Annotated in this window: 50 protein-coding genes and 1 tRNA gene (1 of these 51 running past the window's edge); 29 read left to right on the forward strand and 22 right to left on the reverse strand. The window is 48.7% G+C overall.

Going from position 1 to position 51,985, the window contains the following annotated elements:
* The 7 genes from AC07OI_RS09855 to AC07OI_RS09885 form a co-directional block, all read right to left on the reverse strand.
* Nucleotides 1–1,274: the 5' portion of a putative bifunctional diguanylate cyclase/phosphodiesterase gene (locus tag AC07OI_RS09855; protein WP_495257092.1), read on the reverse strand. 745 nt of this gene lie to the left of the window's left edge; the window shows 1,274 of its 2,019 coding nt (coding positions 1–1,274); the start codon lies at nucleotides 1,272–1,274; its stop codon lies beyond the left edge, outside the window.
* Nucleotides 1,275–2,465: an EAL and HDOD domain-containing protein gene (locus tag AC07OI_RS09860; RefSeq protein ID WP_492706256.1), complete on the reverse strand. Its 1,191-nt coding sequence runs from the start codon at nucleotides 2,463–2,465 to the stop codon at nucleotides 1,275–1,277.
* 280 nt (nucleotides 2,466–2,745) lie between these two features.
* The gene (gene hemW, locus AC07OI_RS09865; protein WP_495257093.1) at nucleotides 2,746–4,005 is read right to left on the reverse strand and encodes a radical SAM family heme chaperone HemW; all 1,260 of its coding nucleotides are present in this window, start codon (nucleotides 4,003–4,005) and stop codon (nucleotides 2,746–2,748) included.
* Nucleotides 4,002–4,592: an RdgB/HAM1 family non-canonical purine NTP pyrophosphatase gene (gene rdgB, locus AC07OI_RS09870; RefSeq protein ID WP_495257179.1), complete on the reverse strand. Its 591-nt coding sequence runs from the start codon at nucleotides 4,590–4,592 to the stop codon at nucleotides 4,002–4,004. Before rdgB ends, hemW begins: the two co-directional genes overlap by 4 nt.
* 22 nt (nucleotides 4,593–4,614) lie before the next feature.
* Nucleotides 4,615–5,352 (reverse strand): ribonuclease PH, encoded by a 738-nt coding sequence (rph, locus tag AC07OI_RS09875; protein ID WP_495257094.1) that lies wholly within the window; start codon nucleotides 5,350–5,352, stop codon nucleotides 4,615–4,617.
* Between the two features lie 5 nt (nucleotides 5,353–5,357).
* Complete coding sequence (locus AC07OI_RS09880; RefSeq protein WP_162041117.1) at nucleotides 5,358–6,293, reverse strand: PP2C family protein-serine/threonine phosphatase; 936 nt, start codon at nucleotides 6,291–6,293, stop codon at nucleotides 5,358–5,360.
* A gap of 96 nt (nucleotides 6,294–6,389) precedes the next feature.
* Complete coding sequence (locus AC07OI_RS09885; protein ID WP_423010887.1) at nucleotides 6,390–7,403, reverse strand: serine/threonine protein kinase; 1,014 nt, start codon at nucleotides 7,401–7,403, stop codon at nucleotides 6,390–6,392.
* A gap of 142 nt (nucleotides 7,404–7,545) precedes the next feature.
* Here AC07OI_RS09885 and AC07OI_RS09890 point away from each other — a divergent pair, with 142 nt between their 5' ends.
* The 4 genes from AC07OI_RS09890 to AC07OI_RS09905 all read left to right on the forward strand — a co-directional run bounded on the left by AC07OI_RS09890 (nucleotide 7,546) and on the right by AC07OI_RS09905 (nucleotide 11,836).
* On the forward strand, nucleotides 7,546–8,448 hold the full coding sequence (locus tag AC07OI_RS09890) for a YicC/YloC family endoribonuclease (RefSeq protein ID WP_492706290.1): 903 nt from the start codon (nucleotides 7,546–7,548) through the stop codon (nucleotides 8,446–8,448).
* Between the two features lie 128 nt (nucleotides 8,449–8,576).
* The gene (gene gmk, locus AC07OI_RS09895; protein ID WP_492706250.1) at nucleotides 8,577–9,221 is read left to right on the forward strand and encodes a guanylate kinase; all 645 of its coding nucleotides are present in this window, start codon (nucleotides 8,577–8,579) and stop codon (nucleotides 9,219–9,221) included.
* A 44-nt stretch (nucleotides 9,222–9,265) separates the two neighbouring features.
* The gene (rpoZ, locus tag AC07OI_RS09900) at nucleotides 9,266–9,469 is read left to right on the forward strand and encodes a DNA-directed RNA polymerase subunit omega (protein ID WP_186946559.1); all 204 of its coding nucleotides are present in this window, start codon (nucleotides 9,266–9,268) and stop codon (nucleotides 9,467–9,469) included.
* A gap of 63 nt (nucleotides 9,470–9,532) precedes the next feature.
* Nucleotides 9,533–11,836, forward strand: a complete 2,304-nt coding sequence (locus AC07OI_RS09905; protein ID WP_492706248.1) for a RelA/SpoT family protein — start codon at nucleotides 9,533–9,535, stop codon at nucleotides 11,834–11,836.
* 9 nt (nucleotides 11,837–11,845) lie between these two features.
* Here the strand turns inward: AC07OI_RS09905 and AC07OI_RS09910 are convergent, their stop codons facing one another.
* Nucleotides 11,846–13,198: a DUF3422 family protein gene (locus tag AC07OI_RS09910; protein WP_495257095.1), complete on the reverse strand. Its 1,353-nt coding sequence runs from the start codon at nucleotides 13,196–13,198 to the stop codon at nucleotides 11,846–11,848.
* A gap of 26 nt (nucleotides 13,199–13,224) precedes the next feature.
* Nucleotides 13,225–13,773, reverse strand: coding sequence for a transcription elongation factor GreB (greB, locus tag AC07OI_RS09915; RefSeq protein WP_492706244.1), 549 nt, complete (start codon nucleotides 13,771–13,773; stop codon nucleotides 13,225–13,227).
* Nucleotides 13,774–13,939: 166 nt separating this feature from the next.
* Here greB and AC07OI_RS09920 point away from each other — a divergent pair, with 166 nt between their 5' ends.
* Together AC07OI_RS09920 and AC07OI_RS09925 are read left to right on the forward strand one after the other, a co-directional pair.
* Nucleotides 13,940–14,587, forward strand: a complete 648-nt coding sequence (locus AC07OI_RS09920; protein WP_492706242.1) for a response regulator — start codon at nucleotides 13,940–13,942, stop codon at nucleotides 14,585–14,587.
* Nucleotides 14,588–14,645: 58 nt separating this feature from the next.
* Nucleotides 14,646–16,298, forward strand: coding sequence for a GGDEF domain-containing protein (locus AC07OI_RS09925; RefSeq protein WP_495257096.1), 1,653 nt, complete (start codon nucleotides 14,646–14,648; stop codon nucleotides 16,296–16,298).
* Between the two features lie 238 nt (nucleotides 16,299–16,536).
* Here the strand turns inward: AC07OI_RS09925 and AC07OI_RS09930 are convergent, their stop codons facing one another.
* The 9 genes from AC07OI_RS09930 to AC07OI_RS09970 all read right to left on the reverse strand — a co-directional run bounded on the left by AC07OI_RS09930 (nucleotide 16,537) and on the right by AC07OI_RS09970 (nucleotide 25,922).
* Nucleotides 16,537–17,286, reverse strand: coding sequence for a TylF/MycF/NovP-related O-methyltransferase (locus AC07OI_RS09930; protein ID WP_495257097.1), 750 nt, complete (start codon nucleotides 17,284–17,286; stop codon nucleotides 16,537–16,539).
* Nucleotides 17,287–17,359: 73 nt separating this feature from the next.
* Nucleotides 17,360–18,109 carry a cephalosporin hydroxylase family protein gene (locus AC07OI_RS09935; protein WP_495257098.1) on the reverse strand — a complete coding sequence of 250 codons (750 nt, stop codon included), beginning with the start codon at nucleotides 18,107–18,109 and terminating at the stop codon, nucleotides 17,360–17,362.
* Nucleotides 18,106–18,924 carry an NAD-dependent epimerase/dehydratase family protein gene (locus tag AC07OI_RS09940; RefSeq protein ID WP_495257099.1) on the reverse strand — a complete coding sequence of 273 codons (819 nt, stop codon included), beginning with the start codon at nucleotides 18,922–18,924 and terminating at the stop codon, nucleotides 18,106–18,108. Before AC07OI_RS09940 ends, AC07OI_RS09935 begins: the two co-directional genes overlap by 4 nt.
* Before the next feature lie 5 nt (nucleotides 18,925–18,929).
* On the reverse strand, nucleotides 18,930–20,003 hold the full coding sequence (locus AC07OI_RS09945; protein WP_495257100.1) for an FkbM family methyltransferase: 1,074 nt from the start codon (nucleotides 20,001–20,003) through the stop codon (nucleotides 18,930–18,932).
* 17 nt (nucleotides 20,004–20,020) lie between these two features.
* Complete coding sequence (locus tag AC07OI_RS09950; RefSeq protein ID WP_495257101.1) at nucleotides 20,021–21,247, reverse strand: methyltransferase domain-containing protein; 1,227 nt, start codon at nucleotides 21,245–21,247, stop codon at nucleotides 20,021–20,023.
* A complete protein-coding gene (locus AC07OI_RS09955) occupies nucleotides 21,244–21,810 on the reverse strand; it encodes a dTDP-4-dehydrorhamnose 3,5-epimerase family protein (protein WP_495257102.1) in 567 nt (188 codons plus the stop codon). Before AC07OI_RS09955 ends, AC07OI_RS09950 begins: the two co-directional genes overlap by 4 nt.
* A gap of 79 nt (nucleotides 21,811–21,889) precedes the next feature.
* A complete protein-coding gene (gene rfbG / locus AC07OI_RS09960; protein WP_495257103.1) occupies nucleotides 21,890–22,945 on the reverse strand; it encodes a CDP-glucose 4,6-dehydratase in 1,056 nt (351 codons plus the stop codon).
* 5 nt (nucleotides 22,946–22,950) lie between these two features.
* The gene (rfbF, locus tag AC07OI_RS09965; protein WP_495257104.1) at nucleotides 22,951–23,721 is read right to left on the reverse strand and encodes a glucose-1-phosphate cytidylyltransferase; all 771 of its coding nucleotides are present in this window, start codon (nucleotides 23,719–23,721) and stop codon (nucleotides 22,951–22,953) included.
* The gene (locus tag AC07OI_RS09970) at nucleotides 23,718–25,922 is read right to left on the reverse strand and encodes an O-linked N-acetylglucosamine transferase, SPINDLY family protein (RefSeq protein ID WP_495257105.1); all 2,205 of its coding nucleotides are present in this window, start codon (nucleotides 25,920–25,922) and stop codon (nucleotides 23,718–23,720) included. The genes rfbF and AC07OI_RS09970 overlap by 4 nt, the downstream gene beginning before the upstream one ends.
* 398 nt (nucleotides 25,923–26,320) lie before the next feature.
* Here AC07OI_RS09970 and AC07OI_RS09975 point away from each other — a divergent pair, with 398 nt between their 5' ends.
* The 8 genes from AC07OI_RS09975 to AC07OI_RS10010 all read left to right on the forward strand — a co-directional run bounded on the left by AC07OI_RS09975 (nucleotide 26,321) and on the right by AC07OI_RS10010 (nucleotide 33,709).
* A complete protein-coding gene (locus tag AC07OI_RS09975) occupies nucleotides 26,321–27,808 on the forward strand; it encodes a flagellin N-terminal helical domain-containing protein (protein WP_492706223.1) in 1,488 nt (495 codons plus the stop codon).
* Nucleotides 27,809–27,907: 99 nt separating this feature from the next.
* Nucleotides 27,908–28,291 carry a flagellar protein FlaG gene (locus tag AC07OI_RS09980; protein WP_492706221.1) on the forward strand — a complete coding sequence of 128 codons (384 nt, stop codon included), beginning with the start codon at nucleotides 27,908–27,910 and terminating at the stop codon, nucleotides 28,289–28,291.
* 116 nt (nucleotides 28,292–28,407) lie between these two features.
* On the forward strand, nucleotides 28,408–30,420 hold the full coding sequence (gene fliD / locus AC07OI_RS09985; protein WP_492706219.1) for a flagellar filament capping protein FliD: 2,013 nt from the start codon (nucleotides 28,408–28,410) through the stop codon (nucleotides 30,418–30,420).
* A gap of 42 nt (nucleotides 30,421–30,462) precedes the next feature.
* Complete coding sequence (gene fliS / locus AC07OI_RS09990; protein ID WP_492706218.1) at nucleotides 30,463–30,933, forward strand: flagellar export chaperone FliS; 471 nt, start codon at nucleotides 30,463–30,465, stop codon at nucleotides 30,931–30,933.
* Nucleotides 30,934–30,939: 6 nt separating this feature from the next.
* Complete coding sequence (locus tag AC07OI_RS09995) at nucleotides 30,940–31,275, forward strand: flagellar protein FliT (protein WP_492706216.1); 336 nt, start codon at nucleotides 30,940–30,942, stop codon at nucleotides 31,273–31,275.
* Nucleotides 31,276–31,280: 5 nt separating this feature from the next.
* On the forward strand, nucleotides 31,281–32,612 hold the full coding sequence (gene fliK, locus AC07OI_RS10000; RefSeq protein WP_495257106.1) for a flagellar hook-length control protein FliK: 1,332 nt from the start codon (nucleotides 31,281–31,283) through the stop codon (nucleotides 32,610–32,612).
* Nucleotides 32,599–32,931: an EscU/YscU/HrcU family type III secretion system export apparatus switch protein gene (locus tag AC07OI_RS10005; protein WP_495257107.1), complete on the forward strand. Its 333-nt coding sequence runs from the start codon at nucleotides 32,599–32,601 to the stop codon at nucleotides 32,929–32,931. The genes fliK and AC07OI_RS10005 overlap by 14 nt, the downstream gene beginning before the upstream one ends.
* A gap of 16 nt (nucleotides 32,932–32,947) precedes the next feature.
* Nucleotides 32,948–33,709, forward strand: a complete 762-nt coding sequence (locus tag AC07OI_RS10010; protein WP_495257108.1) for a flagellar brake protein — start codon at nucleotides 32,948–32,950, stop codon at nucleotides 33,707–33,709.
* 95 nt (nucleotides 33,710–33,804) lie between these two features.
* Here the strand turns inward: AC07OI_RS10010 and fliE are convergent, their stop codons facing one another.
* The gene (gene fliE, locus AC07OI_RS10015; RefSeq protein WP_492706208.1) at nucleotides 33,805–34,158 is read right to left on the reverse strand and encodes a flagellar hook-basal body complex protein FliE; all 354 of its coding nucleotides are present in this window, start codon (nucleotides 34,156–34,158) and stop codon (nucleotides 33,805–33,807) included.
* Nucleotides 34,159–34,359: 201 nt separating this feature from the next.
* Here fliE and fliF point away from each other — a divergent pair, with 201 nt between their 5' ends.
* The 14 genes from fliF (at nucleotide 34,360) to AC07OI_RS10085 (ending at nucleotide 47,333) form a co-directional block, all read left to right on the forward strand.
* The gene (gene fliF / locus AC07OI_RS10020; RefSeq protein WP_495257109.1) at nucleotides 34,360–36,051 is read left to right on the forward strand and encodes a flagellar basal-body MS-ring/collar protein FliF; all 1,692 of its coding nucleotides are present in this window, start codon (nucleotides 34,360–34,362) and stop codon (nucleotides 36,049–36,051) included.
* Nucleotides 36,044–37,039, forward strand: a complete 996-nt coding sequence (gene fliG / locus AC07OI_RS10025; protein ID WP_492706204.1) for a flagellar motor switch protein FliG — start codon at nucleotides 36,044–36,046, stop codon at nucleotides 37,037–37,039. The genes fliF and fliG overlap by 8 nt, the downstream gene beginning before the upstream one ends.
* Nucleotides 37,032–37,715 carry a flagellar assembly protein FliH gene (locus tag AC07OI_RS10030; RefSeq protein ID WP_495257110.1) on the forward strand — a complete coding sequence of 228 codons (684 nt, stop codon included), beginning with the start codon at nucleotides 37,032–37,034 and terminating at the stop codon, nucleotides 37,713–37,715. Before fliG ends, AC07OI_RS10030 begins: the two co-directional genes overlap by 8 nt.
* A gap of 5 nt (nucleotides 37,716–37,720) precedes the next feature.
* Nucleotides 37,721–39,109: a flagellar protein export ATPase FliI gene (fliI, locus tag AC07OI_RS10035; protein ID WP_495257111.1), complete on the forward strand. Its 1,389-nt coding sequence runs from the start codon at nucleotides 37,721–37,723 to the stop codon at nucleotides 39,107–39,109.
* A 32-nt stretch (nucleotides 39,110–39,141) separates the two neighbouring features.
* Nucleotides 39,142–39,582 (forward strand): flagellar export protein FliJ, encoded by a 441-nt coding sequence (fliJ, locus tag AC07OI_RS10040; protein WP_492706199.1) that lies wholly within the window; start codon nucleotides 39,142–39,144, stop codon nucleotides 39,580–39,582.
* 20 nt (nucleotides 39,583–39,602) lie between these two features.
* Nucleotides 39,603–41,177 carry a flagellar hook-length control protein FliK gene (locus AC07OI_RS10045; protein WP_495257112.1) on the forward strand — a complete coding sequence of 525 codons (1,575 nt, stop codon included), beginning with the start codon at nucleotides 39,603–39,605 and terminating at the stop codon, nucleotides 41,175–41,177.
* A gap of 346 nt (nucleotides 41,178–41,523) precedes the next feature.
* Nucleotides 41,524–42,030 carry a flagellar basal body-associated protein FliL gene (gene fliL / locus AC07OI_RS10050; RefSeq protein ID WP_492706195.1) on the forward strand — a complete coding sequence of 169 codons (507 nt, stop codon included), beginning with the start codon at nucleotides 41,524–41,526 and terminating at the stop codon, nucleotides 42,028–42,030.
* A 4-nt stretch (nucleotides 42,031–42,034) separates the two neighbouring features.
* On the forward strand, nucleotides 42,035–43,036 hold the full coding sequence (gene fliM / locus AC07OI_RS10055) for a flagellar motor switch protein FliM (protein ID WP_110253184.1): 1,002 nt from the start codon (nucleotides 42,035–42,037) through the stop codon (nucleotides 43,034–43,036).
* Complete coding sequence (gene fliN, locus AC07OI_RS10060) at nucleotides 43,029–43,457, forward strand: flagellar motor switch protein FliN (RefSeq protein WP_492706193.1); 429 nt, start codon at nucleotides 43,029–43,031, stop codon at nucleotides 43,455–43,457. Before fliM ends, fliN begins: the two co-directional genes overlap by 8 nt.
* Nucleotides 43,454–43,906 carry a flagellar biosynthetic protein FliO gene (fliO, locus tag AC07OI_RS10065; protein WP_495257113.1) on the forward strand — a complete coding sequence of 151 codons (453 nt, stop codon included), beginning with the start codon at nucleotides 43,454–43,456 and terminating at the stop codon, nucleotides 43,904–43,906. The genes fliN and fliO overlap by 4 nt, the downstream gene beginning before the upstream one ends.
* A gap of 44 nt (nucleotides 43,907–43,950) precedes the next feature.
* Nucleotides 43,951–44,682 carry a flagellar type III secretion system pore protein FliP gene (fliP, locus tag AC07OI_RS10070; protein WP_495257114.1) on the forward strand — a complete coding sequence of 244 codons (732 nt, stop codon included), beginning with the start codon at nucleotides 43,951–43,953 and terminating at the stop codon, nucleotides 44,680–44,682.
* Between the two features lie 8 nt (nucleotides 44,683–44,690).
* A complete protein-coding gene (fliQ, locus tag AC07OI_RS10075) occupies nucleotides 44,691–44,960 on the forward strand; it encodes a flagellar biosynthesis protein FliQ (protein WP_162058734.1) in 270 nt (89 codons plus the stop codon).
* Nucleotides 44,961–44,981: 21 nt separating this feature from the next.
* On the forward strand, nucleotides 44,982–45,785 hold the full coding sequence (gene fliR / locus AC07OI_RS10080) for a flagellar biosynthetic protein FliR (RefSeq protein WP_495257115.1): 804 nt from the start codon (nucleotides 44,982–44,984) through the stop codon (nucleotides 45,783–45,785).
* A gap of 3 nt (nucleotides 45,786–45,788) precedes the next feature.
* Nucleotides 45,789–47,333 carry an NAD(P)H-hydrate dehydratase gene (locus AC07OI_RS10085; RefSeq protein WP_495257116.1) on the forward strand — a complete coding sequence of 515 codons (1,545 nt, stop codon included), beginning with the start codon at nucleotides 45,789–45,791 and terminating at the stop codon, nucleotides 47,331–47,333.
* 21 nt (nucleotides 47,334–47,354) lie between these two features.
* Here AC07OI_RS10085 and cysE read toward each other — a convergent pair whose 3' ends face one another.
* From cysE to rnr, 3 genes are all read right to left on the reverse strand, one after another.
* The gene (gene cysE, locus AC07OI_RS10090) at nucleotides 47,355–48,101 is read right to left on the reverse strand and encodes a serine O-acetyltransferase (RefSeq protein WP_423010960.1); all 747 of its coding nucleotides are present in this window, start codon (nucleotides 48,099–48,101) and stop codon (nucleotides 47,355–47,357) included.
* A gap of 99 nt (nucleotides 48,102–48,200) precedes the next feature.
* Entirely contained in the window at nucleotides 48,201–48,932 is a 732-nt protein-coding gene (gene rlmB, locus AC07OI_RS10095) for a 23S rRNA (guanosine(2251)-2'-O)-methyltransferase RlmB (RefSeq protein ID WP_423003757.1), read from the reverse strand.
* A 35-nt stretch (nucleotides 48,933–48,967) separates the two neighbouring features.
* Entirely contained in the window at nucleotides 48,968–51,463 is a 2,496-nt protein-coding gene (rnr, locus tag AC07OI_RS10100) for a ribonuclease R (protein ID WP_492706184.1), read from the reverse strand.
* A 159-nt stretch (nucleotides 51,464–51,622) separates the two neighbouring features.
* Here rnr and AC07OI_RS10105 point away from each other — a divergent pair.
* Nucleotides 51,623–51,707: transfer RNA gene (locus AC07OI_RS10105), tRNA-Leu, on the forward strand.
* The last annotated feature ends 278 nt before the right edge of the window (nucleotides 51,708–51,985 follow it).

Raw genomic sequence — 51,985 nt, forward strand, 5'->3', positions numbered from 1 at the left:
GCCTTGCGCATGCTGGATTCTAAATACAGCCTTCCAGCGATGCTCTGATTCATGCTGTCGCTGTAAAAAACAAAGCTGCCGGACACATTGCCAGCGCTGCGTTTGGCCTTGTACATGGCGATATCGGCTTTTTGCAGCAAGGCATTGGCATCATTGCCGTCTTGCGGGAAAACGCTGATGCCTATGCTGGCACCAACACGCAATTCATGGCCGGAGACAATGAAGGCATCGTTCAATGCCTGCAAGAGTTTTTGCACCACCAGGCTGGCATGAAAATGCTGGTTGATGTCGAGTACTGCTATAGCGAATTCGTCGCTACCCAGGCGGGCAACGATGTCGTTTTCGCGCAGGGTCAGCAAGAACCTGGCTGCCACCTGACGCAGTAATTCATTACCTACGTCATGCCCCAAGGTGTCATTGATGAGTTTGAAGCGGTTCAGGTCAAGAAAGATGATGGCGGCGCTGGTGTTATTTCTTTGCGAATGCAACAGTGCATTATCGACGAGTTGGCGGAACAGGCTGCGGTTGGGCAGATTGGTCAGGCCATCGTAATAAGCAAGGTGATTGATTTTTTGTTCTGCTTCCTTACGGTCAGTAATGTCACTGAGGTAGCCGATGATGCCTATGGGCAGGCCATGGGCATCACACAGAGGTGACAGGCTGAGGCTGGCCCAGAAGACGTCACCGGATTTTTTTTTGCGGCGGACTTCCATCTCACGGCCGCCGTGTTCCAAAAAACTGTCATACAGATGTACGCCCGACTCATCTTCATCGTCATACAGAAACAGGATATTGGTGCCGATGACTTCTTGCGCTGTATAGCCAAAGAGTTTCTCTGCACCACGGTTCCAGCTAAGGATGAAACCAGCCAAGTCCATGGTAACAACTGATTCATGTATCTGGTCTATGATCTGGGTTTGTTGCCACTGCGCCTGGGCAGAGGCCTGCAACTCTTGATCAAGTTTTGCGCGTTTGGAAAACAGTTTGGCCGTGAGGCTGGCGAGGGTATTTAATTTGCTCAGATCGGCTTCGTTGATCTGCCCTTTTTTGCCGGATAAGATGTAATAAGTTTCAGGTGAAGCCATGCACAGCACATCGGTTTGCGTCTTTTGTTCGTCCAGCTTGCCGCGTTTGAATGCTGCATTGGCATCATGAAAAACTTCTTTGACGATGCGATTTAAAGCAGCATCCAGCTCCTCACCTTGCAGGCATAGTACTGCTTCACCAAGACTAGCACCGACTTCAAGTTCATCTATCGCATGCAAAGAAGTCATCTACATGTCCTGGCAAACCTGATTCACCCAAGCATAAGCAGTGATCATGCAGTCATAATAATCATCCGCGGTCAGACCAAGTTCTTCTATCAAGCCTGGATCGAAGTCCTTGAGAGGCCGGTCTGCTCTTTCGACCAGATCCAGGCTTTTACCCAGTGCGCCGGACTTGTGTAGCAAGGCATCCAGCACCTCTGTATTCAGATTGAGTGGCTGCAAGACTTCAACCAGAGGATTACCGAACAGTTTATCGAGTAATGAAAACATGCCGACCATGAAGGCGCAGTCAAGCTCATCCTTGTTGCCACCACGCTTGAGGTAAATTGCCTCCATCAGGCTGGCGCGGAAAGCGGCGCGTGGCATCAGTGGATTCAAACCACCATGATGATCTTGCTGGCGTGCATACAGCAATAATTGCAGCCATCTCTGCAACTGCCTGCGACCCAGCAGATTAATCGCTTGACCAAAGCTCGATACACGCACAGTTTGTGCAAAGGCAGCAGAACTGACAAGCTTGAACAGCATGAAAGACAGTGTCGCATCCTGTTTAAATAATTCTTCCAGCTCACGCGATTCGGCATCACGTGCAACCAGGCCCAGCAGCTTCAATAGCCGCGTTCTGGCTGTCGCATCGGCGGCCTTGTTACTGACGGGTGGGTGAAATGCATAATCGCCAGAGAACCATTTAAAACCGGCTTCATTGGCCTGCTCTTGCAAGGCTGCATGTGGCAGGTGTTGCGCCAGATGGTTGCCGCCATGCAGGCGCAGCAGCAAGGGTTTGACGTGTGCGGGAATATCCTTGCTGCAGTCAACGCTGATTTTTTTTGCGCCTTCCCAGATGGCATGGTCGTGCGTTTGCAAATCATCGACAACAATCCGGGCACCATGCGAACTGAAATATTTAAGCCTGGTTTGCACTTCTTTATCTTCGGCAGCTTTTACTGGCACACACAAAAGTATGCGTGCTAGTGGCAGGCGAGTATCAATGTCTGCCGGGATCAAGAGTGGGTCTGTGATTTTAACCAGAACAGAAATACCAGAAAGCCTGGAAAAGATTTCTTTTTCATGCAAAAACTGTAGCAAAGCAATGACATCACTGACTGGCAAAGCACCAAAATCAGTTTGCAAGGCAAGCAACTGCTGCTTGCTATTCATCACGGGCAAAAAAGTGCCAATTCCACGAGCAAGAGTCATAAAGAAAGACTTCAAATGTTACAAAAATTGGTAGAGATATTAGTTTGGGACTTAACCAATTGCAACACAATTTAAAGCGACAGGTGAGGTATTTTGATACTTGGTGAGCCTAATCTGACACAATTGCCAGAAAACAAGCACAAAATCGCCGAATTGTTGATTTTGCAGCAGCTGTTGTGAATACGGCTACGCAGCTATCAGGATAGGAGATATTTTAGATTTCACCAATAAAGCATGTGGTAAAAATACCATGCTTTATTGCGTGAACTATGCAGGTGAATTAGTCGCCGCCCAGAAAAATCTGCTGCAGATCATTCAAAAATTGTTTGCCCAGCGGCGTTGGGCAAATGATTTCATGGTCGCGGTAGAGCAGGCCCTTATTCTCAGCAATCAGCAATTCTTTTTCTATGGTGTTGAGCAACATGCCTGTGCGCTCCTGGAACAGGTTGACCTTGAAGCCCTGCTGCAAGCGCAATGCATTCAACATGAATTCAAAACCCATTTCATCCACAGGAATTTCATGCGACTCTTGTACGCAGTTGCCAGCAGCCATGGCATCCATATAGGCCTTTGGTTGCTTGTAGCGTGCCTGACGTATTACGCGGTGCGGGAAGGATATTTTTGAATGCGCACCGGCACCTATGCCGAGGTAATCACCAAAATTCCAATAGTTCAAATTGTGTTTGGATGCCCTGCCCGTTTGCGCATAAGCGGAGACTTCATAATTGCCATAGCCTGCTGCAGCCATGCGACCATGGATGATGTCTTGCATTTCTGCGCTAAGGTCATCATCAGGTATGGCCGGCGGGAACTTGGCGAAGTAAGTATTTGGCTCCAGCGTCAGGTGATATAGCGACAGATGCGGCGGTGCGAAAGAGATCGCTGTTTCCACATCCTCCCTTACTTCATCCAGAGTCTGGCCTGGCAGTGCAAACATCAGGTCGAGATTGAAGTTATCAAAATTCGCCTGTGCAATTTCTATGGCACGGCGTGCTTCATCACCATCATGGATACGACCCAAGGCTGCCAGATGCTTGGAATTGAAACTTTGTATGCCTATCGATAAGCGGTTGATGCCGCTTTGGCGATAAGAGCGGAATTTTTCTGCTTCAAAGGTGCCGGGATTAGCTTCCATGGTGATTTCTGCATTGCCATCCAGTGGCAATAGCGTACGCACGTCAGAAAGCAATCTGTCCAGGCCAGCCGCTGACATCAGGCTGGGCGTGCCCCCGCCGATGAAGATGGTGTAAATCTTGCGACCCCAGATCAGTGGCAATGCCGCCTCAAGATCGGCGCGCATGGCGTCCAAGTAGGCTGACTCGTCGAAACTGCCTTTGACTTCATGCGAATTGAAATCGCAATAAGGACATTTGCGCACACACCAGGGGAAATGGATGTACAGCGATAGCGGCGGCAATTGCGTCAGGTTGAGGTTGCCTGGCGCAAGATACTGGCTGGCCACGTCACCGGGTATATTCGATAAATCCGGTGATTTTTTTTGTACAGGCTGGCTTGCCGCTATGGGCTTGATGGGTATCATTTCAGTTTTTCAACAAGGGCGCGCAAGGCTTGCCCACGATGCGACAATTGATTCTTTTCTGCTGCTGCGAGTTCGGCGACAGTCTTGTTCAAACTAGGGATGAAAAAGTGTGGATCATAACCAAAGCCATTTTCACCACGGGCATCTGCAATAATTTCACCTGCCCAGACACCGTCAGCAATCACAGGCTGGGGATCAAATTCTGAGCGTACAAAGACCAGCACACAATAATAATAGGCTGACTTGTCTGCAACACCAGCCAAATCTGTAATCAGTTTTTGATTATTGCGCGCATCAGACTTGGGTTCACCAGCAAAGCGGGCTGACAGCACACCAGGCGCGCCTTGCAAAGCATTGACGCAAATGCCTGAATCATCAGCCAGTGCTGGCAAACCAGTCAGGCGCGATGCATGCCTGGCCTTGGTCAGGGCATTTTCTACAAAACTGGGATAAGGTTCCTCAGCCTCAGGCACCTCAAATTCAGATTGCGCCCTGAGGTCTATGCCCAGCGGTGACAGTATCTGGTAAAACTCTTTGAGTTTGCCCTGATTATTCGAGGCCAGGACTATTTTCTGGTTTTTGCTCATACTCATATACTTGTGATTCCAATCAGCTTACCTGCAAACCCAATACTTCTTTTTGCAAGGCGATCAAATCGGCGATGCCGTCATGCGCCAGGTTCAGCAGGGTGTTCATGGTCATACGGTCAAACGCTTCGCCCTCTGCAGTGCCCTGCACTTCAACGAAGTGACCATGTTCTGTCATGACGACATTCATGTCTGTGTCACATTGAGAATCTTCAGGATAATCAAGATCCAGCACAGGATGTGATTGGTAGACACCCACCGAGATCGCCGCAACAAAATGCCTGAGTGGTACGCGAGGAATGACTTCACGCTCTACCAGTTTGGAAAACGCATCATAGGCAGCAACCATGGCACCAGTGATGGATGCAGTACGGGTACCGCCGTCAGCCTGGATCACATCGCAATCGATATGCAGGGTACGTTCACCAAAGGCTTCCAGATCAAAGGCAGAACGCAAGGAGCGGCCTATCAGGCGCTGGATTTCTTGCGTACGTCCAGATTGTTTGCCCTTGGCTGCTTCCCTGTCCATGCGGCTATGCGTGGAACGTGGCAACATGCCGTATTCTGCTGTCATCCAGCCCTGCCCTTTGCCTTTTAAAAAGCCAGGGACTTTGTCTTCGATGCTGGCAGTACAGATAACGCGCGTATCACCAAATTCGATGAGGACAGAACCTTCTGCATGCTTGGTGAAATGGCGGCTGATAACCACCGGACGCAATGCATCCGGTGCGCGCCCGCTAGGGCGAAATGAATTTGACATGATGTTTAGTTCTTGGAGGTGATGCGTGATGATTTGTGGATCGCGTTGCGAATTTCTGCTATGGCTTTTTCAATTTCAGCGTCGTTGAATACATCACCATCGGTGGTTTCAATTTCTGCGTCGACTGGTGCCTGTATGGTAGTAGTGACCGAGCCTATTGGCAAAGTATTGGTAGAGATGATGGTTGAATTATCCATACGGTCATCACCTTCCCACATCATGGCCAGGGCTGTGACATTGTCACTTTGCTTGCCAGCGATATCGACCGCTGAGCGTATCAACTCAGGTACGGCACGTACGATGGTGTGGTCGTGCAGGCGCTGCGCCAGCATATGATCTGGCAAGACTGACCATAAACCGTCCGAACACAGCAACAGCAAATCGCCGGGCTGCAACACCGCACGACGTGATAATTCAACGATAGGTGCATTTGGCGCACCCAGACAGTTAAACAGTTTGTTACGGTCAGGATGGGTATGTCTTTCTGCCGGATCAACCTTACCCTGAGCGATCAGGGTTTCCAGACGGGAGTGATCTTTGGTACGCAATAAAATCTGCCCCTGACGCATCCAGTACAGACGGGAATCACCACAGTGTGCCCAATAGGCATAGCCATTTTGTATCAGGCAGGCAACGATGGTAGTGCGTGGTGTTTCTGGCAAATTATTAATGGCACGATAGCGATGTATCTCCTGATGCGCAGCCAGAAAGCTGTCTTCCATGAAACGTTCAGGCCGCCCTATCATGGGGTGGGCTTGCTGCTGGAACAAGTTACCTATGGTTTGCATGGCGATGGCAGCAGCCATTTCGCCCATGATGTGACCACCCATGCCGTCCGCCAGCAAAAGCAAAATCGAATCGCGGGTAAAGCTGTAGCCCATTCGATCCTGGTTGACCTTGCGGCCACCAATATGACTTTCTTGATAAACGGAAAAACGCATGAGATTTTTAAAACTTTATATTGATTATTTATAAAAACAGACCTGAGAATAAACTACTTTAGCTCCAGGCTGACCAGCGGCGAATACGCAACATATTCAATTCAGGGTACTTTCCTGTATGGTTGTATGATCGCTTTCGACTTTTTTTCTTTTTGCACTGCCTATCAGGGTCTTGAACTTCAGTGTCACTTTTTCCATAAAGGTCAATTCACGCTGCGGCTGTGCCTGGATAGCCAGGGCTTTTTGCAGGGCAAACACGCTTTGCGGACGCTCCAGCGGGTCTAGTTGCAGACACCAGCGGACCACCTCTATCAATTCTGTAGAGTATAAACCCTCCAGCTTACGGTAGTGCCCTTCCATCTTGTCGCTGGTCTTGCGTTGGTCTGACGGTTGTGGTGGCGCGCCTACCATGCAGGCAAAAATCGAAGCACCGATACTGTAAATGTCAGTCCATGGCCCCAGATTGCCATTCTTTAAATACAACTCTGGCGCAGCAAAACCCGGAGTATACATTGGGTAGAGCTTGGGTATGTCAGTTTTAAGGGTTTGGCGGGCAGCGCCAAAGTCCAGCAAAATGGGCGTACCATCCAGGCGCAGGTAGATGTTGGCCGGTTTTAAATCCAGATGCAGCAGCTTATTGGTATGCACTTCACGCAAGCCATTCATGACCTGATTGAACATGCGGCGGATAAAACGCTCTGACACCAGCGGTTTTTCACCTTTGTCGCGACGACGCAGGATGTGCTCTTGCAATGAGCGGCCTGATTCATAGGCCATGACCATGTACACAGTCTCATTGGCGCGGAAGAAATTGATAACGCTGACCACATTCGGATGTGAGATACGTGCCAGGGCACGACCCTCTTCAAAAAAACACTTTAATCCTATGCGGTAAATCGGCAAGTTCTCATTCGAGATTGCCGGCACCAGTTCGCCTTGCTGGCGTAAAGCCAGAGAGCTGGGCAAATACTCTTTAATTGCAACTGCGTTGCCATCTTCGTCAGAAGCCAGATATACAATACTAAAGCCACCGGACGCAATTTTCTTTACAATGCGGTATCCGGCAATTTCCAGTCCATCTGGCAGAGGTGCGTTATTTTGTGCGGCCATCAATCGTCCAATTCACTATACAAAACGGATTGTGTTGATTATTGCGGTATTTGTAAAGAATATCCTAGTGTCTAATGCGCAATTTTGCCAATCCAGTACACAGTTCACGCTTTTTTAAGGAATTACCTTGAGCATTTTCAGCATGACAGGTTATGCCACCAGCACCAACGAAACCGATGCTGGCACCATTACCATAGAGATCAAAAGCGTTAATTCTCGCTTTTTGGACCTGCAATTTCGTATTAATGATGAGTTTCGCTCGGTTGAATCGCAGTTTCGCGAAGCACTGACGCGCAAGCTGGCGCGCGGCAAAGTGGAATGCCGTTTCAGTTTTGGTAAAAAACTGACAGAAACGCATAATAAAAGCCTCAATACCAACTTACTTGAGCAGCTTGCGAGCTTCCAGGTCAATCTGAAGCAGCAGTTCCCTGATGCGACGCCTTTGAGCACCAATGAAATCCTACGCTGGCCCGGCGTCATAGAAGAAAGCGAAATCAATGCTGAATTCTTGCAGACTGCCATCAATGACACCATCAACAAGACGCTGGAAGCATTCGTCGTCAGCCGTGAACGCGAAGGCGCAGCGCTAGAACAGGTATTACTGAGCCGCATCGCGGCCATGGAAGAAATCGTTACCCGCATCACGCCCCTGATGCCGCAAATAGTCCAGCAATTCCAGCAAAAAGCCACTACCCGACTGGAAGAGGCTTTAGGACTGGCTTTACAGTCCAGCGGCAACAATGCCGGCCAGACCATCACTCGTGAAGAAGCACTGGACCGCATCCGTCAGGAAGTGACCATGTACGGCATACGTGTAGATGTGGCAGAAGAACTGGCGCGCCTGTCGGCCCACCTGACAGAAACCAGACATATACTGAAAAAAGGTGGCCAGGTTGGCAAGCGACTGGATTTCATGATGCAGGAATTGAACCGCGAAGCGAATACTTTGGGCTCCAAAGCAGCATCCAAGGAATTGTCAGATGCATCCATGGAATTGAAGTTATTCATAGAACAAATGCGCGAACAAGTGCAAAACCTTGAATAAACAGGCGCATTTGCTTATACTCCCGCACTCTTTTTCTCTGGGCATATGTCGAGATAAAGGACTGGCTGGAGTATGCAGCCCAATTTTGTCTTGTTGATGACCTGAATTAACCCTACCGGAGGAACACCATGAAAACCAATAATACGACTGCTGGCAGTCTTTTTGTGGTCGCCGCCCCCTCTGGTGCGGGTAAGTCTTCGTTGGTAAATGCTTTGCTGGCACAGGAACCGGCCATCAAACTGTCGATTTCTTACACTACCCGCACGCCGCGCCCGGGAGAGCAAGATGGCCGGGAATATCATTTCACCACACCGGAAGATTTTCTGGCGCGCAAGGCGCAAGGTGAATTTCTGGAGTCAGCAGAAGTATTTGGCAATTACTATGGCACTTCACGCATTATCATAGAAGACCAGATGCGCTCAGGCACCGATGTTTTGCTGGAAATAGACTGGCAAGGCGCGCAGCAAGTCAGAAAGCAGTTCCCTGGTGCTGTTGGCATTTTCATCTTGCCGCCATCCATTCCCGCACTTGAAGAGCGCCTGAAAAAACGCGGCCAGGATGAACCGCATGTCATTACCAAGCGGATTTTGGCTGCTGGTGGTGAAATGGCGCACTCCCCAGAGTTCGAATATGTTATTATTAATCAAGACTTTGCAACAGCCTTGTCAGAATTGAATGCAATCGTGAAAGCCACGCGCTGCCGATTTGCACAACAGGCAACACGCCACTACGAGCTGTTTACCCAACTTGGCATTCACGCCAACGCGAATTAATTCGCAAACCCAATTTAGTGAATTTTTAGTATTGAGGAAAAAATATGGCACGTATTACCATTGAAGATGCATTGAAACAAATCCCTAATCGCTTCCAGTTGACACTGTGCGCTACTTACCGCGCGCGCCAATTGCTGCAAGGTCACACACCTAAGGTTGACTCTAAAGACAAACCTACGGTCATCGCCCTGCGTGAAATCGCTGAAGGTAAAATCGGTATAGAAATGTTGAAAAAAGTGCCGGTGTAAACCGCCGCACCTGCATTCTTAGCCGCCCCTTCTTTAAGCCTTTATCCGGCCGGGAATCACAGAATGAACCTCAATGACAGTCATTCATCTCTGGAAAGCAAACCGGCCGATTCAGCTTCAGTCGCGCTGGCTGCCATGCGCAGCCCCGCCAGTAGCATCAATAAGCACAGCTCCCCTTTGGATGAGATAGATAGTATCCGTGCATCATCGACGAATACCGGTGTCGCTTCCATTACTGCATTAACCAACCGCATCAGTGAATACATGTCGGCCAGCGAATTGAAGCTGGTCAAGGAAGCCTATCGCTTCTCTGATGAAATGCATCTGGGCCAGGTACGCAAGTCTGGCGAACCCTATATCTCTCACCCCATTGCTGTGGCAGAAATTTGTGCCGAGTGGAAGCTGGATGTGCAAGCCATCATGGCTGCTCTGCTGCATGACGTCATGGAAGACCAGGACGTCAAGAAAGACGAGCTGATTGAGCGCTTTGGCGCGCCAGTCGCTACCCTGGTTGACGGCCTTTCCAAACTGGAAAAAATAGAATTCCAGAGCCAGATAGAGGCCCAGGCAGAAAACTTCCGCAAGATGCTGCTCGCCATGGCGAGAGACGTGCGCGTGATTCTGGTAAAACTGGCAGACCGTTTGCACAATATGCGCACCCTGGACTTCATGTCTGCGGAAAAGAAGCGCCGCATCTCACGCGAGACCATGGATGTGTATGTGCCTATTGCGCACAGACTGGGCCTGAATAATATTTACCGTGAGTTACAGGATCTGGCGTTTTCGCATCTCTACCCCATGCGCTATCGCACCCTGTCAAAAGCGGTCAAAGCTGCCCGTGGCAACCGTCGCGAAGTCGTCAACAAGATCATGGATGCGGTTAAAACAGCCCTTTTCGAAGCTGGCCTCAAGGCAGAAGTTTATGGTCGCGAAAAAACCCTGTATGGCATTTATCGCAAGATGCATGACAAGCACCTGAGTTTCTCCCAGGTTCTGGATGTGTATGGTTTCCGTATTGTCGTCAGCGATTTCCGTGACAGTTATTATGCGCTTGGCAGCTTGCACGCCTTGTACAAGCCCATGCCGGGCAAGTTCAAGGACTATATTGCCATCCCCAAGACCAATGGCTATCAATCCCTGCACACCACCTTGATTGGCCCTTACGGTACGCCAGTCGAATTCCAGATACGCACACGTGATATGCATCATGTGGCTGAATCTGGCGTGGCTGCGCACTGGTTGTACAAGAATGAAGAAGGCAGCCTGACTGACTTGCAGCAACGCACCCACGCGTGGCTACAATCTTTGCTGGACATACAAAAACAGACTGGCGATTCTGCCGAGTTTTTGGAACACGTCAAAATCGACTTGTTCCCTGACTCTGTCTATGTCTTCACACCAAAATCCAAAATTATTGCCCTGCCACGCGGAGCAACAGCTTTGGACTTTGCTTACACCATCCACACCGATATTGGTGACCAGGCGATAGCCACCCGCATCAATCACGAGCCGGTGCCGCTGCGTTCTGAATTGAAGAATGGCGATATCGTCGAGATCATCACTTCGCCCAATTCGCGCCCTACACCAAACTGGCTGACTTATGTACGCACAGGCAAGGCCAGGTCGGCGATACGCCACTATCTGCGCACGATCAACCTGAATGAGTCGACAGAACTAGGCAAGCAATTGCTGGCGCAGGCCCTGGTGTCAGTGAATTTGAATCCAGACTTGCCAACGTCCTTGGTAGATAAACTGCTCAATGAATCCAGTGCAAAATCGCTGGATGAAATTCATACCGACATAGGTATAGGCAAACGCATGGCAGCGCTGGTAGCGAGACACATACTGGATCTGGTGGAAGATGATTCACCGTCCATTCCCTTCCAGCAATTTGGTGACAAGATCAATAATAAACGTGACCCTGTCATTATTTATGGCAGCGAAGGTTTGTCGGTACAACTGGCAGCATGCTGCCTGCCGATACCTGGCGATGGCATCGTCGGCCAGCTCAAGCGCGACCAGGGTCTGGTGGTGCATACAGATGATTGCGAACACGCCAAGCGCCTGCATATCAAAGAGCCAGACCGCTGGATAGACGTGAACTGGGGTGAGGACCTGAACCGCCGCTTTGATTGTCGCATTGCGGTCACTGTGACGAATGAACGCGGTGCCCTTGCCCGCATCGCTGCAGAAATTGGTGAGTCAGATGCGAATATCAGCCATGTCAACATGGAAGATGGCGACGCCAATGACATGACCAATATTCACTTCACGATACAGATAGAAGACCGCACCCATCTCGCAAAGATCATGCGTAACATCAAACATCTGACTGGTGTAACGCGCATCATCAGGGAACACGGCTAACACTGATTGTCAGTGTATGGTCTTGTGCATTTTGCGCAACCCCCACCAGACTACACCAGCGATCACAGGTAGCGATAAGCCAGCCAGAATATCTGGATTGATGGGCAGACCCATTGCCTTGAGGCCCTTGCCCGCATAATAGACCAGGCCAGTCATGTAATAGCTGATCGCCACAACAGACAAGCCCTCTACAGCCTGCTGCAAACGTAATTGCTGACCGGCGCGGGCGTTCATACTTTGCAGTATCTTGCGGTTTTGCTGTTCCTGGACGATACCTACCCTGGTGCGCAGCAAATCATTGGTATTCGCAATACGCTCTGCGAGCGTTTCCTGGCGGCGAACAATTGCTTCACAGGTATTCATGGCAGGTGCCAGGCGCCTGTCCATGAATTCACCTATGGTGGGCACTCCTTCTATCCTGAACTCACGCAACTCGGCTATACGCGACTGCACCAGCTTGAAATACGCTTTGGACGCGGCGAAGCGGTAACTGTTTTCCAGTGCCAGTTTTTCAGTGCGGGCAGCCAGGTCTATAATTTGACGCAGCAAGCTTTGCTCGGCGTCAGTAGAACTTGCTTCACCGTGACCATTACTTGCCATGGTCATGGCTGCAGTCAGGGTAACCAGTTCACTTTCTATGTCATTCAACACAAAAGAAGCATTTTGCGCATGTGGCAAACCCAGCAAAGCCATCATTCTGTATGTTTCTATCTCCAGCAATCGCTGCACGGTACGACCTGCCTGCTGGTCCAGAAAGCCATTGTCCTTGACGACAAAGCGGCTGAAACCGTCAGCCTGGATCAGAAAATCTGTCCACACTTCGCCACGGCTCAAGACTTCACTACCAACCACCACTCCGCCCTCAAATATCTGCTTTACCGGTAAAGGGGGATGAAATTCCTGTGCGGCAGGAATAAGTGCCACATGGGTCGCCACCATGACTTTTTCTTGCAATTCAAACAACCACTGTTGTGGCAAATGGCGAATCGGTGCATTCGCAAATACCTGCGCCAACTCCGCCTCTGGCGGGGTTTCGTCTTGCTGCTCGGCCTGGTTTTCTACAAAGGTATAGGTGGCGAATTCTGTATGGCATTCCCATTTAAGGCGGAAACGACCAAAATCATGGAAGAAATACTTGGCGTCGCCTGATGGACTGGCGACTGCAAAGTGCCGGCAAAAATCACCCAGTATGACTTGCTGGGTCAGCAAGTTATCGCCACCGAGATGAGCGTCGTTCCTGGCAAAAATGGCCAGGTGTGTCAACGTCTCAGGTGCATGCAGACGCAACGAGGGGCGGGAATGAACTTCGGCGGCCAGTGGCACGCGCAAGGGATGGTTGAGTTTGGAATAAGCAATAGACATGTGGATTAATCAGGAAATTAGAAATCTTATGCCGGGTAATTGACCTCAAGTATGGTCAACTCCTCTATTCCTCCTGGCGTACGCAATGTCACTGTATCGTCAACCCTGGCCTTGATAAGTGCTCTGGCCACTGGGGAAATCCAGCTGATCTTGCCTTGCAGGGGGTCAAATTCATCAACACCGACAATGGTGACAGTATGTGCTTCACCATGTTGGTTTTCATAGGTGACCGTGGCCCCAAAATAAATTTGATCAGAACCATGATGAATTCGGGGATCAAATACTTCCGCAATATCGAGGCGCTTGGTCAAAAAGCGTATGCGCCTGTCGATTTCGCGCAAGCGCTTCTTGCCGTAGATATAATCGCCATTTTCTGAACGGTCGCCATTCGAGGCGGCCCAGTGCACGATATTGACAATCTCGGGGCGTTCCACGTCCATGAGATGTAAAAACTCATCCTTCATGCGCTGATGCCCTTGCGGCGTCATGTAATTTTTCACACCCGCAGGAATGGCTGGCGCGCCGAATTCTTCTTCGTCGTCCGGATCAGATTCTTTGATAAATGCTTTGCTCATCTGTACATTGTAATTGAGTTGATCAAAATAATTTTCTTTGTGGCACCGAAAGCCCACACTTAGCTTATAAAATAGACGAATACTTTGCTTGCCATTAGCATTCAATATCACTACCGATAACTTGCCAGCTAATGTCAGGTCGCCTGAACAAGAAAATGGATTTTGCATGACAGAAAAAGCAGCAATTAATGTACTCATCGTCGATGATCATGCCGTGGTCAGGGAAGGGATAAAAAGCATTATCTCGACCACAACAGATATCGCGGTTATTGCAGAGGCAGAAGCCGGGCTGGAGGCGATACGTCTGAGCCGCCAGCTGGATTTTGAAGTCATGCTGCTCGACATTGCCCTGCCGGACAAGAATGGTATTGAGGTTTTGAAGCAAATCAAGTCAGAAAAGCCCTCTATTGCCGTACTGATGTTCTCCATACATAGGGAGGACCAGTATGCCGTGCGTGCGCTGAAGGCTGGCGCTTCAGGCTTCCTGAACAAGCAATGCAGTAGTACTCAGATTCTGGAGGCTATACGCCAGGTGGCCCGTGGTTTGAAATACATCAGCACGCAACTGGCTCAGGAACTGGCCAATAATCTGAATCAGGAGCATGAAGATGCGCTGCACAAAACCTTGTCGGATCGTGAGTTTCAAACCATGACTTTGATCGCCTCCGGAAAGTCGGTCAGTGATATCGCGAAAGAATTGTCACTTTCTGTAAAAACCATTAGCGAATACCGGTCCAGAATTCTATTGAAGATGAAATTGCGGCACAATGCTGAATTAACGCACTATGCCATTAAAAATCAGCTTGTAGATTAAACGGCAATGTTGATGTCGTCAGCAATACTCCTGTTAGCAAGGTCATTGGCAAAGCAAAATGTCAAAAACTCCAAATAATTCGCAATTCAAAAGCCCTACTGATATTGCGCGCGAGACATTCAGGCAATTGGCGATACAGCGAATTGCGCCAACACCAGAAGCCTATCGCAAACTTTATAATGACATCGCAGGTATCCCCGATGTTCCGGTAGAGGTTACGCCTCCACCAGAAACAGCACCCCAAATTTCAGAAGCGGAAATTTTACTGGCCAATTTTGCCAACAACCTGCAGCTTTCGACTGGTGACATGTCCAGCTTTGGTCAGCGCTTCAGCCGTGCGATCAAGACTGGCAACTGGCAAGACTATGGCCGCGGCCTGACGCAACTGGCAGAGCGCATTACTGCGCCGCCTGCACCAGCTAACAATATCAGCCTGGTTGATGATCCGGTACCCGCGCCTGCTGTCAGCAAAAATATCTCTCTGGTCGATGATGGTCCGGTTGAAGACCCACGCCTGCGCATACTCAAGGATTTGCTATACCGGACCTTGACACTCGCCCTCACCTCACTGCTGAAACCCACGCCGCAACTGGCTGGCGAATCAGAAAGTCTGGGCATGTCGGTCAAAACAGCTGTCAATGAAGGGGAACTGAATCAAATTGCTGGCCGCTTGAAGCAGTTGTGCTTTCAAATTGAATTGCAAAGTGGGGATAGCGCAGAACAACAGGAATTGTTATTGCGCCTGTTTGATTTATTGCTGACCAATATCCATGATCTGCTGGATAACGACAACTGGTTGCGTGGTCAAATCGAAGTTGTACAAAATCTCATTGCCGGCCCTATCGATCACCGTGCATTGCAAGAAGCTACGCGCAGTCTCAAGGATGTCATCTACAAGCAAGGCGTACTGAAAAACAGTATTGCCGAGTCGAAAACCTCAGTCAAAAACATGATGACGGCGTTTATCGACAGATTGAATGCCATGGCTGACAGCACAGGTGCATATCAGCATAAGATGGGTGCATATTCGCAGCAACTGAGTTCAGCCAAGGATGTCGCCGAAGTCAGTGATCTGATACGCAATATCCTCAATGAAACCAAGGAAGTACAATCCGAAACCTTGCGCTCACGTGACATGATCGTCGCTGCACAAAAAGAAGTCAGCGAAGCTGAAGCACGTATCAAGGAACTGGAAAACAAGCTTGCTCACATGAGTGAACTGGTCAGGGAAGATCAGCTCACCGGCAGCTTGAACCGCCGTGGCATGGATGACGTATTTGAACGCGAGGCCGACAGAGCCGACCGCCGCAATACTCCCCTATGTGTAGCTTTGCTGGATCTCGATAATTTCAAGAAACTCAATGACACCCATGGCCACGCTGCAGGTGATGAAGCGCTGGTTCATCTGGTACGCATTGTCAAGCAAACCCTGCGATCAATTGACGTCGTGGCACGCTACGGTGGCGAGGAATTTGTCATCATTATGCCAGAGACGCAACTGGAAGAAGCGGCGCAGGCGATGATGCGAGTACAGAGGGAGTTAACCAAGCACTTCTTCACCGCCAACGATCAGCGCCTATTTATCACCTTTAGTGCCGGCGTTGCCTTGCGCAATTCACGCGAACCACAGGAAGAAACCATCAAGCGTGCTGACAAGGCGATGTATGAAGCAAAACAATCTGGAAAAAACCGGGTAATCAAGGCTAATTAGTACTGTGCGCTCTAAGCTACGTTCAGGACATCAAGCACGCCCGTCCGGAAACAACAGCAGCAAGAAAAACAAGGCCCTCAATGCAGATAACGTTGAGGGCCTTATTTAATTACCTGACCTATTTGATGCAAAATTGCATCGCAATAGAAGCAGACGCGCGATTCGATATATCAAGAAATACATTGCCTTTGCACCTTGTATGATAGTCAATTGGACTATCATCGTCACAAACGCAAGTTTACTTAATCACCATGCCTTGGCCTGTAGGTAATTCCAGCACTTGGTAGCCACGCTTTTCCAGCCATGGGTCCTCTGCCATTTTTTGGTTTCGGTAATAAGACCAGCCGTAATCATCAAAAATTAAGGCGCCGCCTGGTACTAGACGATCAAATAAGACTTCGAGCGCAGCAATTTCAGCGTCTGGATGATTCATATCCAGATGCAAGAATGAAATTTTTTCCGGCACTGCAATGGCGAAACTATCTGGTACTCTGCCCTTAACGACGTGAACATTAGGGAATTCGGTAAATCGAGACTTCACCTGCTCATACAAAACATTGCTGTGTGCAGGCAGGGCATGATGCGGCATAGAATCATCATGCTCAAACAAGTCATACAAGTAATAGTGCTTGGATGTTGGAGTCACAGAGTTCACATAATCCCAGATAATTCTGGCCGTGGTGCCTTTATAGCAAGCTGCCTCGACAAAATCCCCTTCCAACCGCAAGGCGTTCCTTGCAGCCCAGCACGTTACATAATTGCGCCAGATGATAGACTTCTCTGTTGAGTCTTGGGCGTGCCTATTAAATGCAGCCATGAATTTCTCATCACCTAAAAAACTCAAGTTGCGGTTATAAGTAAATAAATTATCGCCGGTAAAAATACCTACCTGATCATTGATCTGATTCACGGACTGCTGAATCCCTTTGATAAATGCCTCGTTATCCTTCAGTCCGTAAAAATTCACCATCGAATAATTGACTGCCATAATGACCTTTAATTTTTTAATTTGTGACTAGATTAAGAAAAATGTAATGTTAAGAAGGATAATAAATAACAATCTATGCTATGCGTTTTAAAAATCCGTCGGGCGCTACGGTTATCTGTAACTTATTTTGCATACCTTGGTCAATTTCGAATTCTGGATGCATTTTCAAAAAATCATGCACTGCAGTTTTGGGGCTATTACCTGGTTGCCATGGCCTGTTCTCAAACACATCTGCCGGGACATCTTCAACAAAGGTATCAAAAACAATACAATAACTGCTTTTACTGACTAATGGCGAGTATGCAGCCAATTCAGCAAGAACATGTTCATGCGTATGATTTGAATCCAGCATGACGAGAACGGATTTTCTCCCTTCCGCTGCAGTCTGCACTTGCTTTACTATTTCCGGGGCAACACTGGATCCTTCCAGCATACTGATTCTTCTGGACATAGGATGCGCCAAAATCGCTTCCCGATTGTGCTCACGGATATCAATATCTACCCCTAACACTTTAGCATCCTGATTACCGCCGCAAAGCGCGAGGAGTTCAAGCATCGATGCCGAGAAAATAATTGAGCCTCCATGCGCTATTCCCGTCTCAATGATCAGATCAGGTTGTACCCGCCAGATGATTTCTTGTACCGCGATTAGATCAATCGGATTTTGGATGACGGGTCTACCCAACCACGAAAAATTGTAGACATATTGCTTGCGCATACTCTGTTCCAACCAATCTCTGGATTGCGCCTGGAATTCAACATCTTTGCCAAGTTGCTCAATGCGGGCATCTCTCTCTATTTCGAATTGTTTTATTGGATTCATACAGCCTCACAGTAGCGGGTAAATAATGTAGATAAATCACTTGCAAAATCTTGTGTCCTGCTTCCAAAATTTTGCTGCAGCTTGCTTGTGTTGATTTTTGGGAAGCATATTTTTTGCGCAGATTCCTGAAACGAACAGTGCACCCCTGTCTTCTGAAGAATAGCTGCAATTGTCGAATTTGAGGTGTTCTTGCCAGCGGCAAGGTTATATATCTCGTTCCCTTCCGCGCAGGCAATCTCCGTCAGATAATAGGCGACATCCTGTATGGATACAAAATCTTTCTCTGAATCTGGAGAACTTCGGAATATCACTCTCTTTTTTGTCACTGCCTCTGCCAGTATCTCTCCGAGAAAATTTGTATCCGGCATAGCCTCACCATAAACATTAGAGAGTCTGACCACACGCACATTTCGCCCGCTATTCAAGCACAGACTCTCACCCATCAGTTTGGAAATATTGTACAAGTCTCCAGGTTCAAATGACCTGACCGACAAAGTTGCATTTTCAGCAGTTGAAGCTGCACCGGAATAAACCCTGGTACTGGACAAGTATGTCAACGAACTGAAATTACAACGCTCCAATACGCCTGCCAGTAATTGCACATGCGCCTCAACGGTCGCAAAAGGCCTTTGCCTGAAATCTGCCGTCAATCCAGCACAATAAAACACATAGCCCATATCCTCCTTACCCAGGAAGAATTCGTTTCTATCCGGGATATGGCACTGCCAACCTTGAGCCCGCAAATAGCTGGCAAGATAACTACCGACAAAGCCTTGCCCTCCTATGATGGTCGCTTTTTTTTCAATGACTGTCATGGGACTTAAAAACCATCGACAGGATGATGAAGTGCGGGATCTTTATGCACCAATAGTTTTGGGCTGACATTTTCAACGATACGATATAAGTCAGATTGCAAATAGCTTTCGTCCATGACTGCCAACATATTAAAGCCATGCGGCGGACCTTCAAGATAAACCTTGTTTACCGGGATAATTTCAATTCTTTTCCCGGCCATGCTGTAATGAGAATTGAGGTCGCGCAAAGCAAAAACCTTGTAGCCCAAGTCCGCCAGAAAACGGCAAATGTCAGTATTGTCCAGTCCTTTACTCCAGTCTACATAGGTGCGATGGACTTCAAAAACGATATTGGGCTGATCCTGCTTCAAGGTCGACATGGCCCCCTTCAGGGCAGACAATTCAGCCCCTTCAATATCTAGTTGTATCAAGCTGATTTGCAAAGAGTTTTGCTTCCTGTAATCGTCAATACTGATGGTTTTGAAACCATCTTCGTCTTCTTTTGCCTCAACTGAGTTGGCAAATGAATCGAAGCCATCAAGTTTTAGTTTGACACTACTCTCTGACCATAAGCCAAGGCGGTTTACTCTGACATTCGGCAAATCGTTGATCCTGGCATTTTCTTCAAACATGGCTGCTTGCTCAGTATTTGGTTCAAAGCCATGTATAACACCTCCTCTGTCGAGGATTTTTTTAGCTACCAGAATTGCCTGGTCACCAAAATAAGCACCGCCGACGATCACATCGCCTTTTTTTGATGCTGCCAGGTCCAATACAAGCTTGGTCGTCTGAGGCTCCCACACATGGTCAGGGTGAATCTGATCAGACAACATGAAATCGCGTGCAATCTTGGTTCGGAACAGAAAACGGAAACGTGTTCCATCCTCTAAGGTCTTCTCATATACATCGGTGTCATCGTGCAAGGCATCAATGATCGGACCAGTTATATCATTACGCACAGAGATATCAGGAAAATTCATTTCATTTTCCATTCTCTTTAACAGGGCAATGAGTTCTTCCCTGTGTTTAATATTGCGCCCTAATTTATGCAGGGCATTTTGCAAACGCTCACCGTTAACATCGCGCGGATCATTTGTCATGACATGTCTCTCTGTTGCTAAAAAATGGATAACGATGGTATGGCCGTGACGAACTTCCCTCCCCACGACCGGACATAGTCTAACTGGCTGACGATTTCCTGACGCAAATTCCATGGCAAAATCAAAACATAATCTGGCTTATCTGCAGTGAGTCTTGTTTCTGTCACGATAGAAATACGGCTGCCCGGCAAATATTTGCCTTGTTTATGCACATTGATATCAATCACATACGATAAAAGGTCCGGCCTGACACCTGAGAAATTAAGCAGAGTGCTACCCTTTGCAGCTGCGCCATAGGCAACTACCTGCTGCCCCTGTTTCTTGCAAGTCAGTAAGAATTCCAATAATTCAAACTTGGCCTTTTCAGCTTGTCGTTGAGCATTTTGATAAAAAGCCAGATCTGCAATACCCGCGGCCCTTTCCTTCAGCAACATGGCGGCGACACTATTCTCTAGCGAATATTTCATAGTATCGCTACGTTGTGCAAGTACGCGCAGGCTGCCCCCATGGGTAGGCCACTCCTGAACATCAAATACATGCAAACCGTTTTTTTCAAATATCACCTGTACCGCATGTAAAGACAAGTAGGAATAATGTTCATGATAGGCCGTATCAAATTGATTTTCCTGCACCATATTAAGCAAATGCGGAAACTCAAAACTTGCCACCCCCTCAGGCTTGAGCAAGCAGGCAAAACCGCTCACAAAATCATTAATATTAGGTACGTGCGCCAACACATTATTAGCGACCATCAGGTCTGCCGATTGCCTTTTCGCAACTAGTTCCTGCGCAAGTTCCATGCCAAAGAATTGCTCTAAAACAGGAATGCCTTTGGCCCGCGCAGCATTTGCCGTGCTGGTCGTAGGTTCAATTCCAAGGCAGGGGATACCAGCAGCTTGCACATATTGCAATAAATAACCATCATTCGCTGCGATCTCTACTACCAGACTATTGGCATCCAGATTCAATTGCTGACGCATCTTCGTCACAAATTGTTGCGCATGCTGCAACCAACTGGCAGAACAAGAACTGAAATAGGCATATTCAGCATCAAATAAGTTTTCGCGGCCTGTAAAATCCAGTGTCTGTGCCAACCAGCATACTTCGCAAATCATCAACTTCAAAGGCAACCAGGTTTCCGGGTTTTCCAGAGTATCCGGACGCAAATATGCATTTGAAGGTGGCGCACTTCCCAAGTCAAGGAAAGGTTTCGACAAGACATGTTCACAATGCCTGCATTTCATAAATTCACTCCGCTAAACTCATGACCCAACCAAGGTAATTGGCGATCTTTTTCCGATATTTCAGATATCGCCAAGGGTAGAGTTATTTTCAATTTTTCATCCATGATGTTCAGTCCCAGTTCATACGCAGGCATATAAGGCTGACTGTGACAATACATCATCTCTACATCATCAGAAAGGGTCTGAAATCCGTGGGCAAATCCTTCTGGTAACAGATAACTATACCTGTTCTCTTCTGTCAGAAAAATCGCATGCCACTGCAAGTAAGTTGCGGAATTTTTTCTGACATCAACAGCTACGTCCCAGACTTCCCCTTTTAAACAAGTAATCAACTTCATCTCGGCATAGGGAGGAAGCTGCAAGTGCAAACCACGCACAGTACCTCTCTTCATGGTAAAAGTATGATTGATCTGGCTGACTGGCTGCCGCCATCCAAATTGCGCCAGTTCACCAGAACAAAACATGCGTTGCAGATAACCACGACTATCGCCCAATGGTTTACGCCTCAAAACATGCAAGCCTTCTAAAGGTGTTGGTATTAACTCAAAGCGTTCAGGCGGCATGGCATTTCATCAAAAAACAATTTTGAACATACTACCAGCTAGTATGTAAGTTGCAAGTTATTCATACAGATCAACCCTATCAGTCTCCCGGGGGAAAATAGGCGTTGACATCACGCTGACACAAGTCTCGTGCTGGCATCCCCACAGAAAAATCGGCGTACCAACGCATAGTGTGCGAGACAGCAGCAGACAAATCCCAACGTGGCACGATGGCCAATTCATTTCGCGCCTTGCTGGCATCGAGCGCTAACAAGCCTGCTTCATGCACACCTTCAACTTCGCTGGCGAAATCAACCTCTCCGCGACCGAATTCCTGGCGGGCCAGTTGCACCACTTCACGTACACTAGCAGCTCCTTCAGGGCCAAAATTCCATGCTTGAGCCAAGCCAGCACTTTCATATCCAGCCTGAGCCAGGCATAAATAGGCAGACAGAGGCTCAAGCACATGCTGCCAGGGGCGCATGGACTGCGGTCTCCGTACCTTTAACACCTGCCCTGCTTCCCAGGCTCTGACAGCATCTGGCAGCAATCTGTCTTCAGACCAGTCGCCGCCGCCGATCACATTCCCTGCTCGCGCAACTGCCAGAGTCAGCCCTCGCTGCGCCAAAAATGCATCACGATAACTGGAGATAATTAATTCTGATGCTGCTTTGCTGGCGCTGTACGGATCATGCCCTCCCAGTTCAGCCGTTTCAGGGTAAGGGCGCATTTGCTCCAGATTACGGTAAACTTTATCGGTCGTCACCATTACTGCGACCCTGGCGCTGTTGCATTCCCTGAGCGCTTCCAGGATATGGGCTGTTCCCATAGTATTAGTGGCAAATGTTGCCAGCGGATCCCGATAACTTGGTCGGACCAGCGCCTGTGCTGCCAGGTGCAGTACTACTTCAGGCTGGCACGCGCGCACGACCTGCGCCACCAATTCAAAATCCCTGATATCACCAATGTGACTGCTCATGCACTGCCCCAACGCCAGTGCATCGAATAAATTAGGGGAAGTATTGGGTGGTAAAGCCAGTCCTGTCACCTCTGCCCCCATGCTTTGAAGCAGGAAAGCCAACCAGGCCCCTTTGAAGCCAGTGTGCCCTGTCAATAATACCTTGCGCCCTTTCCAGAATTCAGGGTCGGGTAGCATACGGTTTACCATTTCCGCCAAGGTGCACTCCCTGATTGCCACAACTCTTCGAGCAGATTCTTTTCACGCAAAGTGTCCATAGGCTGCCAAAAACCAGCATGTTCAAAAGCCATTAATTGTTGCGCGCGCGCCAGACCAGACAGGGGTTCAAGTTCCCAACTGACATTTTCATCCGCAATATAATCGAGCACGTTGGGAGACAAAACAAAAAACCCGCCGTTAATCCATCCTCCATCACCTCTTGGTTTTTCAATGAATCCCAAAACCTGGTCACCATTCCGCTCCAGCGCACCAAAACGCGCAGGAGGCAGCACGGCTGTTACAGTAGCCAGCTTGCCGTGTGACTTATGAAATTCAATTGAGGCACTGATATCCACATCCGACACGCCGTCACCATAGGTAAAACAGAAGGCTTCCTGATCCTGGATATAACGTGCGACCTTTTTGAGCCGCCCACCTGTCATGGTCTCTTCGCCAGTGTCCACCAATGTTACCTTCCATGGCTCCGCATGGCGCTCATGGACTTCCATGTGATTTTTTTGCATGTCTATAGTGACGTCCGACATATGCAAGAAATAATTAGCAAAATATTCCTTGATCAAGTAGCCCTTATAACCGCAACAAATCACAAAATCGTTGACCCCGTGGGCCGAGTACGATTTCATGATATGCCAAAGTATGGGGTGCCCGCCAATTTCTATCATGGGCTTAGGTTTGAGATGAGTCTCTTCAGAAATTCTCGTTCCCAGTCCTCCGGCTAAAATCACCGCTTTCATGCATTCTGCTCCTTACAATAAATTTCCCACATTTGGCGATAGGCTTTTTCTACGGAGCGGGCAAAAGCTGGTTCATCCATCAGCAATGATTGCTCCATCTCCTGACGCAAACTGCCGCGCAGCCTGCGCAATTCATCAGGATTATGCGCCAGGATAATGGCTTTTTGCGCATATTCTTCCTCAGTTTGGGCCAGCCATTCCTGATGTCCTATCGTTGTCAACAGACTGGCACCAATGCGCCCTACAGGAGGTCTGTCCATCAAGGATATAAACGGAATGCCCATATACAAGGATTCCAGCAAGGTCGTACCAGAATTATGCGGAAAACAATCCAGGCCTATATCCACATGCTTTAACACTTCCCAGGAGGGGGAACTGTAACCTATATGCAAACGAGACCTGTCTATGCCATAACGCATAAAACGGGACGCCATTTCTTCTTGTACTTGCGGATCCTTGAAATCACCACTATTGATCATCAACTGAGAATTGGGCATCGCATCCAGTATTGTTGACCATACACGCACTACTCTGTGATTTATCCTGGTCGAACGAGACAGGCTGCCAAAAGTGATGACGCCAGTCTGCTCAAACGGCGGCGACACCAACTCCGCCCTTCTGGTATCTGGCCTGTACACAAACGCAGGCCCATCCAGACACCAAATTTTTTCAGAAAACAAATGGGCGCAATTGTCGTCAACACTGGGCTTGTCAGTCAAGTAATAATCTATGGCACTGAGACCTGTGGTGTAGCCATACTCCAGCCAATGCAGGGAAACCGGCGCAGGTTTGCGGGCAAAAACGGGTAGGCGATTACCGTTCGTATGACCAGCCACATCGATCAGAACATCAATACCATCTGCACGTATACGCTCTGCCAGGACATCATCTGTCATATCCCGGGTTGGCACCCAATGATCTATCTGCTTCTTATAATAGGCTGTTACTTCATCATCAAAAGGTGGATTGGCGTAGGCATACACCTCAACCTGACTTTTGTCGTGTCCTTCTATTAATGGCAAAAGAAAATATTTACACACATGGTTATAGAAAGCCTGGGTGACGTAACCTACTTTCAAGCGCTTACCTGGGGCAAGTGTATTTTTGAATTTTTTCCAGTTAGATTTGAGTGGCACCCCAAAACGTAAATCAAACTCGTGATAGGCGTTGTATATGACCTCGGGCGTCAAATCAGGATGGTAATTCAGGCAAAACAGCAAGTTTGTGTATATCTTGCGATTAAAGGATGACTGATTATCAGTTTTAAAAGATAGTGCTTTGATATAAGCTTCAATCGCCGCATCAAGATGATTTGCCTCACGTAATGTATCGCCGTAAGCACCCCAGATTTCAGGTAAATCCTCGGTCAAGCTCAGCGCATGCTGACCACATTGTATGGAATCCTGCACCTGGCCATTCTGACGCAAGGCATCTATCAGGTTAGGGTACACCTGAACCAGGTCTGGCTGCAGTCGCAAAGCATGGCGATATTGCTCTATTGCCATGCTGTACATACTGTTTTCTCGATAGGCAAGGCCAAGATTATTGTATAAATAAGGCAAATCAGGACTAAGCTTGATCGCACTGGATATTTTTTCAATGGCATCTTCAGTCCTGCCTATATAACGTAAGGCATTCCCAAGATTATTCAGCGCAACAACCAGATCAGGTTGAATTGCCAGGGATTTCTCGAGATAGACAATTGCTTCGGCGCAGCGCTCAAGAGAAATGAGGGCGCTGCCGATATTCACAAGGATATGTGGATTGCCCGGCAATAAGGCAATGGCCTTACTCAGTGCTTCGTAAGCCTCAGGAAATTTACCCTGCTCTATGCGCGCTACACCTAGATAATCCCAGACGATGCCATCATTCGGCAAGTAGTTTGATAACCAAAGACTGGACTCTTCTAATCGGGGAAAATCCTTGTTTGTCAGATACTTATTGAAAATACCAAAAGCAATGCTCCTGCCACCAAAGAAATTTGAAGTAACAGCGAATGCCTGCTTCAAGTATTCAATAGCCTCATCGTACCGGTTTAGTTCGCCAGATACTTTTGCCAAGGTATACAAGGCTTCTGCATGATGGGGGAAATGCTTAATAACATTCAGGCAGGCTTGCCTGGCATCGGCCAGTGAGTGCGCGGCAAGAAGTTTATTTACCTCACGCATCGCCTTTTGTGTATCAAAACCGGTTTTTGCCATGATTAACGCCTTGGTAAGGTTTAATTTCTTATTTGTATATTTGTCACTCAATTTAACAGGCTGTCGGTCAAAGTGAATAAAACTGCATGCTTAAATCGGAAAATACCAGAAACCATCATGCTCAGGCTTATTTTATAACTAATGATTTTGTTTCCATGTGTTAAATAAAGCCTGAAAACTAAATCAAATTAGACCCTAAAGTATTTAAAAAAAGCGCCGACAAGCGGAAAGAGTAAAAAAACTTGAGCAGAAAAAATAAGATTTATTTTCAGAAACACGCTAAAACTTTTTTAGTCTCTACCGATACCCTTTACAACGGCGGTCCAATAGTCAGCACGAAAGACCAAAGTTTCAGGCTACTACGCCAAAATTGTATAACTTAGGTAAGGAGAATCACCATGGCTGTCATTAATACCAATATTGCTTCGCTGAATGCGCAACGCAATTTGAGCACATCTCAATCCGCTCTGAATACGTCCCTCCAACGTTTGTCTTCTGGCTTGCGTATCAATAGCGCAAAAGACGATGCTGCTGGCCTGGCGATTTCCGAACGTCTTTCCTCGCAAATCGGCGGCTTGAATCAAGCTGCTCGTAATGCAAACGACGGTATCTCTCTGGCGCAAACCGCTGAGGGCGCACTGCAACAAATCGGTGCCAACTTGCAACGTATCCGTGATCTGGCCGTACAATCTGCCAACGGCTCCAACAGCGTTTCTGATCGTGCAGCTCTGAACAACGAAGCAAGTCAGTTGATCTCTGAAATTAACCGCGTTGCCAGCAACACTAACTTCAACGGCGTGAACCTGCTTGACGGTAGCTTCACAGCACAAACTTTCCAAGTTGGTGCTAACGGTACAGCAAACGACCAAATCAGTATCGCTTCCATCTCCAGCGCAAAATCTAGCGCCCTGGGTGTTGGTGCATCTTCCAGCTACGCTACTACAGTAGCCGGTGCCGGTGCAGTTACTACAACAGCTCTGGCTGCTGGTGACCTGTCCATCAACGGCTTCCAGGTTGGCGCATCTGCTGCTGACGGCGTATCTTTCTCCAACTCCACAGGCAGCGGTATCGCAAAAGCAGCAGCAATCAATGCGATCAGCGGTAGCACAGGCGTTACAGCGACTGTAGGTTCCACAACAGTTGCAGGTACAGCCAGCACATCTGCAACAGCGATTGCTTCCGGCGACATCACTATTAACGGCGTGAATCTGGGTGCCTTGAGCGCTTCGACTTCCGGTGCTCAACGTGGTGCTCAAGTTGCTGCAGCGGTTAATGCAATCAGTACACAAACAGGTGTTACAGCTACATTCAATACAACAACTGGTGCAGTTGCACTGGCTGCTGCTGATGGCCGCAACGTTACTGTAACAGCCAGCACAAATGCTGCTGCTGCCGCCGCCAACACAGGTATTACTGTATCGGCAACTGGCGCAACTGATGTCAGCACATCGACACTGTCCCTGACTTCTACCAGCTCTGCAGGTATCACTCTGGCTAACGGTACTGGCACTGGTTTGACAGCAGCCAATCTGACAGGTGGCTTCACTTCTGCCACAGTAACAGTCGGTGCTGGTGTATCCTCACTGAATCTGGGCACTGCTGCCGGGGCCACCGCCGCGTTGACGACCATTGATGCGGCCTTGCAATCGATCAACAGCTCCCGCGCTTCTTTGGGTGCGTATCAAAATCGCTTCTCTTCTGCGATCGAAAGCCTGAACACTAACTCTGAAAACTTGACAGCATCCCGCAGCCGTATCCGTGATGCAGACTTCGCTCAGGAAACTGCTACACTGACACGTGGTCAGGTTCTGCAACAAGCCGGTACTGCGATTCTGGCTCAAGCAAATGCCTTGCCTAACGGTGTTCTGGCCCTGTTGCGTGGTTAATAACAGTAGGCTTATGTAAATTAGGTCTATACTTAAGCTTAAAGCATGTCCCCCTGACCAAATTTTTGGTCAGGGGTATTTTTCTTGAAGGAAAAGATCATGGACATCCGATCGATAGGGAGTGCTTCTCAATCAGGACAACTGATCAATGACCGCATACCTGCTTCAGATGCTGGCGCTACGGTACACAAGTCATCTGCTGCTGTAACCCAAACCATTGATGCTGTCAAAGCGACTTCGTCCGCTACTTCCCCACCCGAAGTAGAGAAAGTGACGAAAGCAGTCAACGATATCAACAAAACGATCCAAGCACTGTCCCAGAACCTGGAATTTAGTGTTGAAGAGCACAGCAATCGTGTCGTGGTCAAAGTTGTTGACCAGCAAACCAAAGAAGTATTGCGTCAGATTCCCTCAGAAGAAGCTCTTGAAATTTCTCGCTCACTCGATAAATTGCAGGGACTATTAATTAAACAGCAAGCATAATTCACAAATATGGCCTTTTTGGGCTAAATTTTAAATTGGCAGGTAAATTCCCCTCTAAAGTCTAGTTTGCCTTAGCCGATAATTTAGTACAGTACGGTCTGACAAGGGGGAATAACGTGGGCATACAATCAACAGGCATAGGCGCAAATCTTGACGTTAATGGCCTGATTACAAAGTTAATGCAGGTTGAAAGCCAACCCCTGACTACATTAGCCAAAAAAGAAGCCAGCTTTCAAGCAAAGCTGTCCGCTTACGGCTCACTCAATAGTGCGCTTGGCATTTTTCAATCGAATGTGACCGGCCTGAGCAATCTCGGGACTTTCCAGACACTGACTGCCAGTTCTGGAGATAGTTCGATAGTCTCGGCAACTACGACCAGTGTTAGCACACAGGGCAGCTACAATATCAACGTCAGCAAGCTTGCCCAGGCGCAAACTATTTCAAGTGCAGGTCAACTCAGTACCACAGCCAGCATCGGTAGCGGAACCAGCACGACCATCAGCTTCCAGTTTGGCACCATTACCGGCGGTAGCGCCACCAATGGCGTCTATAGTGGCTCTACATTTACCCAGGACGCTGGTCAGGCAACCGGCACGGTAACTATTGATGGCGCCAATAATTCACTGCAAGGTATACGTGATGCGATCAATGCCGCCAATGTGGGTGTCAATGCGACTATCGTTGGCGATGGCAGCGCAACACCTTACCATCTGGTGCTTAATTCCAGTAAAACAGGGGCTGCATCCAGCCTGAAAATCAGTGCTACCGGTGATGCAGCGATTCAAAACCTGCTAAATTACGACCCTGCCGGTACACAAAACCTGACGGAAACAACGACTGCGCAAAATGCCGCACTGACCGTCAATGGCATTTCCATTTCCAGTGCCTCCAATGCAGTCACTGGTGCGATTCAGGGCACCACCCTCAATGTTGGCAAGGTTGGCACAACCTCACTGACACTTACCACCAATACCAGTGGCATCCAGTCCGCGATCAATGGCTTTGTCAAAGGCTATAACGATCTGCAGTCCACATTAAAGAACCTGACTGGCTATGATGCAAATACCAAAAAAGGCGGCATCCTGATTGGTGATTCGACTGCCCGCAATGTACAAAGCCAGATTCGCTCTACCCTGACCGCAGGTGTGAATGGCCTGGGTGGTAATATCACGACGCTTGCCAGCATAGGTATCAATTTTCAAAAAGACGGCACCCTGGCGATAGATTCAAGTAAATTACAGAGTGCGTTAAACACTAATTACAGTGAAATCAGCGGTTTGTTTGCCTCTGTTGGTAAAGCCACAGACAGCCTGATCAGCTACAGCAGCTCAACCAGCGCTTCGCAACAAGGTTCTTATGCTGTTGAAGTCTCCGCGATTGCCACACAAGGTGGTCTGCTGGGAAATCTTGACCTGACTACCGGCAATACAACGATTGCAGCCAGCACAACAGTCAATGTCACACTGGATGGTAAAACCGCATCGGTATCCCTGGCTGCCGGCTCATATACCTCATCCGCACTCGCCACTTTGATACAGACGTCGATCAATGGCAATTCAATATTCAAAGATAATGGTTCGACCGTAGTTGCAACCATCAATGGTAGTGGTTTTCTGCAATTGCAATCCACTCGCTACGGCAGTGCATCCAACGTCACACTGGCCGATGGTACAGGAACAGGTGCAGCTTCATTGACTGGCACTTCGCTGGCCGGAACGGCTGGCGTTGATGTTGCAGGTAAAATTAATGGCGTCACTGCATCTGGAGTTGGTCAATATTTGACAGGTGCGGCCAGTACGCCAACTGAAGGGCTGAAGATATTGGTTAGCGGCGGTGCCATTGGTGCTCGCGGGACATTGAATTTCTCCAAAGGCTATGCAACACAGATATCTTCCCTGCTCTCTACCGTTGTCGGTACTTCAGGCTCGATATCCAGCGCTAGTGATGGCATTAACAGAAGTATCAAAGATATCGGCAAACAACGCGATACTTTGAATAGTCGTTTATTCGATGTAGAAGCGCGTTATCGTGCGCAATTTACTGCTTTGGATAGAATTGTAAGCAACCTCAATAATACGAGTTCGTTTCTTACTCAGCAATTAGCAGCATTAACTGCAAGTACGAAATAAATTCAGTAAGCAATCAGAAAATACCAGAGAGGATAAATCGCTATGTTTGGCTCATCTCAAGTGCGCGGCGCAAATGCCTATGCAAAAGTTGGCATTGAGACTGGCGTTGTTGCTGCCAGTCCCCACAAATTAATAGTCATGCTGTTTGATGGAGCCATAGTTGCCATTTCAAATGCCGTGCATCATTTGAGTACAGGAGATGTCGCCTCCAAAGGTCAGGCTATTTCAAAAGCAATAGCGATTATTGAAAACGGCTTGCGTGCCAGCCTGGATAAAAAAGCCGGTGGTGAAATTGCTGTCAGTCTGGACTCATTGTACGAGTACATGACGGCCAGGCTATTGCAAGCCAATCTGGAAAATAACGACCATATGCTCACTGAAGTTCAGAATTTATTGCGTGACCTGAAAACTTCCTGGGAAGCCATTGCCCCCACTAAAGAGGTCATTACTGAAGCCCCGAAAATGAATGTTGACCCATTGTCACCTCGTCCTGCCAACTTTGTTGAGGCTTGAATCAAGATGAATAGTCTGGAACTGATCTCATTGTATGAAAATGTTGCTTCGATTACAGGCAACATGCTGGAAGCTGCACGCTCAGGAAATTGGGAATTGCTGGAACAACTGGAAAGTGACTGCTCCAGTCGCGTACAAACCATACGTGAAAGCGAGATTCCTTTTGATCTGCCTGCAGATATGCGTGACAAGAAAGTCCGCATCATCAAAAAAATTCTTGCTGACGACAAGGAAATCCGTGACATTACTGAACCATGGATGGCGCAGTTGTCAGATATGATGAAAAATTCCAGTACCAACAGAAAATTATCCAATGCTTATGGTGCAGGTAATACAGCCTGATTTTTATGGCTACCCGACTCGATATCCTGTCCAAACCAGTTGCCAATATCGAGGCACCAGCAGCTGCACTATCAATTAGCGAAACCAAGCAGGACATCACCCCGAAACTGGCACAGCTTGTTACCGGGCAATTGCTCAAGGGCGAGATCCTGTCAAAATTGATGGACGGCAGCTTTACCGTCAGAGTAGCTGGTATTACTGCCAAAATGATGTTACCCGAAGGTAGCAAGACGGGTGACCAAATTCCATTGCGCCTTATTGCGACCGAGCCTCGCCCCACATTCCTGCTGGAACATGACGGCGACGCTCACTTCCCGACCCCACTACCGCAAAATTACGCCACAGGTGCAGAGAAACGCCAGCAACTGCCTGCCAGTAATTATCTGGGCGTTGTTGCTGACGAAGTTGAGACACCCAGCTCTCAAACTACCGCCAGGACAGGTATTCCAGAGTCTGGCGTCAAAGCCGATACTTCCAGCATAGTCAATCTGTCCGTCAACGAAGCTGGCAAAAAAATCAGCAATGATGCCAGCATCAATTCACCTAAAGTCAGTACTCAGGAAGTTGCAACGACTAAATCGACTGAAGTCAGTAACAAGGCAAACCTCAACAATGCCGTTGCAATTGATACGACGCCGGATCGCCTGAGTAGCGCACCGACATCCCTGAGCAGTACAGGTAAATTTATTACCCAAATTTTGCAGACTGCCCCAAATCAGGGCGAAAAACTGAGTATTGCCAGTCAGACGCCTGTAGTGGCGACAGTTGCAGAATTAAAGGACACTAGTGCAACAGCAAACAAACTCCAGCATCAGATCAACACCAGCGGCTTGTTTTATGAATCGCATGTTGCAGAATGGGCACAGGGTAAACGTCCTATCAATGACATCAAGGCAGAGCCTCAATCCCAAATTAGCTCGTCTGACATGGCTGTCAGCAACTCTGCTACCGCTTTAAACCCGGTGAATAAAGAAATGGGACAAATAATTCACCAGCAATTAAATGTTCTTGAGCAAAATATTGTACGATGGCAAGGAGAGCTTTTCCCCGGGCAAAAAATTGAGTGGGAGATAAAAAAAGAAAGCCCGGGCAATCGCAATCCACAAGAAGTTGAGGATGCAAACTGGCAATCGGTGGTTCACTTTGATTTGCCCAACCTGGGGCCAGTCACGGCTATCATCAATCTGCAATCGAGTAATCTGGGCCTGTCCTTACGGGCTGAGCAAAGCACCACTGTCTCCGCTCTGAAGGATCATGCAAGTGAACTGGCAACTGCGATGCAGATGGCCGGCTCACCACTGATGTCTTTTGTGGTGAATAAAAATGAGCGCAGTTAATCCACCTGTCAAACCAATACAAAATGCCGTTGCGCTGGCTTACCAGAATGGCGATGCAGCGCCTAAAGTAGTTGCCAAAGGCAAGGGCTTGATCGCAGAAGAAATTATTGCCAGAGCCAAAGAGCATGGAGTACATGTACATCAGTCCAAGGAGTTGGTTTCCTTGCTGATGAAAGTCGATCTTGACCGGGATATTCCTCCCGCCTTGTATCGCGCAGTTGCAGAACTGCTCGCTTGGCTTTACCATATTGATACGGAAAAGTCTGAGACAATTTCGGAGACTTCAGGGCCACAAAAAATTAAACAGCCCCTTCTTTAAATGTTATTATAAAAATATGCCATCGACACCTCCGAGTCTGGGTACAGAAAATCAAAGCCCGTTTCAAGTTGATTCCCGCCGGGAAATCATCGGTCTTTTGCGCGGCTTGAAAGAAAGCAAGCAATTGATCAGCATGCTGATCAATAATGGTTCAGAAGTTTTCATCACTTCTATACTTGATGTTGATGACGACACCAACCTCGTGATTATCGACAGTGCACCCGGTCAATTGGCAAATCAGCGCATTATTGAAGCCTCCAGAGTGTCGTTTGAAGGTTTGCTGGACAGAATCAGCATACAATTTTCAGCTTCCAATCTTGAACGCATCGATTTCGAAGACCGCCCTGCACTGCAGTTTGAGATACCGACGAATATGATACGTCTGCAAAGGCGCGAATATTATCGTATCAATACCCCGCTCTCCAACCCTATCCGTGCGCTAATACCCGTGCAACTGGAAGACAGACAGGAAATACTGAAGCTTGCTTTGGTAGATATCAGCTGCGGCGGCATTGCCATACTGGATGAAAGAAAAGTTCTCGATAGCACAATCGGTGTGATCTATGAGCATTGCAAACTGGATTTACCAACCATAGGTCTGGTGGACGTGATACTGCAAATACGCAATTCACAGGATCTGGTTTTGCTCAATGGAAAATCAAACCGCCGGCTCGGCTGCCAGTTCATCAATATGTCCAATAGCGTGTTAGCCAGTATTCAGCGGTACATCATGAAACTGGAACGAGAACGCAATGCCAAACTGACTGGCATACGCTAAAAACAAAGCCCGGTTTCAAATAACCGGGCTTTGTTTTTTTTGCTGTCGCAAAATGCGAATTTCTGGCATTTACCAGCACACCAGGACTGCGCAACTTATATCTGCATATTCATGATGTCATGGTAAGCGGATACCAGCTTGTTCCTGACCTGTACCGTAGTCTGGAATGAAATATTGGCTTTTTGCATGGAAATCATCACATCAGACAAACTGACTTTGTCATCACCCATGGCAAATTTTTGCCCCAATTGTTGCGAACTCACCTGTGACTGATTCACACTTTCCAGTGAAGCCTTCAAGGCCTCAGCAAAGTCCAGTCTGCCAGGGGGCGCAGTATTTTCTGTCGGACTCACGCCCAGACCAGAGCTGGCCTCCATTCTGGCGGCAGTCGCTTTTAATTGCGCAACCATGGCCTCAATGCGGCTTGCGTCTATGCCACCCACTTTCATTTGATCACCTCTAATGTCGACTTTCACATTTGCTACATTAACAGTCAAAAATCAAATGGGAGCTTGGAAAAGAACAGGAAAGACATCGTTTTTCCCGCGTTTGATTTTAGTATTTAAGTGGACAATCGCTATCAAGGAAAAAACCATATCTGGAATAGCAAGCATGCAATCCACTGACACATTAATCGGACAAGGTGAACTATGGCAACCGCAGACAATATAGCAATTGCCCCGCCTGGACCTGCCCTGCCAGGCATATTTGGCTTGCCGCAAACCCCGGCCATACGCAACATCATGTTGGCAGTAGGTGCAGCAATTACCCTTGCCATCATGGTTGGCGTATGGCTATGGAGCCAGGCACCTGACTACAAAGTCCTGTTTTCCAATTTTAATGACAGGGATGGCGGCGCCATCGTTGCCTCATTGCAACAATTAAACATTCCTTACAAATATTCTGACGGTGGAAATGCCATTCTCGTACCGGCTAATCAGGTGCATGACGCACGCCTGAAACTGGCGTCCCAAGGCTTGCCTAAGGGTGGCAATGTGGGCTTTGAGCTGATGGAAAACCAAAAACTTGGCATCTCCCAGTTTTTGGAACAAGTGAATTTTCAGCGCGCACTGGAAGGTGAATTGGCACGTTCTATTCAGGCAGTGTCAGCAGTCCAGACTGCCCGTGTGCATCTGGCCATACCGAAATCGCAAGTCTTTATCCGAGACCAACAAAAACCAACTGCCTCAGTTTTATTGAATCTTTATCCTAGCCGCGTACTGGATCAGCAACAGGTCAGCGCCATCATCCATCTCGTGGCCAGCAGCGTACCCGAGTTGTCCGCCAAAAATGTCACCATCGTCGATCAGCAAGGTAATTTGCTGTCAGATCCTAGCAAGCAAATGGCGAATAACACGCTTGACCCTTCACAGCTTAAATATGTGCAGGAATATCAGCAAAACATCATCAAGCGCATAGAGTCGATTATTTCGCCTATCGTCGGGGCCAATAACGTCCGCGCTGAAGCTACTGCGGATATCGATTTTTCCCGCTCTGAACAGGCTGCAGAAACCTACAAACCAAATTCACCGCCAGAAGCATCTGCGATACGCAGCCAGCAAACCAGCGAGTCTTACAATAAAGGGGTTAATCCATCCGGAATACCAGGCGCACTGAGCAACCAGCCCCCTGTCCCGGCGACCGCGCCTATCGTCGCCAGCGGTGCAGCAAATACGCAAAGCGCAGCATCCAATGCCGGTCTGATGCAAAAAGATTCCACCATGAATTTTGAAGTGGACAAAACCATACGCTACACCCAGCAGCCTATGGGCGGCGTAAAACGTCTTTCTGTTGCGGTTGTCATCAACTACAAAACAGAAACAGACAAAAATGGCAAAACCACGACACGTCCTTTGACAGACATAGAAAAAACCCAGATCACCGACCTGACCAGAGAAGCCATGGGCTTCAACAAAGACCGGGGTGACACATTGAATGTCGTCAACAGCCCCTTTGCCAGCCCTGAAAAAGAGCCTATAGTGGACTTACCACTGTGGAAACAGCCCGATGTATTGCAAATGGCTAAGGAAATCGCCAAATACATAGGCGTTGCCATTGTGCTTGCCTACTTGTTTTTTGGCTTCCTGAAACCCATGTTACTTAAAATGATGGGTAAAGACAAAGAAACCCTCGAAGCAATCGAAGCTGAAAAACTAGCGCAGGAAGAGGCTGAAAAAGAGGAAGAAGAAGCTGCCATTGTGAACCTGTCGAAAGAAGCCGAGTTGCAAAATACAAGACATGGTTCCACCTACGAAATGAATCTGGAAATGGCAAAACAATTGGCAAAAGACGATCCGCGTATTGTCGCTAACGTAGTAAAGGCATGGGTCAGCAATGAGTGAAGACGGAGTGCAAAAAGCCGCCACCCTGATGTTGGCACTGGGTGAAGATGCGGCCGCAGAGGTCATGAAATATCTTGGACCACGCGAAGTGCAAAAGATAGGTGCAGCCATGGCTGCGATCGGCCCTATCCCGCATGAAGCCATTGCCAAGGTGCTGGATGACTTCAAGGCTGCGGCTGATCTGAGTTCGTCTGTTGGTCTGGATTCAGATGAGTACATACGCAATGTGCTGACCAAGGCCCTGGGGGATGACAAGGCTGCATCGCTATTGAACCGTATTCTGGGTGGCAAGGACGCCAGCGGTATCGAGAGCCTGAAATGGATGGATTCTCCCTCAGTCGCAGAACTGATCAAGAATGAGCATCCACAAATTATTGCCACCATTCTGGTCCATCTGGAAAGTGACCAGGCCTGCGAAATTCTGAATCAGTTTACCGAGCGCCTGCGCAACGATATCGTCCTCCGTATCGCCACACTGGACGGTATCCAGCCTACCGCATTGCGCGAATTGAATGATGTCTTGACCAAACTCCTGACCGGCAATGAAAGTCTGAAGAAAAAATCCATAGGTGGCGTGCGTGCTGCAGCAGAAATCCTGAATTTCATGAGTGGAGAGAATGAAGCTTCAGTCATGGATAACCTGCGCAAATATGATGGCGACATGGCCGAAAAAATCATGGATGAGATGTTTGTCTTCGATAACATCCTTGAAATTGATGACAAGGGCATACAGTTGCTGTTGCGCGAAGTACAGTCTGATTCACTGATTGTTGCCCTGAAAGGTGCGAATCAGGATATGCGCGAGAAAATTTTCAAGAATATGTCGCAACGTGCAGCAGAAATGATGCGCGAAGATCTGGAATCCAAAGGCCCGGTACGCCTTTCCGAAGTTGAAGCACAACAAAAACAAATACTGCTCATCGTCAGACGTCTCGCCGACGAAGGCCAGATCATGTTAGGTGCCAAAGGCGAAGATGCTTATGTCTAATAATGCCACACGCAGCGGCGACATGACTGCTTTCCAGCGCTGGGAAATGGCTTCGTTTGGTGATAACAGGCCTGCCCAGGTAGAAGAAGTCAGAGCAGCCAACGCCCAGGTCGCTGCCCAGCAGCGTGTGGAAACAGAAAATGCCCGTGAAGCTGCCAAACAGGAAGGATTTGCCGCTGGTTATAAGGAGGCCTATGAACGTGGTCTGAAAGATGGCCAGGAAACTGCCTATGCGGAAACCATGGAACAGGTACAAGTGGAAATCCACTCCCTGCAGCAAATGGCGCAGGCATTTTCCGAACAATTGCACACCGCGTCCCAGCAAATGGGTAATGAATTAATGCGTCTGGCAGTGGACATGGCACAGGCCATGCTGAAGTCCAAGCTCGATGCTGACCCTACCGTCATCCTGCCCATCGTTGAAGATGCGATTGCACAGTTAGCCAGCGTACAACAGCCAGCACAAATCTTGCTGAATCCTGAAGATGTGGCGATGGTGAAAAATCAATTGGGTGAGACCCTGGCTGCGGATGGCTGGCGTATCGTGCCCGATAGCCATATGGAACGCGGCGGCTGCAAGCTGGTGACCCAACACAATCTGGTCGATGCCAGCTACTCTACCCGCTGGAAAAAACTCTTGGACAGCATGCAAATCAGTGACTATAAAGCAGGTTGAGATTCATGCAGGATACCTTTATCAATGACTGGAAATCCAAGCTCAACTTAAGCCGGGAGCAGATTTCACATGTCCAGACCACGACCATGTCCGGCAGAGTCACCCGGGTCACCGGTCTGGTCATGGAAGCTGTAGGCCTGCAATTACCCGTAGGTAGTGCCTGTAGCATACATTTACAAAGTGGTGCAAAAATAGATGCCGAGGTCGTTGGCTTCGATGGTGACAGGTTGTTTTTGATGCCACACAGCGATCTTGATGGCGTCACGCCAGGGGCACCGGTGTTCCCGGCAGAGCCGGAAGCACATGAAGTCGTCAATCACCCACGCAGGCGTCCCAGCGACAGAAGCCGTCATCTGCCTGTCGGGTATGAATTATTGGGACGTGTGCTGGATGGCAATGGCCGCCCCCTTGATACACTGGGCCCTCTTGGCACCCATGAATCCGCCCCCCTGGGCGCACGCATATATAACCCGCTGGAGCGCGCCCCTATCGTTGAAACTCTGGATGTGGGTGTCCGTGCCATCAACAGCATGCTGAGCGTAGGCAAAGGCCAGCGTCTGGGTTTGTTTGCCGGTTCAGGCGTAGGTAAGAGTGTCTTGCTGGGCATGATGGCACGCTATACCGCTGCCGACATTATTGTGGTTGGCCTGATTGGTGAGCGGGGACGTGAGGTTAAAGAATTTATTGAGCAAATTCTTGGCACCGAGGGCCTGGCACGTTCTGTCGTGGTAGCAGCACCTGCCGATGCTCCACCTCTGATGCGCCTGCAAGGTGCCGCCTATGCGACCACCATTGCTGAATATTTCAGGGATCAGGGTCGTAGTGTATTGCTGATCATGGATTCTCTGACACGCTATGCCATGGCGCAAAGGGAAATCGCCCTTGCCATAGGCGAGCCGCCAGCAACCAAGGGCTACCCGCCATCTGTATTTGCCAAGTTGCCAGTACTGGTGGAGAGAGCCGGTAACGGCAAATCTGGTGGTGGTTCAATTACTGCCTTTTATACCGTCCTGACTGAGGGTGATGATCAACAGGATCCGATTGCGGATGCCGCCAGGGCTATTCTGGATGGCCATATCGTCTTGAACCGGACTTTGGCAGAAAGCGGTCATTATCCTGCCATTGATATAGAACAATCAATCAGCCGCGCCATGCATAGCATTACATCACCAGAGCATCAGGCTCTTTCCAGAAAACTGAAACAGCTGTATTCCCGCTATGAACGCAGCCGTGATTTGATCAGCGTAGGTGCCTATTCACCGGGATCAGACCCACTACTGGATGAGGCAATCCGGTTGCACGGAAAAATAGTTTCATTTTTGCAACAAGATATTACTGAAAAATGCAGCATTCCTGAAAGCTTGGGGCAACTTCAGGCTCTATTCAACGGATAGAAAATCCTGCCAGCGACTATACTTAAATCACCATGGCGTTGAAATCACCAATTAGCACACTGATAGAAATTACAGAAAAAGAAGTTGACGATGCCGCCAAACTTCTGGGTAAAGCCATACGTGCGCATGAAGATACTGAGAAAAAGCTGAATTTATTACAGCAATACCGCGATGATTACGCGCAAAGATTACAGGATGGTGCGGCAAAAGGTCTGACTGTGTCGCAATATACGAATTTTTTGTCTTTCCTGGCCAAGCTTGACTCTGCCATCGATGGGCAAAAGCAGGTCGTCATGGATGCAGAGCATCGTATCGTGATGGCAAAAACAGAATGGCAAGCCACTGAGAAAAAACGACTTTCTTATGACACTTTGCAAAACCGTGCACAAACGGTGTTGCAAAAAAAGGAAGCGAAACGAGATCAGAAGCAAACCGATGAAATGGCTGCTCGCGCCCTCTTCTATAAGCGCTAATTTATTTACAGGTACCGCAAATGCAAGCTAATCCCATACTGACAGCGATAGACAAACCAGGTGCGGCTACCAAGCCAGGCAAAAACAGCACATCTGGCAATTCTGAAATCAGCTTTAACCAAATGCTGAACAAAGAAATCTCCGGTACAAAAAAACCGGAAATGGATGTTGCACGCCCTGTCAATAGGCCTGCCCCGCCCGCCAAGAATAATAACAACGTCAACACAAACAACAATAACGCAGCCAATTCCGGCAACAAGCTGGCAAATAATGAAAATGCTGCGCCTGCACCATCAAATGCCACAAAAGCAGATGACTCGAATACTGATGGCACTGTAGCCAAAGAAGATGAAACTGATGTCAAAAAAGAAGATGATATCAGCGAACAAATTCTGGCTCTGGTAGGTAATCTCAATGCGGCAGCAGTTACTACAGAGATAGTAAGAAAACCTGTAGCAGACGACATTGATACGAGCAAGACTGATAATCTTGCTGCCATTTCCAGTACTGATACTGCCGCCACAGCCGACTTGGTCGATAACAATGCAGTCGCAGCACTGACAAAGTCAGCGGTAGAAAATCAGAATAAGATTGCAGCACAATTTGATAGTTCTACCGCGGGCAAGGAACAAATTAAACCTGAAGCCCCTGCGACTCAGGCAGATATAGCAGCAATTGCAGCGCAAATGATCGCCAGCAAGGCAGATGCCAAAACCACTGCTAAACTGGCTGAAAACAGCTCAAATGCAGCCACCTCATCTCTTGATAAAGATGTTGGAAAATTGACCGAGGCCGTTACCAGTGCCGCCGAACTTACAGCCCTTGCTCCAAAAGATGGTCTGGCAGTGAAGAGTACGGCTACGACTGGCACAGAGAAGCCTGCAGAAACCGCCGTTAGCGAAACTAAAGTTGATGATCTGAGTTTGAATAAAACGGCAAATGACAAGACTGGTGATACACGGCCTGCAGTAGCGGCAGAGACACCCCGATCGTTCGCCAGCGATATTGCGCAGGCAAAAGATGCCTTGGCAGAACGTATATCCGACATCAAATCCGGCTCAGCCGCGAAAGATAGTCAACAAGTGATTACTCCACCAGCAATTGCAGCAAATGCTGTCAGCAGCACGCAATTCAATGCCGCCGTTCTGGCAGCAGAGCAAATCGCACCACGCGTTGGCAGTAATGGCTGGGATAAGGCAGTGGGTCAAAAAGTCGTCTGGATGGTCGGCGAAGGCATGCAATCGGCTGAACTGACATTGAATCCGCCAGATCTGGGGCCCTTGCAGGTCGTGCTGAAGGTCAGCAATGAACAAGCCAGTGCCAGTTTTTCTTCAGCTCAGCCAGAAGTCAGGGAAGCGTTGGAAGCCGCCTTGCCACGTTTAAAACAAATGCTCAATGATGCTGGTGTCCAACTGACAGGGTTCTCTGTGAATTCACAGGCAGCCGGTCAGGGGCAAAATTTCACACAACAACAGCCACGCAGCATTAATTCATCAAGAATTGGCACAGATGTGCCAGACAATACTATTAGCACCGCAAACACGACACCCGCCAGAATACAGACAAATAACGGCCTGGTAGATACCTTTGCCTGAGATAAGCTTACTCAGGTCGGCTTGAAACAATTACGCCACTACGCAATGATCAGCAATGCCGCCTGCCTATACGCCAGGGGCGTTGCTGTAAGCGCTTATTTCACTTTCTGACACACAAGAATTGCTCATACGCATCGTGATCAAGCCCTACTCTCTGGAAAAAAGCCTGCACATGCATGTAGAATGGTCGTGAACAGGCTGATCCAGGTAACAAAGCGAACTCACATCGTTTTGCAAACAATAGAGATAAGCTGAAATACGCCCTCTTTTTCTTGGATATTAAATACCTGCTATCAAGCATAATACTTAAAAATCATGGCATTTAATGCCTACAGAGAGGAAAACCATGGCGAAAGCACCGGCCAAAGCAGCGGAAGCAAGTGATGCTCCAGCAGCAGGAAAATCAAAGAAAAAACTCCTGATCATCATCGCCGCCGTCGTATTTTTATTGGTCGCCGCAGGCGGTGGTGCCGCTATTTTTCTATCTAAAAAGGCTTCTTCCTCCAAAGAAAAAGAACATAAAACTGAACCGACAAAAGCACCTGTATTTCTGGCGCTGGAAGCATTTACAGTCAATCTGCAATCAGAAAACGGCGATAAATACCTGCAGATCAGCATGACCTTGCAAGTGCAGGATGAAGAGCAGGTAACGCTCATCAAGGCTAATATGCCGCAAGTGCGCAGCCGTTTATTGCTGCTGCTGTCGAGCAAAGATTCGACTGAAATTCTGTCGTCTGAAGGCAAGGAAAAACTGGTCAATGAAATCATAGAAAAAGTTGCTCAGCCTTTTACGCCCAAGGGCGAGCCCCAAAAAATCAGCGGCGTTTTCTTCACTTCTTTTGTAGTTCAATAAAACCATGTCAGATAATTTCCTCTCCCAGGAAGAAGTCGATGCCCTTTTAAAGGGCGTCACGGGAGATCAGGATGACTCTCAGTCGCTGGAAGACACCTCTGGTGTCAGGCCATACAATCTTGCCACGCAAGAGCGTATCGTCCGCGGTCGCATGCCGACATTGGAAATTATCAATGAGCGTTTTGCCCGTCTGTTGCGCATAGGTTTGTTCAATTTCCTGCGTCGCAGTGCCGAAGTCTCGGTAGGTACGGTCAGGGTATCGAAGTACAGTGAATTCATCCGCAACCTGGTGGTGCCGACCAATCTGAACCTGGTCCACATGAAGCCTTTGCGCGGCACCTCTCTGATTGTGCTTGATCCGGGACTGGTGTTCTTGTTGGTGGACAATCTGTTTGGTGGTGATGGACGCTTTCATACCCGTGTTGAAGGTCGTGATTTTACCCAGACCGAGCAGCGTATTATTCATCGCATACTGGAAATCATTTTTGAAACCTATTCCAAATCCTGGGAACCCGTTTACCCAATCGAATTTGAATACATACGGTCAGAAATGAACACCCAGTTTGCCAATATTGCGACACCGAATGAAGTCGTCGTGTCTACCACCTTCACGATAGAACTGGGACCTGTCAGCGGAGAAATGCATTTATGCATGCCCTATTCCACGATAGAGCCTATACGTGACATCCTGACCAGTAGCCTGCAGGGTGAGACTCTGGAAGTGGATAAGCGCTGGGTGCGCCTGATGACGCAACAGATACAGATAGCAGAAGTCGAAATAGTTGCCGATTTAGGGACCACGCGTGTCACCCTGGGCGATATACTGAATATGAAGGAAGGCGATATCATCCCTCTTTCAATACCAGAAATTATTTCAGCAAAAGTTGATGGCACTCCGGTGATGGAGTGCAAATATGGTGTATTTAACGGACAGTATGCCTTGCGTGTGGAGAAGCTGATCAGCTCCAGCGTACAGGAAGTAGCACAAGGAGAAAATCATGGATGACAACGGCGAATCCCCCATCAGCGAAGATGATTGGGGTGCTGCGATTGCAGAGCAGGAAAGAGCCGAAGCCGCGGCAGCCGAAAAGGCTGAAGCGCCGCCTGCAACCGCTGCGATTTTCAAGGAATTCAGTGGCAAGAGCAGTTCTGCGCCTGAAACCCATAATGACATTGACTTCATTCTGGATATTCCAGTTCAACTGACAGTGGAACTGGGCCGTACCAAGATTGCCATCAAAAACTTGCTGCAACTGGCTCAGGGCTCTGTTGTCGAGCTAGACGGTCTGGCTGGTGAACCTATGGATGTATTGGTCAATGGCTGCCTGATTGCCCAGGGTGAGGTAGTGGTGGTCAACGATAAGTTTGGTATACGCCTGACTGATATCGTCACACCTGCAGAACGCATACGTAAGCTTAACAAATGAGGACGAAATTGCCTTATTTTGTATTGGCAGTAGTAGCCATCTTGAGTACATCTGCATTTGCGGCTGAGAATACCCCAATTTCACCCAGTGGCGGTTTATTACAAATTGCCACTGCACTACTCCTGGTACTGGGTCTGGTTCTCATGGCTGCCTGGCTCATGCGTCGCCTTGGCCCTATGAATGCGGGGAATAAAATCCCCGTCAAAATCATCGGCGGCATCAGTGTAGGTAATCGCGAGCGGGTGATGGTGGTTGAAGTTGGTGACCAATGGCTGATTCTTGGCGTAACAGCCAGTAATATCAACAATCTGGGTAGTATGCCCAAACAGGAAGAGTTACTGAATCAGTCAGCACACCCAGTTGCAAATGATCCTTTTTCTGCCTGGCTCAAGCGGACACTGGAGAAGCGAACTACTGACCGGTCTACCGAGCGATCTGACAACAGCTAATACATTGCATGAAAATTTTGCGCTCTCATCTGCCATTCACCTGCATGGCAATTTTACTGTGTGGACTGGCCCTGCCTGAAGCAGCCATGGCACAGGCCAATGGTGGCTTGCAAGCCATCACCAGCACGCCGGCTCCCGGTGGCGGTCAAAACTATTCTCTCAGCATACAGACACTGCTGTTCCTGACAGCATTAAGTTTTTTGCCTGCAGCCCTGCTGATGATGACCAGCTTTACCCGCATCATTATCGTATTGTCTTTACTCAGGCAGGCCCTGGGCACCCAATCCGCTCCACCAAATCAGGTGATGATAGGTCTGTCACTGTTTTTGACTTTATTTGTCATGGGGCCGGTGTTTGACAAAATTTATGCTGAAGCCTACCAGCCTTTTACTGAAAACAAGATCACCATGCAGGTTGCCATGGATAAAGGGGCTACACCCCTGAAGCAATTCATGATGAAGCAAACCAGGCAGACTGATCTGGCACTGTATGTCAAATTATCCAATACCCCGGAGTTGCAAGGGCCAGAAGATGTGCCTTTGCGGATTTTGATACCGGCCTTTATTACCAGTGAACTGAAGACAGCTTTTCAAATCAGCTTTGCCATCTTTATCCCCTTTCTCATTATCGACATGGTAGTCGCCAGTGTGCTGATGTCCATGGGTATGATGATGGTTTCGCCTGCAATTGTGTCACTCCCCTTCAAGCTCATGCTATTCGTGTTGGTAGATGGCTGGCAATTATTGATAGGCTCACTTGCACAAAGTTTTTACTGAGGTTCACCATGACACCCGATAGCGTAATGACATTAGGCCGCCAGGCCATGGAAGTCACCTTAATGGTGTCTGCCCCCCTGTTGCTGGTGGCACTGGGTATAGGTCTCATCGTCAGTATTTTTCAGGCAGCAACACAGATTAATGAAACCACCCTGTCTTTTATTCCCAAGCTGATAGGCATCTTTGTGACCCTCATCATTGCCGGGCCGTGGATGCTTTCCATCTTGATGGACTATATGCGCCAGATGTTTTCCAGCATCGCCACCATGGCAGCCTGATGTGCGTACCATCGCAATCCCATGATTTCTTTTTCCAGCAATGAGCTGATTGCGCTGATCAATTCCTTTATCTGGCCTCTGACCAGAATACTGGGCTTGATCGCGGTGGCTCCGCCGTTTGGGAATAATACTGTTCCGGTACAAATCAAAATCGCTCTGGGTATAGTTTTGTCATTGATCGTCGCCCCTACCCTGCCCACCATCTCTGACCTGGACCCGGTTTCTCTGAACGGTATTCTGGTGCTTGCTCAACAGCTCATCATAGGATTGGGGATGGGTTTTGTGATGCGCGTGGTTTTTTCCGCCATAGAAATGGCCGGCGAGGTTTCTGGCCTGACTATGGGCCTGGGCTTTGCCACTTTCTTTGATCCACAAACTCAAGGGCGTTCTTCGGCTGTAGCGCAATTCCTGGTGCTGACTTCTACCTTGTTGATGCTGACGCTGAATGTGCATCTTTCCATGCTGGCGGCCTTAGTTGAGAGTTTTCATACCATCCCCATTGCGACCACCTATCAGTCTGGCCTGAATTATCAAAAATTGGCGATCTGGGGCGAGCAAATTTTCAGTGTAGGCATGCACCTTTCCTTACCCATCGTTGCTGCTCTGCTGGTCACCAACGTCGCACTGGGTATATTGACGCGTGCAGCTCCACAATTGAATTTGTTTGGTATCGGATTCCCGATTACCATAGGTGTAGGTTTTTTGATGCTGGCCCTGATCATGCCTTATCTGCTATTACCGCTACAAAATCTGTTCCAGAGTGGTATAGAAATGATGCAGTCACTAGGCCAGCCTGCGTCATTACCTATTCCAGTAAAAAAATAAATCATGTCGCATCAGGCATTTACTCATGAAGCCAGACTGTATAGCGTAGAGCAGATACGTGACATAGAGCGTCTCGCACTTGCCCATCAGGGTGAGACGACGCTCATGCAAAAAGCTGGGCTGGCCGCTGCGGAGTTGGCGATCAACATTGGTGCGAGCAAACAAACTCCTGCGCTGATCCTGGCGGGCCCGGGCAATAATGGCGGAGATGCTTACGAAGCTGGATATCAGCTAATCAGACAAGGATATAAAGCTGCTTGCGTCATGTGCGGGGAAATTGGGAAATATTCTCAAGATGCACAAGCAGCACTGCAAAGAGCGAAAGATGCAGGACTGGAGTTGATAGAACCGGGTGAGCTGATCAATACTCCGTCACGAGACTGGAGCCTGATCATCGACGGTTTGTTCGGTATAGGCTTGAAGCGCGCCCCCGAAGCTGACATTGCCAAGCTGATAGAACTCGTCAACCAACTCGCTGTTCAACAGTCAATCCCGGCCTTGGCAATTGATGTGCCCAGTGGCTTGAATGCCGATACCGGGCAGCCTATAAGCCACAACAGCGCGGTTATTCAAGCCAGTCACACCATCACTTATATAGCCAATAAAACTGGCTTGCATACAGGATCGGGCAAAGATTACGCTGGCAAGGTCACGGTTAATCAACTGGATATTCCTGAAGATTTTTTTCCTGAATGCCGCAGCCATCTGAATGAACGCACCTCCCTTCTGCAAATTCTAAAGCCACGCAAGCAAAACAGCCATAAAGGCAGTTTTGGCGATGTTGTAATACTTGGTGGCGCAAAGGGAATGGCGGGTGCAGCCATACTCGCAGCAAGGGCAGCACAATACTCTGGCGCTGGACGAGTTTATTGCAGCATGCTGGCAGAAGTACCTGCTTATGACAGCCTGCATCCGGAAATCATGTTTCGCAAGATTGACGAAGTAAGTTTAGCAGAGGCAACTGTCGTTATCGGCCCAGGCCTGGGAACATCGACCAGTGCCTATGCTTTACTCAGCAGCGCGATTCAAACTGCGCAGGCGCTCGTCATCGATGCCGATGCCCTGAATCTGATCGCTGCAGATACCAAATTGCAGACATCTTTACGTAATAGAAATAGTCCATGCATACTCACGCCACATCCACTGGAAGCGGCCAGATTGCTAAACAAGAGCGTGGCTGATGTACAAAATAATCGCCTGCAGGCATCACACACACTGGCGCAGCAATTCAATGCGGGGATCATACTCAAGGGTTCTGGCAGTATTATTTGTGATCCAGGTGGGAATTTGTTCATCAATACGACAGGCAACCCAGCACTGGCAAGCGGCGGCACTGGTGATGTGCTGGCGGGGGTTGCTGGTGCTTTGCTGGCACAGGCTTGCAGCAGCACGGATGCTGCAAGGATTGCTACCTGGGTACATGGTCATGCAGCTGACGAACTGGTTGCGAGAGGAACAGGGCCTATAGGTTTGACCGCCAGCGAGTTATTGCCAGAGATCAGATCCAATATTAATCAATTGGCCTATCAAGCCACCACTGGCAACTGATTCACTACCTTGATCAGATACTCAATCAACCAGGCTATTAATCTGCTCAGGAATCAGTTTTTCCACTTCAGACGAGGCATCACAAACAATGCCTGACTGCGCCAAAGCTGCTGACAGTTTTTCTATCTGCTCTTGCTGTGCAGCAGCGTGATCAATCAGCTTGTGCAAGACCTTGGAAATCGGGTCATCACTGTTTTGTGTCACGCCATATGCCGTGAACAAATGTGCCGTTTCTGAATCTGCCGAGGCCACTTCTTTTTTGATGACATGAGCAGGGTTACCAACTGCAGTACCACCAGCAGGCACAGGCTTGAGCACGACAGAGTTAGATCCTATCTTGGCACCCGCACCGATGGTAAAACCACCCAGTACCTTGGCACCGGCACCGACGATGACGCCTGCTTCCAGCGTAGGATGACGTTTTGCACCACGCGACAAGGACGTACCACCCAGGGTCACGCCCTGGTAAATCGTGCAGTCATCACCAATTTCTGCCGTCTCGCCAATGACCACACCGAAACCATGGTCAATAAACACTCTGCGGCCTATCGTTGCGCCTGGGTGAATTTCGATACCGGTCAGCACACGGGCAATATGGGAGATGAAGCGCCCCAGCCATTTCAAACCACGTTTCCAGCACCATTGCGCCCAACCATGCATGAGTATGGCCTGAAAACCAGGATAACAAGTGATCACCTCCCAGGCATTACGGGCGGCAGGATCTTTCTTGATAATGCTGGCGATATCTTCTCTCAGGCGGTCAAACATGGAATTTATATGGTTATGACAGAGGGGAATAAGATAGTAGCGTATTTCTGAAAACGCTGCGTCCGCTGCCCAAATCACCGGGCACCAGACGCTATAGGCTTACAGACGCTGACGGCGGGCTTCGTATAGACAAACACCAGAAGCCACAGAGACATTCAGGCTTTCAACAGAACCGAACATGGGGACGCTGACCAGCATATCGCAGGTTTCGCGGGTCAGGCGGCGCATGCCCTCACCTTCAGAACCCATGACGATGGCGCAACCAACTTTGAAATCGACATCGTAGATATTTTTTTCGACTTCATCTGTGGTGCCAACCAGCCAGATATCACGGTCTTTCAATTCGCGCAGGGTACGCGCCAGATTGGTGACGGTGATATATGGCACTGTTTCAGCAGCACCACTGGCAACCTTGGCGGCGGTAGCATTCAAGCCCACTGCCCTGTCTTTGGGAGCGATAACCGCATGCGCACCGGCACCGTCAGCCACACGCAGACAGGCGCCCAGGTTATGCGGATCGGTAATACCATCCAGCACCAGCAACAAAGGCGGGCCATCAATCGCATCCAGCAATTCATCGAGATTACGCGCCAGTGACAGTTCACTGGCCTTGGCTACTACACCCTGATGACGGCGCGTGCCGACGATATTGCTGAGGCGCTGATCATCTGCCGGGATGATGCGCACACCAGCGGCTTTCGCTGCTTGCAGCAGGTCTTTCATACGACCATCGACGCGGGAAGAATCTACATAGATTTCTTCGACGGAAGAGGCTTCATGACGGATCCGGGAGGTCACCGCATGGAAACCAAAAATCATTTTACTTTTCATTTCATTCTTTTCTTTGCATGCATTTCTTTAAGGTACTAACGTCTTTTCTTCGCTGACTTACCGGCGGCAGCTGGTGCTTTTTTCTTTGCACTAGCAGCAGCAGGCGAAGATTTCTGGCGACGTCCACCAGAAAAACTTTCTTCTTTTACTTTCTTGGCTGGGGCAACTTTGCCACCTCTGCCATAATTTGCCACAACTTTTTCTTCAGGAACAAGCAAGGCTTTCTTGGCACTGGCAGCACTCTTGCGATTTTTTTCATTCGCGGTTGCACCACGACTATCCACCAGCCCAGCTGAGCGTGGTGATACTGGCTGCACTATGGCCAAATCTATCTTGCGTGCATCAAGGTCAACCCGGCTGACTTGCACTGTGACTTTATCTGTCAGTTGATAGCGTTTGCCAGTACGTTCGCCGCGCAATTCATGGCGCGCCTCATCGTACTGGAAGTAATCAGCACCCAACTCCGTCACATGCACCAGGCCCTCGATGAAAATCTCATCAAGCTGGACGAAGATACCAAACTGTGTCACACCTGTGATCATGCCAGTGAATTCTTCACCCACCTTATTGCGTATGAAGTAGCATTTGAGCCAGGCTTCGACATCGCGTGATGCTTCATCAGCACGACGCTCATTGGCAGAACAATGAACACCAAGCGCATCCCAGATAGTCTGTTCTTTTTCTTCCTTCTTCTTGCCCGCTGCCTTGTCAGCAATCTGCTGCTTTCTGGTGGCATTCGACACGGAAGTATTCAAGAGCGTCAGGTCGATGCCCTTGGGCTCATATTTACGCCCCTGCAAAATTGCCTTGATGGCCCTGTGTGTCAGCAAATCAGGATAACGGCGTATCGGGCTGGTGAAATGGGCATAGGCATCATAAGACAAACCGAAATGGCCAATATTGTCCGGGCTGTAAACCGCCTGCTGCATGGAACGCAGCAACATGGTTTGCAAGAGTGTCGCATCCGGCCTGCCTTTGACCTTTTTCATCAGCTCGGCATAGTCCGATGCTGCTGGCTTGTCGCCTCCACCGAGGAACAGACCAACTTGCTTCAGGAAATTTCTGACCTGGGTCAGTTTCTCTTTGGTCGGGCCAGCATGGATACGGTATGTGCCTGGATGCTTGTAAGTTTCCAGCAAATTTGCAGCGCAGACATTGGCTGCCAGCATGCATTCTTCAATCAGCTTGTGCGCATCATTACGTGTACGTGGCAATATCTTTTCTATCTTGCCGGCTGGATTACAAACGATATAGGTTTCTGTCGTTTCAAAATCGATGGCACCACGCACCTGGCGCGCCTTCAATAAAGACTGGAACACTTCATACAAGTGCAAGAGATGCGGCACCAAAGTCATACGCTTGGCAGCTTCCGGCCCTTTGGTATTGCCAAGTATGGCCGCCACTTCTGTGTAGGTGAAACGCGCGGCGGAATGGATGACAGCCGGATAAAACTGGTAAGCCGTGACTTCACCGTCCTGCGTGATCACCATATCGCACACCAGCGTCAGGCGATCGACATCAGGATTCAGCGAGCACAGGCCATTTGACAGGCGCTCTGGCAGCATCGGTATCACCCTGCGTGGGAAATACACAGACGTGCTGCGCAACAGGGCCTCTTCATCCAGCACATCATTCGGGTTGACGTAATGACTGACATCGGCAATCGCAACGATCAGCCTGTGGCCTTTACTACGGCCTATCTTGACTGGCTCGCAGTAAACGGCATCATCAAAATCGCGCGCGTCTTCACCATCAATCGTCACCAACGGAATATCACGCAGATCTACACGGTCAGTCAGATCACTATCCCTGACTTCCGATGGCAATTTGGCAGCAGCTTTTTTAACCGCTTCAGAAAACTCATGCGGCACGCCAAATTTTCTGACGGCGATTTCGATTTCCATGCCGGGGTCATCGACATCACCCAGTATCTCAACGATCTTGCCAACAGGCTGTGCATAGCGGGTCGGCTGCTCAGTCAACTCGACGCTGACAACCTGGCCAGCCTTGGCTTTGCCTGGCGCACCGGTCAATAAAATATCCTGGCTAAAGCGCTTGTCTTCAGGCGCAACTATCCAGACGCCATTTTCATTTAGCAGGCGGCCAATGACATGCGTATTGGCTCTGTCGAGTATCTCAAGTATGCCACCTTCTAAACGACCACGTCTGTCGGTACCGACGACACGTGCCATGACGCGGTCGCCATGCAAGACTTTTTGCATTTCGCGCTCTGGTAGGAACAGGTCTTCAGTGCCGTCATCAGGGATCAGGAAACCATAACCTTCGCGATGACTACTGACTTTGCCGCTGATGAAATTATCGTGATTGGCGATGGAATAATTTCCACCTTTATCTACTTTGACTTGCCCATCTCTTTCCATCGCGCTTAAACGTCGTGTCATGCCATCTAACTCCTCAGGTTTCACTGACAGCGCTTCTGCAATTGCAGCAGCCGTCATCTTTGCCGTGTTAGTACGTAGAACACCCAGTATCTCTTCGCGACTGGGAATGGGGTATGAATGCTTGTTCAAATTTTGTATTTTTTCTTAAAAAAGTTAATTTGGCTTACGCCAAAATCTTATCAGGCCATAGTTTACTGTAGCAAACCTCTTTCGCCTAACAATTCTTGTATTGTTCAGGTAGCTCACCTTGACAAATGCTTCAATTAATTTATAATCTTGTTCTCCGTTGCCCACGTGGCGGAATTGGTAGACGCGCATGGTTCAGGTCCATGTGCCTTCGGGTGTGGGGGTTCGAGTCCCTCCGTGGGCACCACCAAATTTGAGAGCCCGCTGATGAAAATCAGCGGGCTTTTTCAATTCCAGATCCACCTTTGCAAACATATGCAAGAAGCCATTCCTTTCTGTGTTCACAATTGTTTGCTGCGATGACTCCGTAGCACATCCCCCCACCTCACTCCAATTTCCTGCAAAAATATTTCCCCAAAGCCAGTCAAATACTCTATAATTACGCCTTCCGTTGCCCACGTGGCGGAATTGGTAGACGCGCATGGTTCAGGTCCATGTGCCTTCGGGTGTGGGGGTTCGAGTCCC

Source organism: Undibacterium sp. GW821-FHT07F11 (assembly GCF_059418665.1).

Excerpts from the sequence above, each read along its gene's own strand:
- fliS (WP_492706218.1), top strand. The coding sequence starts at position 30,463 with ATGTTTGGCTCATCTCAAGTGCGCGGCGCAAATGCCTATGCAAAAGTT.
- AC07OI_RS09935 (WP_495257098.1), bottom strand. The coding sequence starts at position 18,109 with ATGAATCCAATAAAACAATTCGAAATAGAGAGAGATGCCCGCATTGAG.
- AC07OI_RS09980 (WP_492706221.1), top strand. The coding sequence starts at position 27,908 with ATGGACATCCGATCGATAGGGAGTGCTTCTCAATCAGGACAACTGATC.
- AC07OI_RS09910 (WP_495257095.1), bottom strand. The coding sequence starts at position 13,198 with ATGTCTATTGCTTATTCCAAACTCAACCATCCCTTGCGCGTGCCACTG.
- AC07OI_RS09970 (WP_495257105.1), bottom strand. The coding sequence starts at position 25,922 with ATGGCAAAAACCGGTTTTGATACACAAAAGGCGATGCGTGAGGTAAAT.
- fliI (WP_495257111.1), top strand. The coding sequence starts at position 37,721 with ATGCAGGATACCTTTATCAATGACTGGAAATCCAAGCTCAACTTAAGC.
- hemW (WP_495257093.1), bottom strand. The coding sequence starts at position 4,005 with ATGATACCCATCAAGCCCATAGCGGCAAGCCAGCCTGTACAAAAAAAA.
- cysE (WP_423010960.1), bottom strand. The coding sequence starts at position 48,101 with ATGTTTGACCGCCTGAGAGAAGATATCGCCAGCATTATCAAGAAAGAT.
- fliK (WP_495257106.1), top strand. The coding sequence starts at position 31,281 with ATGGCTACCCGACTCGATATCCTGTCCAAACCAGTTGCCAATATCGAG.
- fliR (WP_495257115.1), top strand. The coding sequence starts at position 44,982 with ATGATTTCTTTTTCCAGCAATGAGCTGATTGCGCTGATCAATTCCTTT.
- AC07OI_RS10045 (WP_495257112.1), top strand. The coding sequence starts at position 39,603 with ATGCAAGCTAATCCCATACTGACAGCGATAGACAAACCAGGTGCGGCT.
- fliP (WP_495257114.1), top strand. The coding sequence starts at position 43,951 with ATGGCAATTTTACTGTGTGGACTGGCCCTGCCTGAAGCAGCCATGGCA.
- AC07OI_RS09955 (WP_495257102.1), bottom strand. The coding sequence starts at position 21,810 with ATGCCGCCTGAACGCTTTGAGTTAATACCAACACCTTTAGAAGGCTTG.
- AC07OI_RS09940 (WP_495257099.1), bottom strand. The coding sequence starts at position 18,924 with ATGACAGTCATTGAAAAAAAAGCGACCATCATAGGAGGGCAAGGCTTT.
- AC07OI_RS09890 (WP_492706290.1), top strand. The coding sequence starts at position 7,546 with ATGACAGGTTATGCCACCAGCACCAACGAAACCGATGCTGGCACCATT.
- rfbG (WP_495257103.1), bottom strand. The coding sequence starts at position 22,945 with ATGCTACCCGACCCTGAATTCTGGAAAGGGCGCAAGGTATTATTGACA.
- fliM (WP_110253184.1), top strand. The coding sequence starts at position 42,035 with ATGTCAGATAATTTCCTCTCCCAGGAAGAAGTCGATGCCCTTTTAAAG.
- AC07OI_RS09920 (WP_492706242.1), top strand. The coding sequence starts at position 13,940 with ATGACAGAAAAAGCAGCAATTAATGTACTCATCGTCGATGATCATGCC.
- gmk (WP_492706250.1), top strand. The coding sequence starts at position 8,577 with ATGAAAACCAATAATACGACTGCTGGCAGTCTTTTTGTGGTCGCCGCC.
- AC07OI_RS09880 (WP_162041117.1), bottom strand. The coding sequence starts at position 6,293 with ATGCGTTTTTCCGTTTATCAAGAAAGTCATATTGGTGGCCGCAAGGTC.
- rpoZ (WP_186946559.1), top strand. The coding sequence starts at position 9,266 with ATGGCACGTATTACCATTGAAGATGCATTGAAACAAATCCCTAATCGC.
- fliF (WP_495257109.1), top strand. The coding sequence starts at position 34,360 with ATGGCAACCGCAGACAATATAGCAATTGCCCCGCCTGGACCTGCCCTG.
- fliL (WP_492706195.1), top strand. The coding sequence starts at position 41,524 with ATGGCGAAAGCACCGGCCAAAGCAGCGGAAGCAAGTGATGCTCCAGCA.
- AC07OI_RS10030 (WP_495257110.1), top strand. The coding sequence starts at position 37,032 with ATGTCTAATAATGCCACACGCAGCGGCGACATGACTGCTTTCCAGCGC.
- fliG (WP_492706204.1), top strand. The coding sequence starts at position 36,044 with ATGAGTGAAGACGGAGTGCAAAAAGCCGCCACCCTGATGTTGGCACTG.
- rfbF (WP_495257104.1), bottom strand. The coding sequence starts at position 23,721 with ATGAAAGCGGTGATTTTAGCCGGAGGACTGGGAACGAGAATTTCTGAA.
- AC07OI_RS09925 (WP_495257096.1), top strand. The coding sequence starts at position 14,646 with ATGTCAAAAACTCCAAATAATTCGCAATTCAAAAGCCCTACTGATATT.
- AC07OI_RS09995 (WP_492706216.1), top strand. The coding sequence starts at position 30,940 with ATGAATAGTCTGGAACTGATCTCATTGTATGAAAATGTTGCTTCGATT.
- AC07OI_RS09860 (WP_492706256.1), bottom strand. The coding sequence starts at position 2,465 with ATGACTCTTGCTCGTGGAATTGGCACTTTTTTGCCCGTGATGAATAGC.
- fliN (WP_492706193.1), top strand. The coding sequence starts at position 43,029 with ATGGATGACAACGGCGAATCCCCCATCAGCGAAGATGATTGGGGTGCT.
- AC07OI_RS10005 (WP_495257107.1), top strand. The coding sequence starts at position 32,599 with ATGAGCGCAGTTAATCCACCTGTCAAACCAATACAAAATGCCGTTGCG.
- AC07OI_RS09975 (WP_492706223.1), top strand. The coding sequence starts at position 26,321 with ATGGCTGTCATTAATACCAATATTGCTTCGCTGAATGCGCAACGCAAT.
- AC07OI_RS09930 (WP_495257097.1), bottom strand. The coding sequence starts at position 17,286 with ATGGCAGTCAATTATTCGATGGTGAATTTTTACGGACTGAAGGATAAC.
- rph (WP_495257094.1), bottom strand. The coding sequence starts at position 5,352 with ATGTCAAATTCATTTCGCCCTAGCGGGCGCGCACCGGATGCATTGCGT.
- fliO (WP_495257113.1), top strand. The coding sequence starts at position 43,454 with ATGAGGACGAAATTGCCTTATTTTGTATTGGCAGTAGTAGCCATCTTG.
- rlmB (WP_423003757.1), bottom strand. The coding sequence starts at position 48,932 with ATGAAAAGTAAAATGATTTTTGGTTTCCATGCGGTGACCTCCCGGATC.
- AC07OI_RS10010 (WP_495257108.1), top strand. The coding sequence starts at position 32,948 with ATGCCATCGACACCTCCGAGTCTGGGTACAGAAAATCAAAGCCCGTTT.
- AC07OI_RS10085 (WP_495257116.1), top strand. The coding sequence starts at position 45,789 with ATGTCGCATCAGGCATTTACTCATGAAGCCAGACTGTATAGCGTAGAG.
- rdgB (WP_495257179.1), bottom strand. The coding sequence starts at position 4,592 with ATGAGCAAAAACCAGAAAATAGTCCTGGCCTCGAATAATCAGGGCAAA.
- AC07OI_RS09905 (WP_492706248.1), top strand. The coding sequence starts at position 9,533 with ATGAACCTCAATGACAGTCATTCATCTCTGGAAAGCAAACCGGCCGAT.
- AC07OI_RS09885 (WP_423010887.1), bottom strand. The coding sequence starts at position 7,403 with ATGGCCGCACAAAATAACGCACCTCTGCCAGATGGACTGGAAATTGCC.
- fliQ (WP_162058734.1), top strand. The coding sequence starts at position 44,691 with ATGACACCCGATAGCGTAATGACATTAGGCCGCCAGGCCATGGAAGTC.
- fliJ (WP_492706199.1), top strand. The coding sequence starts at position 39,142 with ATGGCGTTGAAATCACCAATTAGCACACTGATAGAAATTACAGAAAAA.
- AC07OI_RS09945 (WP_495257100.1), bottom strand. The coding sequence starts at position 20,003 with ATGACAAATGATCCGCGCGATGTTAACGGTGAGCGTTTGCAAAATGCC.
- fliE (WP_492706208.1), bottom strand. The coding sequence starts at position 34,158 with ATGAAAGTGGGTGGCATAGACGCAAGCCGCATTGAGGCCATGGTTGCG.
- AC07OI_RS09950 (WP_495257101.1), bottom strand. The coding sequence starts at position 21,247 with ATGAAATGCAGGCATTGTGAACATGTCTTGTCGAAACCTTTCCTTGAC.
- greB (WP_492706244.1), bottom strand. The coding sequence starts at position 13,773 with ATGAGCAAAGCATTTATCAAAGAATCTGATCCGGACGACGAAGAAGAA.